The sequence below is a fragment of the Variovorax restrictus genome, from assembly GCF_051216715.1.
Classification (GTDB): Bacteria; Pseudomonadota; Gammaproteobacteria; order Burkholderiales; family Burkholderiaceae_C; genus Variovorax.
Genome location: NZ_JBPJZH010000001.1, coordinates 504,320 through 560,035 on the forward strand (window position 1 = coordinate 504,320; position 55,716 = coordinate 560,035).

The 55,716-nt window shown below is 67.8% G+C and carries 52 protein-coding genes and 1 pseudogene (2 of these 53 only partly in view); 27 read left to right on the plus strand and 26 right to left on the minus strand.

Annotated elements, in window-relative coordinates:
• Both ACSFA0_RS02400 and ACSFA0_RS02405 read right to left on the minus strand, forming a co-directional pair.
• On the minus strand, positions 1-396 hold the 5' end (the start) of the coding sequence (locus ACSFA0_RS02400) for a bifunctional diguanylate cyclase/phosphodiesterase (protein WP_435448641.1). The gene continues 1,722 nt to the left of window position 1, outside the view; only the first 396 of its 2,118 coding nucleotides appear in the window; its start codon is at positions 394-396; the stop codon falls past the left edge of the window.
• Between the two features lie 16 nt (positions 397-412).
• Positions 413-1,210 (minus strand): alpha/beta fold hydrolase, encoded by a 798-nt coding sequence (locus ACSFA0_RS02405; RefSeq protein ID WP_435448642.1) that lies wholly within the window; start codon positions 1,208-1,210, stop codon positions 413-415.
• A gap of 129 nt (positions 1,211-1,339) precedes the next feature.
• On the opposite strand from ACSFA0_RS02405, the gene ACSFA0_RS02410 reads away from it, so the two are divergent.
• Positions 1,340-2,326, plus strand: coding sequence for a CvpA family protein (locus ACSFA0_RS02410; RefSeq protein WP_435448643.1), 987 nt, complete (start codon positions 1,340-1,342; stop codon positions 2,324-2,326).
• A gap of 16 nt (positions 2,327-2,342) precedes the next feature.
• Here the strand turns inward: ACSFA0_RS02410 and ACSFA0_RS02415 are convergent, their stop codons facing one another.
• The 3 genes from ACSFA0_RS02415 to ACSFA0_RS02425 all read right to left on the minus strand — a co-directional run bounded on the left by ACSFA0_RS02415 (position 2,343) and on the right by ACSFA0_RS02425 (position 5,962).
• Complete coding sequence (locus tag ACSFA0_RS02415) at positions 2,343-2,513, minus strand: hypothetical protein (protein WP_435448644.1); 171 nt, start codon at positions 2,511-2,513, stop codon at positions 2,343-2,345.
• 20 nt (positions 2,514-2,533) lie between these two features.
• Entirely contained in the window at positions 2,534-4,966 is a 2,433-nt protein-coding gene (locus ACSFA0_RS02420) for a hypothetical protein (RefSeq protein ID WP_435448645.1), read from the minus strand.
• A gap of 513 nt (positions 4,967-5,479) precedes the next feature.
• Complete coding sequence (locus tag ACSFA0_RS02425; RefSeq protein WP_435448646.1) at positions 5,480-5,962, minus strand: metallophosphoesterase family protein; 483 nt, start codon at positions 5,960-5,962, stop codon at positions 5,480-5,482.
• 311 nt (positions 5,963-6,273) lie between these two features.
• Between ACSFA0_RS02425 and ACSFA0_RS02430 the strand changes: the two genes are divergently transcribed.
• Positions 6,274-7,806, plus strand: a complete 1,533-nt coding sequence (locus ACSFA0_RS02430; RefSeq protein ID WP_435448647.1) for a BCCT family transporter — start codon at positions 6,274-6,276, stop codon at positions 7,804-7,806.
• A gap of 12 nt (positions 7,807-7,818) precedes the next feature.
• Positions 7,819-8,520: a MarC family protein gene (locus tag ACSFA0_RS02435; protein ID WP_435448648.1), complete on the plus strand. Its 702-nt coding sequence runs from the start codon at positions 7,819-7,821 to the stop codon at positions 8,518-8,520.
• Positions 8,521-8,813: 293 nt separating this feature from the next.
• Here ACSFA0_RS02435 and ACSFA0_RS02440 read toward each other — a convergent pair whose 3' ends face one another.
• A complete protein-coding gene (locus ACSFA0_RS02440; RefSeq protein ID WP_435448649.1) occupies positions 8,814-9,959 on the minus strand; it encodes a Fic family protein in 1,146 nt (381 codons plus the stop codon).
• 223 nt (positions 9,960-10,182) lie between these two features.
• On the opposite strand from ACSFA0_RS02440, the pseudogene ACSFA0_RS02445 reads away from it, so the two are divergent.
• Both ACSFA0_RS02445 and ACSFA0_RS02450 read left to right on the plus strand, forming a co-directional pair.
• Positions 10,183-12,062, plus strand: a pseudogene (locus tag ACSFA0_RS02445) (DEAD/DEAH box helicase).
• Positions 12,063-12,156: 94 nt separating this feature from the next.
• Positions 12,157-15,261, plus strand: a complete 3,105-nt coding sequence (locus ACSFA0_RS02450; protein WP_435448650.1) for a TrlF family AAA-like ATPase — start codon at positions 12,157-12,159, stop codon at positions 15,259-15,261.
• A gap of 218 nt (positions 15,262-15,479) precedes the next feature.
• Here ACSFA0_RS02450 and ACSFA0_RS02455 read toward each other — a convergent pair whose 3' ends face one another.
• From ACSFA0_RS02455 to ACSFA0_RS02480, 6 genes are read right to left on the minus strand one after another with little or no spacing between them, the layout of a single operon-like run.
• Positions 15,480-16,172 carry a GntR family transcriptional regulator gene (locus tag ACSFA0_RS02455; RefSeq protein WP_435448651.1) on the minus strand — a complete coding sequence of 231 codons (693 nt, stop codon included), beginning with the start codon at positions 16,170-16,172 and terminating at the stop codon, positions 15,480-15,482.
• Between the two features lie 17 nt (positions 16,173-16,189).
• Positions 16,190-16,858 (minus strand): amino acid ABC transporter permease, encoded by a 669-nt coding sequence (locus ACSFA0_RS02460; RefSeq protein WP_435448652.1) that lies wholly within the window; start codon positions 16,856-16,858, stop codon positions 16,190-16,192.
• A 4-nt stretch (positions 16,859-16,862) separates the two neighbouring features.
• Positions 16,863-17,543, minus strand: coding sequence for an amino acid ABC transporter permease (locus ACSFA0_RS02465; protein ID WP_435448653.1), 681 nt, complete (start codon positions 17,541-17,543; stop codon positions 16,863-16,865).
• 22 nt (positions 17,544-17,565) lie between these two features.
• A complete protein-coding gene (locus ACSFA0_RS02470) occupies positions 17,566-18,405 on the minus strand; it encodes a transporter substrate-binding domain-containing protein (protein WP_435448654.1) in 840 nt (279 codons plus the stop codon).
• A 43-nt stretch (positions 18,406-18,448) separates the two neighbouring features.
• Entirely contained in the window at positions 18,449-19,402 is a 954-nt protein-coding gene (locus tag ACSFA0_RS02475; protein ID WP_435448655.1) for an aminotransferase class IV, read from the minus strand.
• 21 nt (positions 19,403-19,423) lie between these two features.
• A complete protein-coding gene (locus tag ACSFA0_RS02480; protein WP_435448656.1) occupies positions 19,424-20,206 on the minus strand; it encodes an amino acid ABC transporter ATP-binding protein in 783 nt (260 codons plus the stop codon).
• Between the two features lie 266 nt (positions 20,207-20,472).
• On the opposite strand from ACSFA0_RS02480, the gene ACSFA0_RS02485 reads away from it, so the two are divergent.
• The 6 genes from ACSFA0_RS02485 to ACSFA0_RS02510 all read left to right on the plus strand — a co-directional run bounded on the left by ACSFA0_RS02485 (position 20,473) and on the right by ACSFA0_RS02510 (position 27,679).
• Entirely contained in the window at positions 20,473-20,727 is a 255-nt protein-coding gene (locus tag ACSFA0_RS02485) for a CsbD family protein (RefSeq protein WP_435448657.1), read from the plus strand.
• A 475-nt stretch (positions 20,728-21,202) separates the two neighbouring features.
• On the plus strand, positions 21,203-21,757 hold the full coding sequence (locus tag ACSFA0_RS02490) for an RNA polymerase sigma factor (protein ID WP_435448658.1): 555 nt from the start codon (positions 21,203-21,205) through the stop codon (positions 21,755-21,757).
• 73 nt (positions 21,758-21,830) lie between these two features.
• Positions 21,831-22,871, plus strand: a complete 1,041-nt coding sequence (locus tag ACSFA0_RS02495; protein ID WP_435448659.1) for a FecR family protein — start codon at positions 21,831-21,833, stop codon at positions 22,869-22,871.
• 120 nt (positions 22,872-22,991) lie between these two features.
• Entirely contained in the window at positions 22,992-25,433 is a 2,442-nt protein-coding gene (locus ACSFA0_RS02500; protein WP_435448660.1) for a TonB-dependent siderophore receptor, read from the plus strand.
• Between the two features lie 10 nt (positions 25,434-25,443).
• Positions 25,444-27,375, plus strand: a complete 1,932-nt coding sequence (locus ACSFA0_RS02505) for a PepSY-associated TM helix domain-containing protein (protein ID WP_435448661.1) — start codon at positions 25,444-25,446, stop codon at positions 27,373-27,375.
• A 4-nt stretch (positions 27,376-27,379) separates the two neighbouring features.
• The gene (locus ACSFA0_RS02510; RefSeq protein WP_435448662.1) at positions 27,380-27,679 is read left to right on the plus strand and encodes a DUF3325 domain-containing protein; all 300 of its coding nucleotides are present in this window, start codon (positions 27,380-27,382) and stop codon (positions 27,677-27,679) included.
• 115 nt (positions 27,680-27,794) lie between these two features.
• Here the strand turns inward: ACSFA0_RS02510 and ACSFA0_RS02515 are convergent, their stop codons facing one another.
• Positions 27,795-28,664 carry a hypothetical protein gene (locus tag ACSFA0_RS02515; RefSeq protein ID WP_435448663.1) on the minus strand — a complete coding sequence of 290 codons (870 nt, stop codon included), beginning with the start codon at positions 28,662-28,664 and terminating at the stop codon, positions 27,795-27,797.
• Between the two features lie 185 nt (positions 28,665-28,849).
• Here ACSFA0_RS02515 and ACSFA0_RS02520 point away from each other — a divergent pair, with 185 nt between their 5' ends.
• Complete coding sequence (locus ACSFA0_RS02520; RefSeq protein WP_435448664.1) at positions 28,850-29,788, plus strand: hypothetical protein; 939 nt, start codon at positions 28,850-28,852, stop codon at positions 29,786-29,788.
• Positions 29,789-29,807: 19 nt separating this feature from the next.
• Here ACSFA0_RS02520 and ACSFA0_RS02525 read toward each other — a convergent pair whose 3' ends face one another.
• Positions 29,808-30,269, minus strand: coding sequence for a c-type cytochrome (locus tag ACSFA0_RS02525; protein ID WP_435448665.1), 462 nt, complete (start codon positions 30,267-30,269; stop codon positions 29,808-29,810).
• Between ACSFA0_RS02525 and ACSFA0_RS02530 the strand changes: the two genes are divergently transcribed.
• The gene (locus ACSFA0_RS02530) at positions 30,268-30,639 is read left to right on the plus strand and encodes a hypothetical protein (RefSeq protein ID WP_435448666.1); all 372 of its coding nucleotides are present in this window, start codon (positions 30,268-30,270) and stop codon (positions 30,637-30,639) included. The two genes, ACSFA0_RS02525 and ACSFA0_RS02530, sit on opposite strands and share 2 nt — an antisense overlap.
• 61 nt (positions 30,640-30,700) lie before the next feature.
• Here the strand turns inward: ACSFA0_RS02530 and ACSFA0_RS02535 are convergent, their stop codons facing one another.
• Positions 30,701-31,444, minus strand: a complete 744-nt coding sequence (locus ACSFA0_RS02535) for a response regulator (protein ID WP_435448667.1) — start codon at positions 31,442-31,444, stop codon at positions 30,701-30,703.
• Entirely contained in the window at positions 31,441-32,079 is a 639-nt protein-coding gene (locus tag ACSFA0_RS02540) for a response regulator (protein WP_435448668.1), read from the minus strand. Before ACSFA0_RS02540 ends, ACSFA0_RS02535 begins: the two co-directional genes overlap by 4 nt.
• Before the next feature lie 115 nt (positions 32,080-32,194).
• On the opposite strand from ACSFA0_RS02540, the gene ACSFA0_RS02545 reads away from it, so the two are divergent.
• From ACSFA0_RS02545 to ACSFA0_RS02565, 5 genes are all read left to right on the plus strand, one after another.
• Positions 32,195-32,572: a response regulator transcription factor gene (locus ACSFA0_RS02545; RefSeq protein WP_435448669.1), complete on the plus strand. Its 378-nt coding sequence runs from the start codon at positions 32,195-32,197 to the stop codon at positions 32,570-32,572.
• Positions 32,569-33,342 carry an HD-GYP domain-containing protein gene (locus ACSFA0_RS02550; RefSeq protein WP_435448670.1) on the plus strand — a complete coding sequence of 258 codons (774 nt, stop codon included), beginning with the start codon at positions 32,569-32,571 and terminating at the stop codon, positions 33,340-33,342. Before ACSFA0_RS02545 ends, ACSFA0_RS02550 begins: the two co-directional genes overlap by 4 nt.
• Positions 33,339-34,142, plus strand: coding sequence for an ABC transporter substrate-binding protein (locus tag ACSFA0_RS02555; RefSeq protein WP_435448671.1), 804 nt, complete (start codon positions 33,339-33,341; stop codon positions 34,140-34,142). The genes ACSFA0_RS02550 and ACSFA0_RS02555 overlap by 4 nt, the downstream gene beginning before the upstream one ends.
• Positions 34,143-34,147: 5 nt before the next feature.
• Positions 34,148-36,652 (plus strand): ATP-binding protein, encoded by a 2,505-nt coding sequence (locus tag ACSFA0_RS02560; RefSeq protein ID WP_435448672.1) that lies wholly within the window; start codon positions 34,148-34,150, stop codon positions 36,650-36,652.
• Between the two features lie 275 nt (positions 36,653-36,927).
• Positions 36,928-38,646 (plus strand): methyl-accepting chemotaxis protein, encoded by a 1,719-nt coding sequence (locus tag ACSFA0_RS02565; RefSeq protein ID WP_435448673.1) that lies wholly within the window; start codon positions 36,928-36,930, stop codon positions 38,644-38,646.
• Positions 38,647-38,649: 3 nt separating this feature from the next.
• Here the strand turns inward: ACSFA0_RS02565 and ACSFA0_RS02570 are convergent, their stop codons facing one another.
• Positions 38,650-39,306 (minus strand): hypothetical protein, encoded by a 657-nt coding sequence (locus ACSFA0_RS02570; RefSeq protein ID WP_435448674.1) that lies wholly within the window; start codon positions 39,304-39,306, stop codon positions 38,650-38,652.
• A gap of 190 nt (positions 39,307-39,496) precedes the next feature.
• Here ACSFA0_RS02570 and ACSFA0_RS02575 point away from each other — a divergent pair, with 190 nt between their 5' ends.
• Positions 39,497-40,630 (plus strand): HD-GYP domain-containing protein, encoded by a 1,134-nt coding sequence (locus tag ACSFA0_RS02575; RefSeq protein WP_435448675.1) that lies wholly within the window; start codon positions 39,497-39,499, stop codon positions 40,628-40,630.
• Positions 40,631-40,772: 142 nt separating this feature from the next.
• Here the strand turns inward: ACSFA0_RS02575 and ACSFA0_RS02580 are convergent, their stop codons facing one another.
• The 3 genes from ACSFA0_RS02580 to ACSFA0_RS02590 are packed head-to-tail and all read right to left on the minus strand — an operon-like array spanning position 40,773 to position 44,152.
• The gene (locus ACSFA0_RS02580) at positions 40,773-41,312 is read right to left on the minus strand and encodes a GAF domain-containing protein (protein WP_435448676.1); all 540 of its coding nucleotides are present in this window, start codon (positions 41,310-41,312) and stop codon (positions 40,773-40,775) included.
• Positions 41,305-42,270: a Bug family tripartite tricarboxylate transporter substrate binding protein gene (locus tag ACSFA0_RS02585; RefSeq protein WP_435448677.1), complete on the minus strand. Its 966-nt coding sequence runs from the start codon at positions 42,268-42,270 to the stop codon at positions 41,305-41,307. Before ACSFA0_RS02585 ends, ACSFA0_RS02580 begins: the two co-directional genes overlap by 8 nt.
• Positions 42,271-42,310: 40 nt before the next feature.
• Positions 42,311-44,152 (minus strand): gamma-glutamyltransferase family protein, encoded by a 1,842-nt coding sequence (locus tag ACSFA0_RS02590; RefSeq protein WP_435448678.1) that lies wholly within the window; start codon positions 44,150-44,152, stop codon positions 42,311-42,313.
• Positions 44,153-44,257: 105 nt separating this feature from the next.
• On the opposite strand from ACSFA0_RS02590, the gene ACSFA0_RS02595 reads away from it, so the two are divergent.
• Positions 44,258-45,214: a LysR family transcriptional regulator gene (locus ACSFA0_RS02595; protein WP_435448679.1), complete on the plus strand. Its 957-nt coding sequence runs from the start codon at positions 44,258-44,260 to the stop codon at positions 45,212-45,214.
• A gap of 72 nt (positions 45,215-45,286) precedes the next feature.
• On the opposite strand, the gene ACSFA0_RS02600 is transcribed toward ACSFA0_RS02595, so the two are convergent.
• From ACSFA0_RS02600 to ACSFA0_RS02620, 5 genes are all read right to left on the minus strand, one after another.
• Positions 45,287-45,505 (minus strand): hypothetical protein, encoded by a 219-nt coding sequence (locus ACSFA0_RS02600; RefSeq protein ID WP_435448680.1) that lies wholly within the window; start codon positions 45,503-45,505, stop codon positions 45,287-45,289.
• A complete protein-coding gene (locus ACSFA0_RS02605; RefSeq protein ID WP_435448681.1) occupies positions 45,502-45,813 on the minus strand; it encodes a hypothetical protein in 312 nt (103 codons plus the stop codon). Before ACSFA0_RS02605 ends, ACSFA0_RS02600 begins: the two co-directional genes overlap by 4 nt.
• Before the next feature lie 184 nt (positions 45,814-45,997).
• Positions 45,998-47,371 carry a DUF5666 domain-containing protein gene (locus ACSFA0_RS02610; RefSeq protein WP_435448682.1) on the minus strand — a complete coding sequence of 458 codons (1,374 nt, stop codon included), beginning with the start codon at positions 47,369-47,371 and terminating at the stop codon, positions 45,998-46,000.
• Positions 47,368-48,204, minus strand: a complete 837-nt coding sequence (locus tag ACSFA0_RS02615) for a DUF6502 family protein (protein WP_435448683.1) — start codon at positions 48,202-48,204, stop codon at positions 47,368-47,370. Before ACSFA0_RS02615 ends, ACSFA0_RS02610 begins: the two co-directional genes overlap by 4 nt.
• Before the next feature lie 35 nt (positions 48,205-48,239).
• Complete coding sequence (locus tag ACSFA0_RS02620) at positions 48,240-48,560, minus strand: hypothetical protein (protein ID WP_435448684.1); 321 nt, start codon at positions 48,558-48,560, stop codon at positions 48,240-48,242.
• A gap of 143 nt (positions 48,561-48,703) precedes the next feature.
• On the opposite strand from ACSFA0_RS02620, the gene ACSFA0_RS02625 reads away from it, so the two are divergent.
• The gene (locus ACSFA0_RS02625) at positions 48,704-49,438 is read left to right on the plus strand and encodes a tRNA-uridine aminocarboxypropyltransferase (protein WP_435448685.1); all 735 of its coding nucleotides are present in this window, start codon (positions 48,704-48,706) and stop codon (positions 49,436-49,438) included.
• Here ACSFA0_RS02625 and ACSFA0_RS02630 read toward each other — a convergent pair.
• Entirely contained in the window at positions 49,435-49,899 is a 465-nt protein-coding gene (locus tag ACSFA0_RS02630) for a DUF2846 domain-containing protein (protein WP_435448686.1), read from the minus strand. The two genes, ACSFA0_RS02625 and ACSFA0_RS02630, sit on opposite strands and share 4 nt — an antisense overlap.
• 223 nt (positions 49,900-50,122) lie before the next feature.
• Here ACSFA0_RS02630 and ACSFA0_RS02635 point away from each other — a divergent pair, with 223 nt between their 5' ends.
• The 6 genes from ACSFA0_RS02635 to ACSFA0_RS02660 form a co-directional block, all read left to right on the plus strand.
• On the plus strand, positions 50,123-50,599 hold the full coding sequence (locus ACSFA0_RS02635) for an FKBP-type peptidyl-prolyl cis-trans isomerase (protein WP_435448687.1): 477 nt from the start codon (positions 50,123-50,125) through the stop codon (positions 50,597-50,599).
• Positions 50,600-50,621: 22 nt separating this feature from the next.
• The gene (locus tag ACSFA0_RS02640; protein WP_435448688.1) at positions 50,622-50,879 is read left to right on the plus strand and encodes a hypothetical protein; all 258 of its coding nucleotides are present in this window, start codon (positions 50,622-50,624) and stop codon (positions 50,877-50,879) included.
• A gap of 4 nt (positions 50,880-50,883) precedes the next feature.
• Positions 50,884-51,369, plus strand: coding sequence for a GNAT family N-acetyltransferase (locus ACSFA0_RS02645; RefSeq protein ID WP_435448689.1), 486 nt, complete (start codon positions 50,884-50,886; stop codon positions 51,367-51,369).
• Positions 51,370-51,536: 167 nt separating this feature from the next.
• Positions 51,537-54,032, plus strand: a complete 2,496-nt coding sequence (locus ACSFA0_RS02650; protein WP_435448690.1) for a chemotaxis protein CheW — start codon at positions 51,537-51,539, stop codon at positions 54,030-54,032.
• 48 nt (positions 54,033-54,080) lie between these two features.
• Entirely contained in the window at positions 54,081-54,365 is a 285-nt protein-coding gene (locus ACSFA0_RS02655) for a cupin domain-containing protein (protein ID WP_435448691.1), read from the plus strand.
• Between the two features lie 170 nt (positions 54,366-54,535).
• Positions 54,536-55,716: the 5' portion of a histidine kinase famiy protein gene (locus ACSFA0_RS02660; RefSeq protein ID WP_435448692.1), read on the plus strand. The gene runs 463 nt beyond the window's last position; 1,181 of the gene's 1,644 nt are visible here — the first part of the coding sequence; the start codon lies at positions 54,536-54,538; its stop codon lies beyond the right edge, outside the window.

A 55,716-nucleotide genomic window follows, 5' to 3' on the forward strand; every position in this document is an offset into this window, starting at 1 on the left:
GGCGCGCAGCACCTTTTCGAATCGGCGCGTCTCGGTCGCGTCGAAGACGGTGATCGACACGATCCCTGCGCCGCCGGCCCGCCGCAGGGCGCTCGCGAGAATGGGGAAGCGGCTGCCGTCGTCGCGCGCCAGGTCGAGCGAGATCTCGCTGACCGCCCCCTGGGCTTCGAGCCGGGGCACGAAGTGCGTCTCGTAGAGGATGCGGCTCGCGGGCGCGAGCAGCTGCTTCCACGTCACGCCACCGCACAAGGCTTCGCGCGAGCGGCCCGCCCACGACGCGAAGCGCAGGTTGGCGTCGATGATCGTGCCGTCGGCCGCCGTGGTCAGCAGGCCCCACGGCGTGTCGGGGCTGTCGTCGACGAGCCGCGGCGCGGTGGCGCTTGTCGCGAGGGACACGGTCATCTCCATGGTCTCAGCGCCGCTGGCGGAGGAAGTCGGTCAGCGCCTCCACGACTTCCGCAGGCGCGCTCATGTGCGGGCAATGGCCGGTGGCAGACAGCTGCAGCAGTTGGCTGCCGGCCATGCGTCCGGCGAGGTAGGCGCCGACCTCGGGCGCGGCCAGCGCGTCGTCGCTGCACTGCATCAGCAGGCTCGGCACGGGCATCCGGTCCAGGTCGGCGCGGTGGTCCGCCAGGAAGGTCACGCGCGCGAAGTGGCGTGCGACGCCGCTGTCCATGCGGCAGAAGTTGTCGCCCAGCGCACCAGCGAGTTCGGGCCGCTCCGCGTTGCCCATGATCACCGGCGCCATCATGCGGGCCCAGCCGAAATGGTTGGATTCCAGCGTGTCGAGCAGGCTGTCGATGTCCTCGCGCTCGAAGCCGCCCACGTAGGCGCCGTCGTTGAGGTACGAGGGCGACGGCGCGATCAGCACCAGCGAATCGAAGAGCTCCGGCCGGCGCTGCGCGGCCAGTACGGCGATCATGGTGCCGATCGAATGGGCAACCAGCACCGGTCGCTCGAGCTGCGCGGCTTCGCAGATGGCGATCAGGTCGTCGGCGTGGCCGCCGAGCGTGGCGTGGCGCACCGTGTCGTACAGCGACGGGTCGGACGCACCACAGCCCGCGTAGTCGTACAGCACGATCTCGTGGTCGGCCACCAGCGCGCTTGCGACCTGCTGCCAGACGTTCTGGTCGCAGCCGTAGCCGTGGGCGAAAAGCAGCGTCTTTCCGGCACCGGTGCGGGTGACGTTGTGGCGTTGAAGGACAGACATGGCAGGAGCACGCAGACGAAGGAGGCAATCTCACTTCCTATCGGCAGCTTGCTCGTCGATATTGAGGGGCTCCGCGAAAAAAATTTTTCGTCCGACAGCCAGACGAGACGGGCCCAGGCAGGATGCGGCATGGACTTTTCCGCTATCGCCTTGAACGGCTTCAACGCCGTCGACCTGCTGCTCGTCGCCTTGCTGCTGCTGGGCCTATGGCGCGGCTGGCGCGTCGGCTTCGTGGCCGGCACGGTCGAACTCGCCGGCCTCGCCGCCGGCCTGCTCGTCGCCTTCTACGCCACCCCCTGGCTCGCGGCGACCCTGGCCCGCCACGCCGGGCTGCCCGAACCCTGGGCCTCGCCCACGGCGTTCCTGGTGGTCTTTCTGGTCGTGCAGATGCTGCTGTCCGCGATCGCGCGCCGGCTCGTGCGGCCCGTGCAGGCAGGCCCCGCGGTGCGCCACCTGAACCGCGGGCTCGGCCTCGTGCCCGGCGCGGCCAACGGCGCCATCAACGCGATGGTGGCCGCCGTGCTGCTCACCGCGCTGCCGCTGAGCGACGGCATCACCCGCGCGGCGCAAGGCAGCGTGCTGGTCGCGCGGCTGGGCGAGCCGGCCGACTGGCTGGAGCGCCACCTGGGCCCGATCTTCAACCCCGCCGTCGAGCGCACCATGCAGGCGCTCACGGTGCAGCCGCAGTCGCAGGAACGCGTCGCGCTGCCCTTCGTGGTGAAAGACGCGCCGCCGCGCCCCGAGCTCGAAGCCGCCATGCTGACCCTGGTGAACGCCGAACGCGCCAAGGCCGGCCTGCGCGGGTTGACAGCCGACACCGACACCGTCGACGTCTCGCGTGCGCATTCGCGCGACATGTTCGAGCGCAGCTACTTCGCCCACGTCACACCCGAGGGGCGCTCGCCCTTCGACCGGCTGCGCGCCGCGCGCCTGACCTACCGCGCCGCTGGTGAGAACCTCGCGCTGGCGCGCACGCTCGACATGGCCCACACCGGCCTCATGAACTCACCCGGCCACCGCGCCAACATCCTGAACCCGGCCTTCGGGCGGGTGGGCATCGGCATCGTCGATGGCGGGCGGCACGGGTTGATGGTGACGCAGACCTTCCGCAATTGACGCGGCAGCCGCTCGGTCAGTTGCTGCGCTGCGTGTTGACGTCCTGGCTGCTGGCAGGCGCCGAAGAAGACGGTGCGGCCTGGCCGGCCGCTGGCTGGTCGGCGTCGCCGCCGCCGCCGCCGCCGCCGCATCCGCCGAGCAGGGCGGCGATGGACAGGAGAACCAACAGGTTGAGTTTTGCTGACATGTTTCTTTTCTTCGCGGAGATCAATTGATGTTGGCGCCCATGGCGTGGAAGGGCTTGCCCGGGACCTTGAACGTGCCCCCGTATTCGAAAGGCGCGTTGTCGAGCAGCTTGCAACCGCCCTTGGCCTTGGAGCAGCCCTTCGACGCCGCGTAGGTGTGCCAGGTGATCGGGCCGTAGAGGAAGTTGTGGATCCCCTTGCCGCCGTAGTCGGCCACGCTGAGCACGTAGCTTTCGGTGGCGTGGTTGTCGGTGTCTTCGGTCGAGATCGGGTCGATCATCCGGCTCTCCTGCAGCGTGCGTGCCACGGAACCCGAGTTGATGTTCGTATCGAAGCGAACCCACTGGATCTTCCGGTCGCCGCGCGACGTCACGATCACCTCGCGCTCGACGGAGTTCGGGTAGATCTCCGTGGGCGGCGCGCCCTTCTCCTTGGCATAGGCGATGCCGGTCGGGTTGCGCCCCACGGCCACGGAGAAGCGCTCCACGATGTCCGACGGCGAGCCGCCGGCCTGCTGGTTCAGGTAGCCGCTGCCCAGGTCGAAGACCCGCAGCTTGCCCTCCTGCGTGGCGATGAACGCGCGGAACGGTGCGGCAAGCGACACCTTCACGGCCGTCGGGCGGTTGTCCAGGTTCATCACCTTGATCACCGACGGCTTCTGGCTCGGCGCGACGTCGAAGGTGTACGGCCATTGAGACGGCTGCGTGCCGCGGTTGGCGATCATGCTGTTGAAGCCCGACTGCGATTGACCGAAGTACTGCTGCTGGTAGTACGCCAGGAGCGGGCGCAGGTCGACGAACGCAGCGCGCCTTTCCGACTTCGAGATCACCACCGCCACGCCGGTGCGGGCGTAGGCGTTGGCCAGGTCACCGTTGAAGTAGCGGGCGCGAACGCTGGCATTGTCGAGGTCGGTGTCGAAGTAGCGGCGCACCTGCTGGTAGTCGTCGTTGCGCACGCCTGTGGACGCGGAGATCTCCGTCGGCGCGCGCATGCTCTCGGGCAGGTCGACGAAGCCGACGAGCTTGATGAAGTTGTAGTTGCCCAGGCCCGGCAGGCCGGGGTAGGTGCGCTTCCAGTTGCCCCAGTTGCTGTACCACTGCGATTCGTTGGCCATGGTGCAGTTCTGGCAGCCGTCGCCCAGCGCCAGCACCGCCACCTGCCCGCGCATGGCGGCCGTGTCCCAGACGGTGACCAACGCGAACTCGCCGCTGTTGGTGATGGTGATCGCCGTGGGCACCTTGCCCGAAGGCAGCTGTGTGCTGACCAGCGTGCTGGCCGTGTTGCTGCCGACGCCGACGATACGGCCGTCCGCGTACACCGCCAGCGTGTTGGTGCACCAGCCGCCGCGGCCATAGCACTTGCCCAGCGCCACCGGCTTTTCGAGGGTGAAGCTCTTGAGGTAGGTGGCGATGCTCGCGTCGAGCGCGCCGCCGTCGTTGGGGGGGCCGTCATTGCGGGTCCAGCTCGGCTCGGGCTCCACAGACATCGTGTTGTGGGCCACGCTGATGGCTTGCACCGAGCCCAGGCCCGGCGCATACGACTTCCTGAAGAAACTGTTGTCGGGCGTGGCGTCGGCGATGTAGCCGAAGTTCAGGATGCTGGAGCTGTAGTCGCCCGGCTCGTATTCGAGAGGTCCGCCGACCTGCCAGTTGCCGCACCAGCCGTTCCAGCCGCAGCCGCGGTTGCCGCGGCCGTTGGGGTTCTGGATCGACACCATGCCCATCGACTGGCTGGGGCGCTTGCCGTAGCTCGGCAGGCCGCCTTGCGTCGCGGTGCCGTACTCGGCCGACGACGGGCCGTAGCGATAAGCGATGGCCGCGTCGGTGCCCATCTTCTGGGCCATGGCCTGGTACTCCGCATTCGACACCGCGCCGTTGACCATCACGTCGCCGGAGATGCCCAGCACGTTAGGGTTGGAGGGCGCAGGGGCTGGAGCCGGAGCCGGAGCCGGGCTCGGCGCAGGCGCCGGGGTGGGTGCCGGTGCCGGCTTGCCGGGTGTCGACGTGGTGGTCGTGTAGCAAACCTTCCGGATGCCCGGTGCCGGGTCACCGAACAGCTGGTCGCTGCAGGAGTAGGAGCCCGCAGCAAGCGACTTGGTCGTCGTCTGGTTGTTGAGCCCGTAGATGACGTTCGTCGTCGTCGTCAACGTGAAACGGTCGTGTTGCTCGGCGATCACCGTCAGTGGCCCCGCGGCGGGGCTGGGTGCAGGTGCAGGGGCAGGGGCAGGGGCAGGGGCAGGCGCGGGCGGCGCCGGCGTTGGCGCCGTGCCAGTCGCGTAGCACGACTTGGGCAGGCCTGGCGCGGGATCGCCGAACAGCGGGTCACCGCAGACATAGGAGCCGCTCGCCAAGGTCTTGGTGTTGAACGCGTTGTTGGCGCCGTAGCGAACCACCGTGCTGCTGCTCAGCGAGAACACGCCGCTTTGACCGGTGAGATAGCGGCTTTGTGCGAGCACGGGCGTGGAATGGAGGGTGGCAAGGGTGGCGACGGCGCCCAAGCACGAGACAAATAGTTTTGACACGTTGAAGAGGTGGATGCACGACCGTCGAACGAGCTGCGTGGCAAAGCCGTGGCCTCTGAGAGACCACTGAGCCCGTTCGACTGACGACGGAAAAAAAGACAGGAGATCCGAGGAGCTCTTGCGAGAAGTGCAAAAGGCGCACCGAGCGGCAAGGCATGTCAGACAGGTCCGACGCCTGCTGGAGACAAGCCCCTACTCGTCCTTGCGGATGCCGCGATTGGACGGTGTCGCGGAAAGTTCCGCAATCTTTTGCACAGACAGTTGCAGCTCTCACGTTTGACCGGCCCGGGTTTGCTCCGCGCAGCCACGCCATGTTTCAGGCGCGTAACGAATAGCGCCTGAAAGCGGCCGAAACCGAAACTTCCCGGCGCTTTCGCGCGCATTGACGCGAATCGCCCCGACTGCCCCAGGCGTCGTGAGGTGCGGGTTTCGACCAAGCCGGTAGGGTCAGGGGCGCTGGGCTGCGGGCGGCACCGTCAACGTGACCAGCCGCGGCGTCACCCGCCCCTCGTCGATCAGCAACTCCGCCACCGAGATCGGCAGGCTGAATCGCCGCGGCCCCGCGCTGCCGGGGTTGATGAACCACACGCCGTCGCGCTCGACCATCGACGGCTTGTGCGAATGGCCCGAGACGACCACCCGCACGTCGGCATCGGCCGGCTCCAGCTGCAGATCGGCGATGTCGTGCACCACATGCACTGCCACGCCGCCGAGCCGCACCGTGAGCGACACCGGAATCTCCGCCGCCCACGGCGCTATGTCGTTGTTGCCCCGCACCACGCTCACCGGCGCAATCGCCGCCAGCCGCGCCAGGATCTCCGGCCCGCCGATGTCGCCGCCATGGACGATGTGGTCGCTGCCCGCGAGAAAGGCCAGGGCTTCGGGGCGCAGGAGGTTGTGGGTGTCGGAGATGAGGGCGATGCGGGGCATGGGGGTTCTGGTGGGGCATCGGCGAACGACGGGACCGTTTGCCATCAACACGGAAGGTAAACTGCTTGCTCTTCTGGCGATCAGCCGGGTGGCCGCCGAACAGGCGTTCCGTCCGGTTTCGGGTTCGCTGGCCCTTGCTGACAGCGTTTGCTGGCGCTGCCCTGACGACCGTCTGGCAGCTTTCGCAAACCGCACTGTCACATGCGGGCCGCCCCGCCTCCTGCCATCCACACCGCTCTGCCGATTGGGGTCACACGCGTTGCGCGTTCGCATGACCTCGGGCCACCATCGGCTATTCAAGGAGAAGCATTTTGCAGCTCATTATTTCTGCCGGGCTGATCCTGGCCATTGTTCTATGGGGCATCGTCGCCCCTGCCCACCTGGGGGCCATGTTCGACGGCGCGCTGGCCATGATCACGCGCAACTTCGGCTGGGCTTATCTCTGGCTGGTGCTGGGCCTGGTGATCATGGCTGTGGTGCTGGCCTTCAGCCGTTACGGCAACCTGAAGCTTGGCGCCGAAGACGAGGAGCCAGAGTTTTCCGTGGGCGCCTGGTTCTCGATGCTGTTCGCGGCTGGCATGGGCATCGGCCTGGTGTTCTGGGGCGTGGCCGAGCCGATCTCGCACTACGGCACGCCACCCCCCGGCATCCTGCCGAACACGCCCGAGGCGGCCAACGCCGCCATGCGCTACAGCTTCTTCCACTGGGGCATGCACCCCTGGGCGGTCTACAGCGTGGTGGCGTTGGCGATCGCGTTCTTCCAGTTCCGCCGAGGCGGCTCTGCGCTGGTGAGCACGTCGGTGATGTCACTGCCCTGGGCGCCACTGCGCCACATCGGGCCGCTGGTCAACGTGCTGGCCGTGATCGCCACGGCCTTCGGCGTCGCCGCCTCGCTGGGCATGGGCGCGCTGCAGATCAACAGCGGCCTGAACGCCGTGCTCGGGTTGCCGGTCAGCCAGACCTCGCAACTTGGGATCATTGCGGTGACGACGGTGCTGTTCCTGACCTCGGCCGTCAGCGGCGTGACCAAGGGCATCAAGTGGTTGTCGACCTTCAACCTGATCGTGGCGGCGTTGCTGGCACTGGCGGTCTTCATCCTCGGTCCCACGGTCGTCATCATCGACACACTGACGTCCACGCTGGGCAGTTATGCCAGCGAGTTCGTCCGGATGAGCCTGCGCATGACGCCGTTCCGCGACAGCCAGTGGGTCGGCGGCTGGACCATCTTCTATTGGGCCTGGTGGGTGAGCTGGTCGCCGTTTGTGGGCCTTTTCATTGCGCGCGTGTCGCGTGGGCGCACCGTACGTGAGTTCATTCTGGGCACTGTGGCCGCCCCCACCATCGCCGCATTCGTGTGGTTCTCGGTGTTCGGCGGTACGGCGTTGCACATGGAAATCATGCAGCACGTGCCGATCGCCGACGCTGTCAAGGCCGACGTCTCGACCGCGCTGTTCGCCATGTTCGACCAATTGCCGCTGGGCACGCTGATGTCGGGCATTGCCACCGTCCTGGTCATCGTGTTCTTTGTGACGTCGGGCGACTCGGCCGTCCTGGTGCTGGGCATGATGAGCACCGGCGGCAACGAGAACCCCAGCGCACGCGTGAAGATCGCCTGGGGCCTGCTGATCTCGGGCATCGCCATCAGCCTGCTGCTGGCTGGCGGGCTCAAGTCGGTGCAGACCGCGACCATCGTTTTCGCATTGCCCTTCGTCGGCGTGATCGTGCTGATGGCCATCGCGCTGTGGCGCGGCCTGCGCGAAGACTACGAAGAAGAGCAACGCCGCGAGCGCGCGCTGCGCCGGCGCATGCGCGAGTTGGTCGACCACGTGCCGCCCACCCGCTGAAACAGGCCTGCCGTGACACTTGAACTCCTGGGCGCCTTCGGCAAGAGCTTTCTCTTCGTCGTTGCCGCGCTGCTGCCGATCCTGAACCCCGCCGCCACCGCACCCATCTTTCTGGGCCTGACCGAAGGCGCTTCGCCGGCCACGCGCGCGCTGCTGGCGCGCCGCATCGCACGCAACATGTTCTGGCTGCTGCTGGGCGCGATGCTGGTCGGCTCGTACGTGCTGGAGTTCTTCGGGATCTCGTTGCCCATCGTGCGTGTGGGCGGCGGCATGATCGTGGCGGCCACGGCCTGGCGACTGCTCACCGCTACGCAAGCGACCGTGGACAGCCGCACCGAGCTGGCCGAGAGCTTCACGCCCGAGATGGCGCGACGCCAGGCCTTCTACCCGCTCACCTTCCCGGTCAGCTGCGGGCCCGGCTCGATCGCAGCGGCCATCACGGTCGGTGTGTCGCTGGCCGACGCGCGGCTGTCGCTGTCACTGGCACGCATGGGCGGCGGCGTGCTCGCGCTCCTTTTCGTCGGCGTGCTGCTGTACCTGGCCTTCCGCTACGCGCAGCAACTGCTCAAGCCGCTCGGCGAAGCCGGCTCGGTCATCTTCCTGCGGCTGTCGGCTTTCATCCTGCTGTGCCTGGGCGTGCAGATCGTCTGGGACGGTGTGTACGAACTGGGCGTGGGGATGTTGCGCGATGGGATGCTGCCGCTGAATTCCTGAGCAAAAAAGCCTTTTGCACCCGATGTTGCGCGGGGCGGCCCTCCAAGTGATCGCAGTGGATGGAAGTCGGTGGGCGATCAGGATTGCCTTGGCGGCACCACGACGGGATGGAGGAATGTGCGCGTGCGCTGACGCGTCGCAGGTTGCCGCATCAGGTGCGCCAAAGGTCGGCGATGTCATGCACCGCATAGCCAGCGCTTCGGGGCGCAGGAGGTTGTGGGTGTCGGAGATGAGGGCGATGCGGGGCATGGGGGATTGTGGTGACGCGATGGCGAACGACGCGGCGTGGCGCGTCAGTCGAGCGCGCGGTGTTTGGCGAGTTCGTAGTGCGTGCTGCGGCCGCTGGCCGACGACTTCACGAGCACGCCCTTGGCCAGCAGGTCGTTGATGTCGCGCAGCGCCGTGTCGGCGGAGCACTTGGCGATGGCGGCCCACTTGCCCGAACTGAGCTTGCCGTCGAAGCCGTCGAGCAACCGGTTCAGCAGCTTGATCTGCCGCTCATTGAACGACACGCCCGCCCAGCGCTGCCAGAACTGCGCCTTGCCCATCACGACACCGACCGTCGCGTCCGCGCCTTCGATGGCACGTAGCAGGCAACCCAGGAACCAGGCCAGCCAGCGCGTCACGTCCATCGTGCCCTTCTGCGTCGCTTCGAGCTGGTCGTAGTAGTCCTTGCGCTCGCGCTGGATCTGGCCCGACAGGCTGTAGAAGCGCTGCGGTGACCGCTCGGCCCGCGCCAGCATCAGGTCGCCCACCGCGCGCGAGATGCGGCCGTTGCCGTCGTCAAACGGATGCAGCGTGACCAGCCACAGGTGCGCGAGCCCTGCATGCAGCACCGGGTCGCCCGACGACTGCGCGCCGCCTGCGTCTTCGAGCCAATGCAGAAACGTGTGCATCCCGGCTTCCAGTTGCGCTGCCGGCGGCGCCTGGTAGTGCAGCTTGCGCCGCCCGACCGGCCCCGACACCACCTGCATCGGCCCACTGGCGTCGTCGCGCCACGCCCCGGTGCGGATGCGGCTCAGCCCGCTGTAGCCGGTCGGAAACAGCGCCGCGTGCCAGCCGAACAGACGCTCGGCCGTCAGCGGCGCGGCATGCCGGCCGGTCGCATCGAGCACCATGTCGACCACGCCCTCCACATGCCGGTCGACCGGCGCCAGCGCACCGATGTCCACGCCCAGGCGCCGCGCGATTGACGAGCGCACCGCCGCCTGGTCGAGTTGTTCGCCTTCGATCGCGCTGGTCTTGAGGACGTCTTCGGTCAGCACCTGCAGCGTGGCCTGCTCGCGCTGCATAAGGCCCAGTTCGCTCATCCGGCCGCGCAGATGGCCCTGGGCTTGATGGACCTTGGCGAGCGGCGCTGCGAGCGCAGACGCATCGAAGCGCCAGGCGGGCCAGTCAGGTAGCTGCCAGATGTAGAGCGGGTCGGGGGACGAAGGCATGCGGGGATTGTCCTTCTAATCGCCGCATGACGTGCGGAGATTGACGGGGCGATTCGCCGCATAGCGCATAGCTGGTCCGGTGCGAAGCGGGTCGCAGCACGGTGGCCGTTACCTAAGAGGAGGCACAAAGTCACTCGTCGCCAAGGCGCTGGTTTGTAGGACTGGTCAGACAGCATTCAGGTAGGCATGATGCTTTGTAAACAATTGTTGCCTCAGGCAAACCATGGCCGTCCTCATCCCCTCGCTCGGCGCCAGCGTCTCCCGCATGACCACGGGCGAGCGTCGCCTGGCCGAACGGCTGGAGCAGAAGCTCGATAGCGACTACCTGCTCTGGTACGACGTGCCGGTCGGGCCGAAACGGTCGCACCCGGACTTCATCGTGCTGCACCCGCTGCGCGGCCTGCTCATCCTCGAGGTGAAGGACTGGCGGCTCGAGACCATCCAGAAGGCCACCCGCGGCATGTGGGAGATCGTGCCCGGCGGCGAGCTGAAGTCGGTCAACAACCCCTTCGAGCAGGCGCGGCACTACGCAGAAGAAGTGGTCGACGCGCTCAAGCGCGACCCGCAGCTGGTGCAACCCAGCGGCAAGTGGCAGGGCATGCTGACCTTTCCGTGGAGCTACGGCGTTGTCTTCAGCCACATCACGCGCCGGCAGTTCGAGGCCAGCGGCCTGAACCACGCCATCGACGGCCACCGCGTGCTGTGCGCCGACGAGATGCAGGAGACGCCGACCCCGAAGACCTGCAGAGCCGGCTGTGGGGCATGTTCCCCATGCTCATGCGCGGCGCGCTCACCCTGCCGCAGATCGACCGCGTGCGATGGCTGCTGTTCCCCGAGGTGCGCGTCAATACGCAACGCAGCCTGTTCGATGGCTCCGATGCCGGCCAGGACGAAGCCGCCGAACGCGCGCTGCCCAGCATCCTCAGCGTGATGGACCTGCAGCAGGAGCAACTGGCACGCAGCCTGGGCGACGGCCACCGCGTGATCCACGGCGTGGCGGGCTCGGGCAAGACCATGATCCTCGGCTACCGCGCCGAATTCCTGGCCCAGGCCGCCAGCGCCGCCAAGCCCGTGCTCGTGCTTTGCTTCAACGAGCCGCTGGCCGTGAAGCTCGCGTCGATCATGGAAGCCAAGGGCCTGACCGAGCGCGTTCAGGTGCGCCACTTCCACAAGTGGTGCCGCGACCAACTCGTCACCTTCGGCCAGGAACTGCCGCCGCACAAGATGGCGATCGGCGCCAAGATGGACGACATGGTCGACCGCGTGATCCGCGCCGTCGACCGCAAGCACATCCCGTCGGGCCAGTACCTCGCCGTGCTCATCGACGAAGGCCACGACTTCCGCCCCGAATGGCTGAAGCTGGTGACGCAGATGGTCGACCCGAGCACCAACAGCCTGCTGCTCCTGGACGACGACGCGCAGAGCATCTACGAGCGGCAGCGCAGCAAGCAGTTCAGCTTCAAGAGCGTCGGCATCCAGGCGCAAGGGCGCACCACGGTGCTGAAGATCAACTACCGCAACACGCGCCAGATCCTGCAGACCGCCAGCCAGATTGCGGGCGGGCTGCTCACCGCCGAGAACTCCGAGCAAGGCGAAGACGGCATCCCGCTGCTGCTACCCGTGAGCTGCGGCCGCGAAGGGCCGGAGCCGATGGTGATCAACCTGCCCACGCTGCATGAGGAAGCCGCGAAGGTCGCCGAGTTGCTGAGTGCGGCGCATCAGGAAGGGCATGCGTGGGGTGACATGGCGGTGCTGTGTCGGCACCACGATGGGATGGAGGAATGTGCGCGTGCGCTGACGCGTCGCAGGTTGCCGCATCAGGTGCGCCACAGGTCAGGGGATTTCAGGCCGCTGGAGGACAGCATCAAGGTGATGACGATGCATGTCAGTAAGGGCTTGGAGTTTCCGATCGTGGCGGTCATGGGCCTGCACGACTCGGGTACCAAGGAAGAAGACGTGGAAGTGGAAGCGCGGTTGCTTTATGTGGCTGCGACGCGAGCTACGCAGAGACTTTTGATTGCGACGACAACGTCAGCGCGATCGACCGGGGCGTCACACGCCCCCGGTCAATCAGCAGTTCCGCTACCGAGATCGACAGGCTGAAGCAACGCGTCCGCGGTGCTGGGGATACTCCAGATCCTGTGCCCGCAATCGCAAGTGCAGCTAACAACAACTGAATTAGCCAGGAGGCGATGTCATGCCAAAGTCAGACGCATTCGAACGTGGCTCGGAATGGAGGCAGTGGGACCTGCACGTCCATACACCGGCGTCGTTCTACTGGAAAGGCGCAAGGTTCGACACTGACCCGAGCTCCGCGCACAACCGCGGACTCGTCGACCAGATGATCGGGGCCCTCAACGCCGCCCCACCTGCGGTATTCGCGTTGATGGACTACTGGACTTTCGACGGATGGTTTGCGCTTCAACGCCGCCTGAAGGAAGACAGCGCGCCAAAGCTCACCAAAACCGTATTCCCCGGTATCGAGCTCCGCCTCATGGCGCCTATGAACACACCGGGGAAACGTCTCAACGTACACGTCCTGTTTTCCGATCAGACCCCCGATCAAACGCTTCACGACTTCAAGTCAATGCTGCGGATCGCGGAGACTGGCAGTGCTCTCTCGAATGCCGGCCTCATCGAACTGGCGCGGACGACGTCCGAGGACAATTTGAATTACAAGGGCTTCAAGAAAGCCGACATGGCTGATGAAGCCAATGCGCTTCACGCAGGATGTTCGCTGGCCGAGCTGACGGCTGAGAGCTACAAGGCGGCAATCGCGCACGTTAAGGACGGTCTCGCGATTGGCTTCATGCCGTTTGACACCAGTGACGGCCTCAAGGAGGTGAAGTGGCAGGAGCACTACGCATTCTTCATTTCGCTGTTCAAGTCATCCCCGATCTTTGAATCGCGCAACCTCGAACTGCGCGACTGCTTTATCAACGCGCCGACCGAGAAGAACAGGGACTTCCTGAAGAAGTTTCAGGAGCGACTTGGCAATGTTCCTCGCCTTGTTGTCGCGGGCAGCGACGCCCATTGTTTCGTCGGAGTCAAGGGTGATAACGACAAACGCGGCTACGGTGACTTTCCATCCGGAAAGATCACATGGATCAAGGCGGACCCAACGTTCTTCGGGCTGCAGCAGGCCATCATGGAGCCTGAGAAGCGATCGTTCATCGGCGATCGACCGCCGAAACAGATCGAGATCGAGACCAACAAGCCTTTCTATATTGAACGCGTCGAGATCACCAAGCACGTCGCCGCAGCGCCGGGGACTTGGCTTCATGGCATCACGATCCCCCTCAACTCCGACCTGGTCGCGATCATCGGCAACAAGGGCAGCGGCAAGAGTGCCCTTGCCGACGTGATTGCGCTCCTCGGCAATTCCCGGCAGAAGCAGCATTTCTCATTCCTAAAAAAGGAGCGCTTCCTCGGCAAGAACGGTGAGCCGGCGAGGAACTTCACCGGCAAGTTTACATGGGTCGATGCCAAGAGTGAGTCCAGGATCCTCTCAGACGACCCCGCACCCGACAGGGTGGAAATGGTGCGATACATCCCGCAGAACCATTTCGAGGCGCTCTGCAACGCGCACATCACCGGGAGCTCCAATGCCTTTGAGCACGAGTTGCGCTCTGTGATCTTCTCGCACACCAGCGAACAGATTCGCCTCGGCGCGCATAGCTTCGACCAGTTGATCGAGCAGCAAGAGGACGGGTTCCGCGTTCAGCTCAACGACTTCCGGAAGGATCTGCATCGAATCAATGGGGAGATTGCTGCCATCGAAGCGCAACTTCAGCCCAATGTCAAAAGCTCGGTACAGGAGCTTCTCGCAGCGAAGAATCACCAGATCGACGAGCTCTACAAGATCAAGCCGACAGTTGGTCCCAAGCCGGCAGATGCCCTGACGCCGGACCAACAGACGGCGACCACACGCCTTGAACAGATTGCGGTTGAACTAAAGACGCTTGAAACGAATGCAGCAAAGAGTGCCGCGACGATCCTAGCTTTCGCAGGGCAGCTGAAGGCTGTGCAGAACATCCGGGAGCGCCTCAAGGTGTTAACACGCGCGCACGCGCAATTCCTGGTCGACACTGAAGGGGATCTCACGTTGCTGGGCCTTACAGCCGATGCAGTCGTCGTGTTCACGAGCAAGGATGACACTCTGCAGGCTATCTCCGATGCGATCCCGGACCAGCAGAAAGCTTTGCAGGCGAACAGGGATGCCGCGGCCGCACAAAAGATCAAGCTTGAGGACGAAAGACTGTCCTTGAATGCCAAGCTAAATGGGCCGCAACTTCAGTATCAGCAGGAACTCGCGGCGCTTGAGACGTGGAATCAAAAACTCGCGGAACTGAAGGGCACAACCGAAACACCTGAGGCCCAGTTGGGGCTGCTGGAGCGGATCAAAGAGCTAGATGAATTGCCGAAGCGGCTGGCTGAACATGAGCAGGCGCGCAGGAAGCTAACCGGCAACATCTTCGACATCCTCGAGGCGCAGCGAAAAGCCCGGGAGATTCTCTTCAAGCCAGTTCAGGACCTCATCCAAAGCGACGAACTCATACGGGAGGAATACAAACTGCAGTTCCAGGCCTCATTGAATGGGTCTGCCGACGCCATCGCTGCGACCTTATTTGATTTGATCAAACAGACGCACGGCGAACTCCGGGGCGTCGACGAAAGCCTCAATGTCATCCGCGGTCTGTCCGACAAATTCGAGTTCGGAAGTCAGGACGGCATTCTTGGATTCGTAGATGCATTGCACAAGAAGGTGCGTGAAGCGGCGAGTGCGGCCGGCAAGACCACGATCGGCGTCGCGTCAATCCTAAAGAAGGACAAGGCAGTCGTTGATGTGTACGACCTGCTTTTCGGGCTGCCGTTCCTTGAGCCTCGATACTCGTTGCTCTTTCAGGACACCCGGATTGAACAGCTATCTCCGGGACAACGCGGCGCTTTGCTGCTCATTTTCTATCTGCTGGTCGACAAGGGCCGCAACCCGATCATTCTGGACCAACCTGAGGAGAATCTCGACAACGAGACGGTTTATAACCTGCTCGTCCCTGTCCTGACCAAGGCCAAGAAATTCCGCCAGATCATCATGGTGACCCACAACCCGAATCTCGCTGTCGTTTGCGATGCCGAGCAGTTGATCTGGTCCACGTTTGATCGCAAGAACGGTTCGAAAATCTCGTACGTAACGGGTGCGATCGAGAATCCCGCTATCAACGGTTACGTAGTGGATGTGCTGGAGGGCACGATGCCGGCTTTCAATAACCGCGGCAACAAGTACCATCCAAAGGCGACATAGGCAATTCTTGCGATAGGCCCAAGACGTTGAGTCCGGAGATCGCGCTGACGATCGTCTTTGCCCGGTTCGCCGTCCGAAGCGCCGGGTGACCGAAGCCCTAACATCCGCTGTCAGCTGAACCAGTCGTTGACCGTGTCGCCTGCGAGTGGCTGCACCCAGTCTTAAGCCGTCTATTTGAAGCCAGCGAGTACCACCCCGTTCACGCTCCGCAGGGCGGACTAACCCCGCGCCGCCGTTCGCTTCAGCGCCGCCCGAATCGTCCCCAACCCGCGCAACAAATGCGCATCCAGCTCCTCCAGCATCGCGTTCAGGTCATCCCCGATCGCCAGCTTCAGGAACAGCTGGTGGTTCTCCGCATAGTCCGGCTTGGGCGTGTGCGTGAGCCGGCACACGGCGAAGCCGAGCTGGATCTTCTGCGTCATCTGTTGCCACACGTCGAGCAGCAGGTGGTTGCCGCAGCGTTCGTAGACCAGGCCGTGGAAGTGCGCCTCGGCGGCGCTTTCGCGGTTGAGGTCGCGGTTGGCGGCGGCTTCGGCCAGGGCTTCGAAGCGGGCGGTCATCTCGGTGCGGAACGCGGCGTCGCGTTGCGGCCAGAGGCGGATGAAGGCCTGCTTTTCCATGATGCGGCGCACCTCGTACACGTCGCTCATCGTGTTCTCGTCGATGTCGGCGACGTAGGTGCCGGCGTAGGGGCGGTTCACGACCAGGCCGGTTTCGATCAGCTCGCGGATGGCTTCGCGCAGCAGGCCGCGGCTCACGCCGAACTGGGTGGCGAAGTGGCTCTCCACCAACTGCGTGCCGGGCGCGATCTGGCCTGTGAGGATGGCGGTGCGCAGGGTCTGGGCGACGTAGTCGCGCCGCGTGGCGGACGGTGCGGGTGCGAAGTCGGGGAGCAGGGTGTGGGTCGCCATCGGGTGTCTGTTCGAGTTCAGTTGCTGCGCAGTGCAAGCCGCTTTTCGAGCCGGCCCGCGGCCCAGGCGCCGGGGTAGATGAGCACGAAGTAAATCACGGCCACGGCGGTGAGCATTTCCAGCGGACGGTACGACACGGCGCTGAGCGCGCGGCCCTGGTACATCAGCTCGTGCACGGCAATCACCGAGGCGACGGATGTGTTCTTCGCCAGCTCGATACCGCGGTTGGTAAAGGCCGGCAGCATGCGCTTGAGCACCTGCGGCAGCACCACGCGGCGCAGCACCTGCGTGCGCTGCATGCCGATGGCGAGCGCGCCTTCCCACTGGCCCTTGGGCAGCGACGCGATGCCGCCGCGGAAGATCTCCGAGCAGTACGCCGACGCGTTGAGCGTGAGCGCCAGCAGCGCCGCGACGTACGGGCTCAGCTGGATGCCGGTGACGATGGGGAACGCATAGAAGAACCACACCAGCTGGATGAGGATGGGGATGTTGCGGAACAGCTCCATGTAGCCGCGCGCCGCCGCGCCGAGCCAGCGGTTGCCGGAGCGCGCGCCCAGCGCGATCAGCACGCCGACGAGCATGGCAGCCGGGAAGGCCACCGCCCACAGGCCGGCCGTGACGCCCACGCCGCGCAGCAGCACGGGCCAGTTCTGCAGGATGACGGTGAAGTCCCAGGTGAAGTCCATGGCCTCAGGCTCCCTGCGGGCGGGTCGACACGCCCAGCCGGTGTTCGAGCGCGCGGGCGCCGATGCTCAGCACCAGCAGCGTGCAGAAGAAGATGGCCGCGACCACGGTGTAGACCTCGAGCGGGCGGAAGGTGATGGAATTGACCTGCATCGCCTGGTAGAGCAGATCGGAATAGGCCAGCGTCGATGCCAGCGCGGTGGTCTTGATGAGCTCGAAAGACCGTTCGATGAAGGGCGGCACCATGCGCGCCATGGCCTGCGGCAGCACCACGCGGCGCAGCGCCTGGTGCGGCTGCATGCCGATGGCGCGGGCGCCTTCCCACTGGCCGCGCTCGACCGACACCACGCCCCCGCGGAACACCTCGGCGAAGAAGGCGCCCGACTGCGTCGACAACGCGATGACGGCCGCCACGTACGGGTCGAGGCTCACGCCGATGAGCACTGGCAGGGCGTAGAAGGCCCAGAAGAAATGCACCAGCGGCGGCGTGTTGCGATAGAACTCGATGAACCACAGCGCGGGCAGCGCGAGCCAGCGCTTGCCCGACAGCCGCATCACCGCGAGCACGATGCCGACCAATACGCCCACCGCGATGGCGACGGCCGCGATCTTCATCGTGCCGACGAAGCCGGTCAGCAGCATGTCGCGGTGCGCCCAGACGCCGCTGAAGTCCCACTCGTAGTTCATATCGCTGCCGCTGTGTGCCGGCTTACTGGCCCAGCGTTTCCTTCATCACGCCGGGCACGGTGGCGGCGTCGATGTTCTTGGTCTTGAGGTACTGCGCGTACAGCGCCTGCGTCTGGCCCGACGTGTAGAGCTTGCCGATGATGGTGTTGAGCTGGTCGCGGAAGGCGGTGTCGGCTTCGCGGCGGATGCCCACGCTGGTCGGCAGCGCGACGACCGGTTGCGGCACCACCACCTTGCCCTTGCGGATCTTCGAGTACGCGATGACCAGGGCCGGGTGATAGAAGCCGATGGCGTCGACGCGGCCCGACATGAAGGCGGCCACGGTCTCGTCGGTGTTGGTGAAGCGCTCGATCTTGGCCTTGGGCAGGCGCACGGTCAGGTCGCGGTCGGTGGCGGTGCCCAGCGCCACGCCGATGCGCACTTCGGGCTTGTCGAGGTCGGCCCAGTTCTTGGCGGCCAGGCCGTCTTTCGTCAGCACGCCTTGCGCGTACCAGAGCAGCGGGTTGGCCGGGAAGTCGAGCGCCTTCTTGCGCTCCTCGGTGGCGTCGAGCACGAACATCGCGTCGATCTGGCCGGACTGCAGCGCGGCCACGCTGTTGCCCCAGGTGGTCTCGACCCGCGTCATCTTCACGCCCATCTCCTTGGCGACCTGTTCGCCCAGCAGCACGCCCAAGCCGGTCCATTTGTCGGCGGCCGGATCGCGGAAGTACCACGGGTCGCCGGGTGCGACGCCGATGCGCAGCTCGCCAGCCGACTTGATCTTCTGCAGGGTCTGTGCCGATGCGGCAAGGCTGCCGAGCGACAGGGCGGTGGCGAGCGTGACGGTGAGGGCACGGCGCAGGAACGAGGTGTTGGCGTTCATGGTGTTTCCGGTGGCAGGTTGAAGGACGTGGGGTGAAAGGAAATCAGTTGGCGGCCGGCAGCGTGCCGTGCGCTTCGGTGGCGCTCGCGATGTAGGCGCGGTAGAGCGCGTCGAGCCGCTGCGTGACCGGGCCGCCGGGCGCCATCGCGCGGCCATCGACCGCCTGCACCGGCGTGATGCCGGCCAGCGTGCCGGTGACGAAGGCCTCGTCGGCGGCGTACACCTCGGCCAGCGTGAAGTCGCCTTCGAACACCGGGATGCCCGCCTCGCGTGCAAGGCGCGCGATGGTGGCGCGGGTGATGCCGTTGAAGCAGTAGCGGCCCGACGACGTCCACAGCGCGCCGTTGCGCACGATGAAGAAGTTGGTCGAGTTGCAGCTGGCGACGAAGCCGTGCGGGTCGAGCATCAGCGCCTCGTCGGCGCCGGCCTGAATCGCCTGGATCAGCGCCTGGATGAAGTTGAGCCGGCTGTGCGAATTGAGCCGCAGGTCGAACACGTCGGGCCCGCTGCAGCGGAAGGTCGAGGTGAAGAGCTTCAGCCCCTTCTGCTTGGCCTCGGGCGTGACGACCTTGTGCTCGGCCACGCACACGATGGTGGCGCTGCCGATGATGAAGCGCGGGTCCTGGTTGGGCGTCTTCTTCACGCCGCGCGTGACCATCAGCCGCGCGTGGGCGCCGTCGCGCATGCCGTTGCGCAGGAAGGTGTCGGTCACGACCTTCTTGATCTGGTCCTTGTTCATGCCGATGTCGAGCGAGATCGACTTGGCACCTTCCCACAGGCGGTCGATGTGCGCGTCGAACGACACGATGCGCCCGTCGACCAGCCGCACGCCTTCCCACACGCCGTCGCCGCAGACATAGCCGGCGTCGAACACCGACACCGTCGCCTGGTGGCGCGGCACGAAGTTGCCGTTGACGTAGACGAGCACGCCGTCGTTGCGGTCGTCGGGGGTGTAGGCCTGGGAACTGGTTTTCGAGAGGGTGCTGTCGGCGGACATGGTGATTCGAGGTCGGTTCGTTCAGAAATGGAAGGCGGTGAAGCGCTCGAGAAAGCGCTGCGTGCGTTCCTGCTTGGGGTGCTTCAGCACCTCGTCGGGCGTGCCGGTTTCGTGCAGCTGGCCGTCCGCGAGGAAGACGACCTTGGTGGCGAAGTGGTACGCAAAGCCCAGTTCGTGCGTCACCAGCAGCATGGTTCGGCCTTCCTTGGCGAGCGCCAGGATGGTCGACAGCACTTCGCCGACCAGCTCCGGGTCGAGCGACGACGTGGGCTCGTCGAACAGCAGCACCTCCGGCTCCATGGCCAGCGCGCGAGCAATCGCGACCCGTTGCTGCTGCCCGCCGGACAGGTGGCCGGGGTAGGCGCCGGCTTTCTCGGCGAGGCCCACCTTGGTCAATTCAAGCAGTGCGCGCTCACGTGCGTCGCTGGCCGACACACGCTTCACGGTGACCAGCCCCTCCATCACGTTCTGCAGCACCGTCATGTGCGGGAACAGGTTGAACTGCTGGAACACCATGCCGACGTGCTTCCGCACCTCGCTCAACTCGGCTTGGCCGTAGCGCACTTCGCCACCCGCGCCCACCGGCGTGCCGACGGCGCGGCCCTTGAGCACGACGCGGCCGGCCGACGGCATTTCCATGAAGTTGAGGCAGCGCAGCAGCGTGCTCTTGCCCGAGCCGCTCGACCCGATGATGGCGATGCGGTCGCCCGGCTGAACGTCGAGGTCGATGCCGCGCAGCACGGCGTGATCGCCGAAGCGCTTGTGCAGGGCCTGGATCTGGAGGATGGGCGATGTGTCGGTCATGGGTGGGCGGATCGTAGCGATTGTCGAACAATCGACAATCGGTAGTTCTACGACCTAAGCAAGCGGCGTGCCTGCAGAGATGCACGATATTGGGGAGTCGGCCGACGAGCGCTCGGCGGCGAACCACAGCGCCTGGGGCAAATGCCCTACGCCCGCTGAAGCCTCCGAATGTGCTTTCGGAGTAAACGCCTCCCTACGATGGGACGCATTCGCTACGGATGCGAAGGCCATGGCAATCGTGCCCTCGGCAGACAGAACCCAAAGGAATGACCATGTTCGAAAAAGCAGAAGGAACCATGCAGAACGTCGCCGGCCGCATGCAGGACGCATTCGGCGCTGCTACCGGCGATACCGGCACGCAGCTGGAAGGCAAGGCCCGTCAAGCCGCCGGGCGCGCCCAGCAGAGCTATGGCGAGGTGCTCAACCAGGTGCGTGAGTCGGCGGTGAGCAATCCGCTCGGCACGCTGGCAGCAGCAGCCGGCGTTGGCTTCGTGCTCGGCGCGATCTGGGCGCGTCGCTAAGTACCTCAGCGATTCGGCGCAGCGGCGGTCAGCGTCGACTGCGTTATTGCCTGCTCGGCCTTCGCGTCGATGCGCAAGCGACCGGCGCGCATCGACTTGACGATGGCGGCCAGCATGTTCGCGTCGGCGGCGCGGCGATGGTCGAGACGGTGATGCAGGACGCTTCGTGGTGCAGCCGCTCGCTGGTCGAAAGCTGGCGAAGGTCCAGCAGCCGGGACGAGCCGCCACCGCGCGCGTGGACGATCTCACCATGCGCGAGCGCCACCATGTAGCGACCCTCTACCCCGAGCTCCATGTGCACAGCCGTGGTGTGGCGCTGCCGTGGGCGCGCCACCATCGCTACCTGCCCCGCTCGCCGAGGCCTGACCGATAATCGCGGCTCGGCGCCATGCACGGCGCCGTTCCCGGGTGAGCCACGCATGTCGAAGCCAACCTGTCCTCCAGGACTTCGACTTTTTTCCGGCCGTGGCTGCCCGTGTTCGAACGCTATTACCGCGAACTGCTGAACTTCCTTGCGCGCACGGTGCGTGACCGTGAGCTGGCGGCCGACCTGGCGCAGGAAAGCTATGCACGCGTGTACACCGCGGCGCGGGCCGGCACCGAGGTGCGCGACGCCCGTGCGCTGCTCTACAAGGTCGCCCGCAACCTGATCACCGACGAACACCGTCGGGCCGAGGCGCGCGGCGTGTCGGCCGCCGATGAGGCGCAGGCGGGCCTGTTCGACGTGGATGAACAAGCCGGGGCGTCGGCCCTGGAGCCCGATGCGGCCTTCGCGTCGCGGCAGCGCTTCGAGGCCATCGCGGCCATCGTCGACACGCTGCCACCGCGCTGCCGCGAAGCCTTCATGCTGGTCAAGTTCGATGGCCTGACGCACGCCGAAGCCGCCACGCGCATGGGCATTGCCACCAAGACGGTCGAGATGCAGATCCAGATTGCGCTCGAAGCATGCTGGGCCGGCCTGGAAGACTTCGACCAGGCGCCGCGCGGCGCGCACCCGTTGCGCCCGCCCCGGCGCCGCGCCCCGAAATGACCGTCGCCGCCGACCCGGCCGTGTCCCTACAGGGTGCGGCACCGCGCCCGCGTCTACATTCCTGAGAGATCCCATGTCCGCCCCAGCCTCCCCGTCGGAACACGCCGTCCGTCAGCGCCGCGAAGCGCTGGGGTGGTTCGTGCGCCGTCGCGATGCCGCCTGGCGACCGGTCGACGAGGCGGACTTTCAACGCTGGCTGGCACAGCACCCCGACCATCCCGCGGCGTACGCCCGATGCGCCACGCAATGGCAGTCGTTCGACGCGATGCCGCACGACCTGGTGGCCGGGTTGCGCCGCACGGTGGCGCGCGACCGCGCGGCGCTGGCGCCGCCGATGCCCGACCGGCGCCGCTTCCTGCAGCCGGTGCTCGCGCTGGGCAGCGCTGCCGCGATGGGTGGCGTCGGCGTGGTCGCCTGGCGCCAGCTCGACGCACAGCCGCTGCAGGTCGAGTCGCTGTCCACCGCCCGGGGGCAGCAGAAGGACGTCGAGCTGCCCGATGGCACCCGGCTGCGCCTGGACACCGCCACGCGTGTGGAGGTCGCCTACTTTCGCGACCGCCGCGAGGTGCGGCTGATCGACGGGCAGGCGGTCTTCAGCGTCCAGCCCGATGCCGCGCGGCCCTTCGACGTGCGGGCCGGGCCGCTGCGCGTGACCGTCGTGGGCACGCGCTTCTCGGTGCGGCACACGCCGGGCCAGCCCGGCCACGACGGGGTGAGCGTGGCGGTCGAAGAGGGCAAGGTGCGGGTGGCGCGGGCCGGGCCGGACGGCGGCGAGCCGGCGCCTGGCAGCGCCTTGTTCCTGACGGCCGGCGAGCAGGTCGCGGGCGACGCGGCCGGGGCGCTGGGGCCGGTGGGCGCGGTGCCGGCCGATGGCATCGCGCCGTGGCGGGCGCAGCGCGTGAGCTTCGTCGATGCGCGGCTGGACCACGCCCTGGCCGAGCTGGCGCGCTACGGTCCCACGGGCCTGGTGGTGCGCGATCCGCAGGTGGCGGCGCTGCGGCTGACCGGCACCTTCGACCCGCTGAACCCGGCCACGCTCCGGCTAGCGCTGGCGCGGGCCCTGCCGGTGCGGCTGGTCGACACCGGCACCGGCACCGCGGTGGTGGTGCCCTGACGGGCCGCACCGGCCGCGCGCCGCAAAAATAAACGCGATTAATTCTCAATCGATACAGGGTTGGCGGCGCGGCGTGCGTCTTCCCAGGTAGCACCTCTTTTTCTACCTGGAGAACTCCGAATGAACCGCCTTCTGACGCGACGGGCACCTGTCGCCCTGGCGCTGGCCCTTGCCTTCGCCCCCGCGTTCACCCACGCGCAGACCGACGTCGCCGGCACGTCGATGTCCCTGCGCATCGCGTCACAGCCGCTGGCCCAGGCGCTCAACGACTGGGCGAGGCAGACACGCCTGCAGCTGGCGGTGCAGCAGGACGCCGTGGCCGGCCGCACCGCGCCGGCCGTGAGCGGCACGCTGAGTCCGCGCCAGGCGCTCGACCGGCTGCTGGCCGGCAGCGGGCTGTTCGGGCGCTTCGAGGGCAACCTGGTGACCATCGAGCGCCTGCCCCCCGCTGCAGGGCCGAGCTCGCGCCAGAACCTGGCCGAGGTCACGGTCACGGCCGACGCCGAACGCGGCGCCACCACCGAGCGCACCGGCGCGTACACCACGCGGGCGGTCACCGTCGGCAAGGGCGAGCAGTCGCTCAAGGACATCCCGCAATCGATCAGCGTCGTCACGCGGCAGCTGCTGGACGAGCAGAACCTCACCAACATCTACGACACCCTGGCCAGCACCACCGGCGTCACGGTCGCCCAGAGCCCGCAGGGCGGCAAGTACATCTACTCGCGCGGCTTCGACCTGACGACGATCCAGCTCGACGGTGTGGCGCTGAACCGCGGCATGTACGGCCGGGCCAGCAACTTCGGTGCGGGCATGGCCATTTACGACCGCGCCGAGGTGCTGCGCGGTGCGGCGGGCCTGCTGCAGGGCGAAGGGAACCCCGGCGGCGCCGTGAACCTGGTGCGCAAGCGCCCGATCCCGGGCGGCGCCACGACGGTGGAAATGCGCGCGGGCTCGTGGGACCGCTACGGCGCCCAGGTCGATGCCAGCGGCGCGCTCAACGCCGAGGGCACGCTGCGCGGTCGGGCGCTGGTCGACTACGAGGACCAGCATTCGTTCATCGACGACGTGAACCGCCGCAACGCCACTTTCTACGGCACGCTGGAATACGACATCTCTCCCACGACACGCGTGAGCATCGGCGCCAGCTCGGAAGAAACGAAGGGCCGTCCCTTCATGAACGGCCTGCCGCGCTACACGACGGGTGCCGACCTGCGCCTGCCGCGCTCGACCTACTTCGGCTCCGCCTGGAGCCGGCAGGACAGCACCAACCGCGGCCTGTACGCCGACCTGTCGCATGCGTTCAACGACGACTGGAACCTGAAGGTCACGGCGGTGCATGTGGCGGAAGACCACAACCTGAAGTACGCCGGTGTCAACCGCGCCGTGAACCCGCGGCTGATGCAGACCGCCAACGTCGTTGCGCGCTCGATCGCGGACATCGAGGCCTACGGCATCGATGCGCAGGTCAACGGCAAGTTCGACGCGCTGGGCCGGCGCCACGAACTGGTGAGCGGGCTGAGCTACAGCCGGACCACCAACGACACCACCTATGGCGTGCGGACGAACTTCAACATCTTCAACATCGGCAGCTACGACCCGGCGGCGCTGCGCGAGCCGTCGGACCAGGAGATCTACGCCGCGCTGCGAGAAGACCGCGACGGCAAGGCCGAACAATACGGCATCTACAACGCGCTGCGCCTGCAGCTGACCGATCCGCTCAAGCTCATCGTTGGCGCCCGCGTGAGCTGGTTCCGCACGCGCTGGGCGACCGACACCACGGGCGCCGCGCCTTCGACCTCGCTCTCGGACAGCCGCGAGAACGCCAAGGTCAATCCGTATGCCGGGCTGGTGTACGCGCTCGGCCCGCAGTGGTCGGCCTATGCCAGCTACGCGGACATCTTCAAGCCGCAGACCGAGCAGAACGCCGCAGGCGACCTGCTGCGACCGATGGTCGGCACCAACTACGAGCTGGGGCTCAAGGGCGAATTGGCCGAGGGCCGGGTCAACACCTCGGTGGCGCTTTTTCGCATCGACCAGAAGCACCGCGCTCAGGAAGACTTCAGCTCGGGCCCGACCTGCCGCAGCGATTACTACTGCTACATCGACTCGGGTGAAGTCCGCAGCCAGGGCCTGGACGCCGAGGTCAGCGGCGAGCTGGCGCGACGCTGGAACGTCTTCGCCGGCTACACCTTCACCAGCACCAAGTACGTGAAGGACGTGGCCAGCGAAGGGCAGAGCTTCAGCACCTACACGCCCAAGCACATGCTGCGCGTGTGGAGCACCTACCAGCTACCCGGCGCGCTGAGCGCCATCACGCTCGGAGGTGGGGTGAGCGCGCAGAGCGACAGCTACCGCCAGGTTGGCGCGGTGCGGCTCGACATGCCGGGCCGCGCGGTCTGGAACGCCTATGCCAAGTACCAGATCAACCGCCACTGGTCGGCGGCGCTCAACCTCAACAACGTCTTCGACAAGACCTACTACACCTCGTCGACGACGCTGGTCAACGGCAACTACTACGGTGACCCGCGCAACCTGATGCTGACCCTGCGCGGCACGTTCTGAGCGCGCGCCGATGAAGACCGGCTTTCGCCAATCGATGGCGTGGCTGCACACCTGGGCCGGCCTGACGGCGGGCTGGGTGCTGTGCGCGATCTTCCTGACCGGAACGCTCAGTGTGTTCCGCGAGCCGATCACGCACTGGATGGCCGCCAAGCCCTCCCTTGCCACGGCCGCGCACGCCCGAGCCGATGGCGCCGACGCCGGCGACAGCGGCGCGGCGGCGGAACACGCCGCGGCGCACCTGGCCGCGGTAGCGCCGGGCGCGCGGTTCTGGCGCATCGACCTGCCATCGCGTGCGGACGAAGCCGTCGAGCTGGCGTGGCGCGCGGGCCGCGACAACCACCGCGCCGCCCTGCATCCGGGCACCGGCGAGCGGCTGCCCGAGCCCTGGGGCCGCAAGACCGAAGGCGGCCGGCATTTCATGTCGTTTCACTACACGCTGCACGGCGGTCTGCCGGGCTACTGGCTGGTCGGCTGGCTCTCGATGTGCATGCTGGTGGCGCTGGTCTCCGGCGTGGTGGTGCACCGGCGCATCTTCAAGGACTTCTTCACGCTGCGCTGGGGCAAGGGCCAGCGCTCGTGGCTCGATGCGCACAACGCCACGGCCGTGCTGACGCTGCCTTTCCTGTTCATGATCGTCTACACCGGCGTGGCGTTTTTCTACACGAGCTACCTGCCCGCGCCGCTGCAGGCGGCCTACGGCACCGATGACAAGGCCCATGCACGCTTCCAGGCCGAGCTGGCGCCGGAAGCCGCACCACCGGCACGGCCGCGCGCGGGCGTCTCGGCCGCTCTGCACCCGCTCGCACCGCTGCTGCAGACCGCGCAGTCGCTCACGGGCCGGCCCGCGGGCCGCATCGTCGTCGACCAGCCCGGCGACCGGCACATGGTCGTGCGCGTGTTCGGCCGCGGCGACGACGGCGGCGCGCCGTCGCCGAACGCCACCCTTCTGAACCCGATCGGCGTCGTCACCTTCTACGGCACGACAGGGGCGGTGCTGCGCGTACAGAGCCCCACGCCGCCGGCGCGCTTCTCGAGCGAACAGATCCACGGCGCCATCACGACCCTGCACCTGGTGCGCTTCGGGGGCTGGCCCATGAAGTGGCTCTACTTCGTGAGCGGCCTGCTGGGCACCGCCATGATGGCGATGGGCACCGTGCTCTTCATGGTCAAGCGTCGCAAGAAGAGCGAGATGGAATTCGGTGCCGCGACGGCCCGGGTCTACCGCGTGGTGGAAGCGCTCAATGCCAGCGCCGTGGCGGGCGCCTGCATCGCCTGCATTGCCTATCTCTACGCAAACCGCAGCATCGCGCCGGAGCTGGCCGGTCGTGAGGCATGGGAGATCCGGGCCTTCCTCGCAGTGTGGGGCCTGACGCTGGTGCACGCGTTGCTGCGGCCGCCCGCGCGGGCCTGGGTCGAGCAGCTCGCGCTGGCCGCCGTGCTGTGCCTGGCGCTGCCGGCCCTCAATGCCGCCACCACGGGCCAGCACCTGGGCCGCTACCTGGCGCTGGGCGACTGGCAGGGTGCCGGTGTCGAAGGGGTGACGCTGGTCTTCGGCATGCTGCTCGCGTTGGCGGCCTGGCGAGTACACGTCGGATGGCGCGCGGCACCCGCCGAGCCACGCCGCGGCCCCCCGCAGAACGCGGGCCAACTGCGCGACGCCATGCGCCATCGCTGGAACGTGCTGGCCCGCGTGCTGGCCGCGAGCGTCGGGGGCTATGGCCTGGCCGCGCTCGCGGCGGTGGTGCTGGCCCTGGCGCTGCCGCGGCTCACCACGGCGTCGCGCGCCGATGGCGTGCTCATCGCCACGCTGCTGGGCTTTGTGGTCTACACGGCGGTGGCGATCTGGGTCTTCAGTGTTCGCGGCGTGCGGGTGGCCGCGGGGCTGGTCGGCGCGGGCCTGGTGCTGGGCGTCTGCTGGGCGTTCTTCCAGCGCGGGGGATGAATCCATGAGCCCATCGACGGCAGTGCTGCTTTCCCTGACTTGCGCGTTCGTCGGCATGGCCGCGCTCGCCGGCGCCATGGACCGTCACCATGAACAGATGGTGGGCCGCGCCGCGGTGCCGCCGATGCGCCGCCGGGCGCTGCAGGCGCTGGGGTGCGTGTTGCTGGGCATTTCGCTGGGGTGCTGCATCGCCGCGTGGGGCGCGAGCGTCGGCCCAATCGCCTGGTGGGGCCTGCTCACGCTCGGCGCGGGTGGCGTCGTGTTGCTGCTGTCAGCCCTGGGGCGGCGAACGCCACGGCGATAAGCGGCCCGGCAAGCCGGGCTGCGAAGGCACCGCGCGCCGAAGCGACGTCGGCCATGCGAGGGGCGCTCGCCGCGCGCGTGGTTCGAGGCGACGCCCTGACGGGCTGAGTGAGGCCTCAGCGATTCGGCGCAGCGGCGGTCAGCGTCGACTGCGTCAGTGCGCGCTCGGCCTTCGCGTCGATGCGCAGGCCACCGGCGCGCATCGACTTGACGATGGCGGCCAGCGTGCCCGCTTCGGCGGCGCGACGATAGTCCACGCGCCGTTCGCAGCCGGTCGAGCAATCGACCCGGTCGTCGACGGCGCGGGCCAGGCTTTCGAAACGGACGGCCAGTTCGGCGGCTTCGGACGACACCGACTGGCCGCGTGCGAAGCGGGCGAACTCGCTCGCCAGCCTTTCGGTCTGGCGTTGCGCCACGGCCGCAGCCGGGCGGCAATCGTCGAACAGCGGCGTGCGGGCGACAAGGCCTCGCCCGGTGCAGACGAAGGCCACGTCGTCGTCCTTGGTGATCGTCGTGGCCACGGCTGCGCTGTCGCGCGCCAGGCGCGCCTTCGTCCCCAGCAGCACGCCGTCGCGCAGCACCACATAGGGCACCTGGTCGTCGTCCTTATTCATGCCCAGCACGCTGCCGCTGAGCAGGACCTGGCGCCCGAGCAGCCGGCGGTCGCCCGCGGCCGGGTCCTTGGCATAGACGCGTCGCGCTTCCTCGGCCGTGACGGCGACCGTGCCGAAGAGTTCGCCGACGGCCGTCTCTTCGCCGCGCCCGAAGGCGGCCACTTCGTCCTGCAGGTAGAAGTTGACCAACGGCCCGAACTGACGGTCGAGCGTGTAGCGCACGTTCGTGACGACGGCGTCGACCGGCGGCGCATGGAATTCGAGGGTCGGCACGCGCAGCGTCGCGTCGATGGGCGACGGCGGTGGCACCTCTCGCTGCGCGCAGGCGGCGAGCGCCAGCAGAAAACACAGAGAGAGGAGGCGTCGGGTCATGCTCAGATTGTCGAGGCGCGAGGTGACGACTGTCTGTGCAATGTCAACGCTCCCGGCGCATCTGTGCACTGAGATCGCCTTAGTGCCAAGAAGTTAACGATTGTTGCGTGGCAAAACGGCCCACAGCCTCAAGTCCGGCCGTCGGCGTCCGAAGGCGGCCCGGTCGATGCCCCATCATCGTCACCATGACGAGAACCGCGGTCTGCACGCTCTTCGAAGCCCACTACCACCATGGCGTGGCGGCGCTCGTCAACTCGCTGGTCGCCGCGGGCTACCGGGGCACCGTGTGGGTCGGCCACCGCGGGCCGCTGCCGGCCTGGCTGACGCGGCATGCGGGCTTCGACCGCGCCGCGGGGCGGTTGCAGGTCACGCCGCAGGTGGTGCTGCAGGCCGTGGCGCTCGACCCGCCGCGCAGCCTCAACTACGAGAAGCCGGCCTTCATGCGCGCACTGCTGCAGGTGCATGAGCCGACCGCCGACGCGGTGGTCTACCTCGACCCCGACCTGGTCGTGAAATGCGCCTGGACGGAGATTGAGGCCTGGTTCGCCGATGGCGCGGTCGCGCTGGTCGAAGACATCGACGGCGCCCTGCCGTCCGACCATCCACGGCGCGAACGCTGGTGCCGCTTCTTCGCTGCGCACGGCGAAACCCCGCGCCGCGCACTGGAGCGCTACTACAACAGCGGCTTCGTCGGCGTGCCGCGCGTGCACGTCGAGCTGCTCGCAGCCTGGCAGCGCATCTGCGAGCTGATCGCCGCGCAGGCCGACGGCGCGCTGCGCGAACGCAAGCGGGGCACGCCCGACCACCTCTTCCATTCGACCGACGAAGACGCGCTCAACTTCGCGCTCATGCTGGGCGAGGCGCCGCTGCGCACGCAGGGTCCCGAGGCGATGGACTTCGCCCCCGGCGGGCGGCACCTGTCGCATGCGGTGGGTGCGGCCAAACCCTGGCAGGGCCACCACTTTCGCGGTGCGCTGCGCGGGCGGCCGCCGTCGGTCGCGAGCCAGGCCTTCTATCGCTTCGCGCGCGGCCCGCTCGCCTCGCTGTCGCCGCTGACGCTGGCGCGGCGTCGGGTGTCGATGGCCCTGGCGACGGCACTCGGTCAGGTGTATCGGCGGCGTTGACGGCGTTCGCGCGCCGGTGTCAGGGCTGGGGCGGCTGCGCGAGCACCCAGCGCGCCAGCGTCTCTGATTCCGCCACCGTCATCTTCGGCTGGCGCGGCATGATCACGCGGCCCCAGGCGCCCACGCCGCCTTCGCGGATCTTGCCCGCCAGCCGCGCCGGCGCGCTGGCGTCGCCCTGGTAGCGCGCTGCGATCTGCGCGAAGCCGGGGCCGACCTGCTTGCGCACCATGCCGTGGCAGGCCAGACAGCCGTAGCCGCCGGCGAGCCGCAGCGCGTCGTCGGCCGGTCCGCTCGCGGCGTGCGCGAGGGTGACGGAAGCGATCAGGAGGCCGGCGAACGCAGAAAGGCGCCTGCCACCCGTGCAATGCGTCACTCCTTGCTGCCGAAATGCATCCATGGGTTTCATTTCTATCACTTCGTTGATATCATTTGGCACATCGACCGACGCCATCTTGCACGAGGTCGCCCCGAAGATGACCATGACGACCACCTCACCCACCGTTGCGACCCCCGGCTTCACCGCCTCTGCCTGGCAGGCACTCGAGCGCGCAGCGGTCAAGCGTCGCTCCGCGGCGACCGTGCTCCGGCTGCTGGCGCGGCTGACCCAGCCACTCGCCACGGCCGCCTCCGATGCCGGGGCTCATGCATCGGCCGCGCGCCTGCCGGTGCTGGCGCCGGCAGGCCGCCCGCTGGTGGTGGACGCGCCCTTCGAGCAGTGGGCCGCTTTGACCGATGCCTATGCGGAGCAGTTCCTGCGCATGCAACGTGGCGAACCGCGCGCTCGCGAGGAAGCCATGCGCCTGTCGCGAAAGATGCTGCGCATGAACGAGGAAATGAACTGCAGGGCCTGATGCGCCAGCACCCGGGCAGTCGAAGAAGAGGTCTCTCCCCATGCGGACCCCGCACCGTTCGTCAGTCGGCCAGACAGAGCGATGTCACATGCGCGCGAAGGCGACCCCAGTCGGTGGCCAGCGCCTGAAAGGGCTGGCCCTGGGCGGCCGCGTGTTCCAGCTCGCGTGCCATTGCATGCCCTTCTGCGCTGCCGATGAGTTGCAGGACCGACTTGAGGTTGTGCGCCACCCGACGCAGCGTGCCGGTGTCGTGCGCCGCGCAGGCCCCGTCCCCGGCTTCGATGTCGGCCGGGAGCTGCGCCAGGCAGCTGGCGAAGAACTCGTCGAACAGCGCGGCCTGCCCGCCGAAATGGTCGTCGATGGCGCGCTGTCGCTGCGTCGCAGGCAGGCTGTGCGCCAGCGCCACCGCCGGCTCGACAGGCAACGGCTCGGCCGTCCCGAGGGCCTGCTCGACGCAGGCGACCAGCTCGCGGTAGGGCACCGGCTTGTCCAGCACCCGGAAAACGCCCAGTTCGGCAGCGAGTTCGCGCGCCGCGGCGGACACACCGGCACTGAAGACCACGATGCGCATCGTGCTGCCCTGCCGATCGGCGCGCAGCGTGCGGAACATCTCCATCGCATTGCCGTCGGGCAGCATCAGGTCGGAGATGAAGAGGTCGAATTCGTGCTGCGCGAGCTGCTCCCGCGCCTGGGCAATGGACATCGCCTCGACGAGTTCGATGGGCAGCCCGGTGAGCGCCATGTCGACGAAGCGGCAGATGGAGGGGTCGTCCTCCAGCAGCAGGACGCGGCGCGGTGCCTTCATGCAGCGACGGCGCTTCGCAGCGCCAGCACCTCGTGAATACAGCGGGGAAGGTCCGTCACCATGCGTGGCTTGTGCACGATGGGGACGCCTTCCAGCGCGAACATGTAGGGCGCCCGATCGGTCTCGTCGAGCGAGGTCAGCACGATCAGGCGGCTCTCCGCGAACTGCGGGTGGGAGCGCAGGCTCGCGATCAGCGTCGCGCCGTCCATGCCGGGCAGCAGGATGTCCACGATCAGCAGCGCCGGCTGCAACTGCCCGGCCATGGCCAGGCCCGAGAAGCCATCGTCTGCGACGAAGAGTTCCAGGGCGGGGAACTCGTTTCGCAGCAGCATCGACGCGAGCTTCTGGTAGTGCTTCGAGTCCTCGATGAGCAGGACCTTGGCCTTGCCGTCCCTGGCCGTTGCATCCGGCGCCGTGCCGGCAGCACTTTGCCGCTTGCTCGCCAGCCCCTGGCGGCCTTGCAGAAAGGCGTCGACCGAGGCCCGATCGATTCGGCGGTGGCCGCCGGGCGTCTTCCAGGCCTGCAACTCGCCACGGTCGACCATCAGTTGCACCGAGCGCACGGCGAGGCCCAGCAGGGCCGCGACGTCACGCGTGCTGTAGTCCGTGTCAGTGGAATCCGGTGCTTTGTTCATGGTTGCGTGACTTCCGACCCCAATTCAGGGAATCGGCAAATTTGATGCCTTCAGTTTATTTCAGTTCTGCCGATACCTCCATGTCATTCACCACAAAACCCTCTTCGGACTCGTCATGAACAGCATCCTCATCGTCGACGACCACTCCGACATCCGCCGGCTCATCCGCATGACGCTGGAGTTCGCCGGCCATGGCGCCAACGTGGCGGAAGCGTGTGACGGCGAGACGGGCCTGGCGATGGCGCGTGCGTTGCGGCCCGACGTCGTCATCACCGATGTGATGATGCCGGGCGCCACCAGCGGCCTGAGCCTGTGCCAGACCTTGACCTCGGACCCCACGATGTCGGGAACCGCCATCGTGATGATCTCCGCGAAGGGGCGGGCCGAAGACCGCATCGCGGGCCTCGAGGCCGGCGCCCAGGCCTACCTGGTCAAGCCCTTCAGCCCGCTGGAGCTGGTGAAGACGCTCGAGCAGCTGGGGGTGTCGGCATGACCCCCTCCGCGCGCGACAGCGGTAAGCGCTTCGACGACGACGCTTCGGCGCAAATGGAAACGTTGCTCACCGACCTCGGCAAGATGTACCAGGAGCGCAACGAGGCCCTGCGCGAAGTCGTCGCGGCGCACCAGGACGCGCTCTACAAGCTGGCGCTGGCTGCCGAGTACAAGGACGACGACACCGGCGTGCACATCGTGCGCATCGGGGTGCTGGCCGAGGCCCTGGCGCTGGCGCTGGGCCAGAGCCGGACCTGGTCGACCCTGCTGCGCAAGGCGGCGCCGATGCACGACATCGGCAAGATCGGCATCCCGGATGCCGTGCTGAAGAAGCCGGGCGGCTTCACGCCGGAAGAGCGCGACGTGATGAACCGGCACCCGGAGATCGGCGCGGAGATCCTCGGCCGATCGCGCGTGCCGCTGTTCCAGTTGGCCGCGGAGATCGCACTGTCCCACCACGAGCGCTTCGATGGCGGTGGTTATCCCAAAGGTCTGGCCGGCACGGCCATTCCGCTGGCCGGGCGCATCGTCGCGGTGGTGGACTACTTCGACGCGCTGTCGATGGCGCGGTGCTACCGGCCGGCCTTCGCCGCCGACGAGGTCCGGCGCATGCTGATCGCCGAGCGCGGCACGTCTTTCGACCCCCGGGTGGTCGACGCGCTGCTCGACCGCTGGGCGCCGTTCCTGGCGCTGCGCGACCGCGTGACCGAAAGCCGCGTCAGCTTCGGCGACCTCGTCCACACGACCGACCATCCCTGGAGCCTCGCATGAGGTGGGGCAGGCATCTGGTGCTGGCGGCGGCGCTCCTCATCGGGGGCGCAGGGCTGCTGCCGGCCCCCGTGCAGGCCGGGCCCGTGGCCGACCGCGTGGCGCGCTCGGGCACCGTGCGCGTGTGCATCTGGCCCGACTACTACGGCGTGACGTACCGCAACCCGCGCGACCAGTCGCTCAGCGGCATCGACATCGAGCTGTCGGCGCAACTCGCGCAAGACCTGCGCGTGCGGCTCACGTACGTCGACTCGTCGTTCGCGACACTGGTCCGCGACCTGAGCACCGGCAGCTGCGACGTCGCCATGTTCGCTGTCGGTGTGCTGCCGCAACGCCTCGCGCAGCTTCGCTTCACGCGGCCCTATCTCCGCAGCGACATCTACGGCGTCACGACCAAGGGCAACCGCGTCGTTCGACGGTGGGAAGACATCGACCAGCCGGGGGTTCAGGTCGGCGTTCAGGCGGGGACCTTCATGGAGCCGGTCATGGCCGAAGCACTCAAGCAGGCACGGCTCGTCGTGGTGGCGCCGCCGACCACGCGTGAACGTGAGCTCGAGTCCGGCCGCATCGATGTGTTCATGAGCGACTACCCCTACAGCCGGCGGCTGCTGGACAACGCGGATTGGGCCGAGCTGGTGGGCCCCCCCCAACCCTTCCACGTTCTGCCCTACGCCTATGCAGTCCTTCCTGGGGACGACGCGTGGTTGCAGACCATGGACAAATTCGTCGAGCGCATCCGCAGCGACGGCCGGCTCGATGCCGCTGCCCGTCGCAACGGCTTGTCGGCCATCGTCGTCCGCTGAACGCCATGAAGGCTCCGCAAGACGCCCTGCCGTGGCCGGCGAGTCGCATCGTCCGCCTGATCGGCCTGTCCCTGGTCGTCGTGATGGCCGGGATCTCGGTGGCGCTGCTCGTCAGGGATCGCGCCGCCGCCATCGACGAACAGCAGAAGCGCAATACGCTGTATGCGCGCGTCCTCGAAGACCATGTGACGCGCAGCATCGACACCGCGGCGATCTCGCTGGCCAGCGTCGCGAGCGAGCTGAGCAGTCAGAACACCACGAGCGCGGCCGTCTCCGCCAACCTCCGGCAGCTGGTCCTGAGTCTTCCGCTGTTGCGCGACATCGCGGTCGTCGACATGAACGGACGGGTGGTCGCCGCCAGCAGCGCCGACGACGTGGGGCGGCGCATCGACCTGGGTCGGCTCGGCCTGCTGCCGAGCGAGGGGAGCGACGCCTTGGGCCCCTACCTGCCCGGACGCGGGCTGGCCGCGCTGGCGACCGGTGCCGCCCCTTCGACGTCGCCGGCCTCCGTCGGCGTCATCCCGCTGATGCGGCGCGCCCGACCGCCGTCGGGCGACCTCCTCGTCCTCGCGCTGATCCATCCCGAAGGCCTGGTGCGGCAGATGCGGCTCACGATCACCGACCCGGGCAGCCGCGCCGCCCTGGTTCGGTACGACGGCCGCCTGTATGGCGACACGGGTGCCGGCGCCCCGGGCACGTTGCTGCGGGAGCATCCGGTGTTCCGGACATTCCTCCCGCGCATCGAGCATGCCAACTACCAGGCGGCGGGCATCGACCCGGAGACCCAGACCGGGGCGTTCCGCGTCTCGAGTTCGCGGCCCCTGGTCGTGCTGGTGGAGCGGCCCTTGCAGGCGGTCACGACGGAGTGGTTCGTCGAGGCGCGCTTCCGGATGCTGGTCATCGTGCTCGCCACGCTCACCCTCGTGGGGCTGACGATCACCGCATCGCGCAGCCTGAAGGCCCGCGAGGAAGCCGGCCAGCGTGTCGATGCCATGCAGCTGAAGATCGCTCGCAGCGAGCAGGAGCTCAACGTCATCGTCCGCAGCGTCCAGGAACTGCTCTTCAGGACCGATGCACGAGGCAGGCTGACTTTCGTCAACGCGCACTGGATGGCGGCGACGGGCGAATCCCAGGAGTCGATCCTCGGCACGCCCCTTGTCGAGCTCGTGGCGCCGGATGAACGGTCGGTCGTCCACGCGATGCTCGAGCGCGACGCCGCCCGTGGTGCACGCGCCGCGACGCTGACTTTCTGGGCGGGAACGGACCACCCTCGGCGCGTGGACGTCGCGCTTGTGCCGCTGCACGACGGCCAGCAGGCAACCGGTTTCGCCGGTAGCGCTGTCGACATCACGGCGCGCGAGGAGGCGGAGGCGCAGCTCGCCGAACAGGTGGCGTTCATGGCGCTGCTGCGGGACATGAGTCCCCTGCCGATGTCGATGCGCGACATGTCGGGCCGCTACCTCGACGTGAACCGCGCCTGGCTGGAATTCGCGCAGCGGGGCAAGGCGGAGGTTCTGGGCCGGCGAGGTGAGAACTTCGTCCCGGAGTCCGAGGCGCGGCTGCACGAAGCCTGCGACCGAAGCTTGCAAAGCAACGGCGGCCAGCTTCAGTATGAAGCCTTCCATACGCACCCCAACGGCGACAAGCGCGACCTGCTCATCAACAAGGTGCTGGTGATGGGGCGCGACGGCAAGGCGCAGGGCATCCTGACCACCTTCATGGATGTCACGGAACTGCGGAACGCCTCCCGCACGACGCAGGAGGCCCGGGAGGTCGCCGAAGAGGCGTCACGCGCCAAGAGCGAGTTCATCGCCAACATCAGCCACGAACTGCGCACGCCGCTGCAGTCGATCATCGGCTTCTCCGAGCTGGGGGCCGGCCGGGTGCGCAACGACCCGATGGTCGCGGGCATGTTCTCGGACATTCTGTCGTCGGGCCAGCGCATGCTGGCGCTGGTCAACGACCTGCTCGACGTTTCCAAGATCGACAGTGCCGTCGGCACCATCCACCTCGAGCGGACCGATCTGCGGCCGCTGCTGCGCACGGTCGTGCACGAGCTGGGTCCGCTGTTCGGCGCGAAACACCTGACGGTCGACATGCAGCTGCCGAAGACGGCGCTCTCGGCGAAGGTCGACCCGTTCCGTTTCCAGCAGGTCGTGCGCAACATCCTGGCGAACGCGATCCGCTTCTCGCCGGTCGGCGAATCGATCGACGTGGGAGCCCGAACCGCCTCGGACGGGAGTCTCCACATCTGGTTTCGCGACCACGGCCCCGGCATCCCGCCCGATGAGTTCGAGGACATCTTCGACGCCTTCGTGCAGTCGAGCAAAACCAAGGACGGTTCCGGCGGGACCGGGCTGGGCCTGGCGATCTGCCGGAAGATCCTGGACGCACACCGCGGCACGATCAGCGCCGGCAATGCGAAAGACGGCGGCGCGCGCTTCGATGTGCTGCTGCCGGCCAACGACTTCAGTGAAACCACGCCAGGCGTGCTGACCGAGCTCGACTGAGCACAACGCTGCGTTAGCAATCGGTTTTGCCGGATTCGAAGCGTCGTGGGCGCCGCGGGCGCTTGTTGCCGTCTGCCGTCAGTGCGCCGCAGCAGGCCAATCAGCAGTGGCAGAAAGCCGCACAAGTTCACGCAGCCCCGACAATCAAAGTATCACTTTAATCATTTCTGAAATATCATTTCAGACATGACGGCGACGCGATCTTGCGAAGGCCGGCAACCGAGTGGACGGCTGTAGATCCACCCGATTTAACAACTCTCATTCTGGGTGTCTCTATGAAGCTATTCGATGGTTTTGGCATTGCCAAGCGCCTGTATGTCGCTCTTTTCGTGGTCGTTGCGGCGCTGGGCGCCCTGGGGGTGGTCTCCTGGGTTCGGCTCAGCGATGTCAATGCCACGGCGGATCGCACGGGCGCGATTCGCGTTCCGCAGCTCCAACGCATCGCGTTGACGGAACTCAGCGTGACGCGCGTCTCGTTGCAGATCCGCCATGCCATCCTGGTGCGGACGCCGGAAGACCTGCGCATCACGCTGGCGGACATCGCGGAGAAGCGCAAGATCATCGAGGAGAACAGCGCACTGTATGGGAGGGACAGTGTGAGCCCGGCAGCGCGAAAAGCCTTCGATGAAGACTTCAAGAAGCTCGCCAGCGAGTTCTGGGCGATTGGAGAGGTCAACATCAAGCTCATCGAAGCCGGGCGCAAGGACGAGGCCTTCGACTTCCTGGTGGAGAAGACGATCCCGGCGCGCAACAAAGTGCTCGCATGGCTGAAGACCGAGAAGGACCGTCAGGGCACGCTGCTGACCGCGGAACTCGACCAGGTCCAACAGGCGGCCACGAGCACGCGCTCCGCGCTGCTGGCGATCATCCTGGCGATCACGGTCGCCTTGGCGGGGCTGTTCTTCCACATCGCCGACCTGGTGCGCCGTCGTGTCGGGGCGGCGTCTGTCGTCGCCGAACGGGTGAGCGCCGGTGATCTGACGGTGCCTGTCGTGAACGAGGTTCGCGATGAATTCGCACCATTGATCGCGGCCCTGGCGGCCATGCAGGGCAACCTCGTGCGCATCGTCGGCGACGTCCGAACGGGCACGGACACGATGTTGACGGCGTCCCGCGAGATCGCCAGCGGCAACCAGGACCTGTCGTCGCGCACCGAGCAGCAAGCGAGCGCGCTGGAGCAGACCGCCGCCTCGATGGAAGAGCTGACCTCGACGGTCAAGCAGAACGCCGACAACGCGCGTCAGGCCAACCAGCTCGCCGTCGCGGCATCGGACGTCGCCGTACAGGGCGGCGAAGTGGTCGGCCGGGTGGTCGACACGATGAACTCGATCGACGCATCGTCCAAGAAGGTGGTCGACATCATCGGCGTGATCGACGGCATCGCCTTCCAGACCAACATCCTCGCCCTCAACGCCGCGGTGGAAGCCGCGCGTGCCGGCGAACAAGGCCGCGGCTTCGCGGTGGTGGCGTCGGAAGTTCGAAGTCTGGCGCAACGCTCGGCCGCCGCCGCCAAGGAGATCAAGGGGCTGATCGACGATTCGGTGGGGAAGGTGCGCGTGGGCACCGAACTGGTGGGCGACGCGGGACGGATCATGGACCAGGTGGTCGGCAGCGTGCGCCGCGTCACGGACATCATGGGCGAGATCACGGCCGCCAGCCAGGAGCAGTCCACCGGCATCGAGCAGGTGAACCAGGCGATCATGCAGATGGACCAGGTCACGCAGCAGAACGCCGCGCTGGTCGAAGAGGCCGCTGCTGCCGCCGGCTCGCTGCAGGACCAGGCGTCCGGCTTGGTCGGCGTGGTGGCGGCCTTCAAGCTGAACGACGGCGATGCGGGCGCCCTGAGCGGCAACGCCTCCAGCCGGCCGGTTGCCAGCCGCGCTTTGGTGCCCAAGAAGCGCCCTGCATCGCTGGGACGGCAAGGCAGCAAGACAGCCCCCGCCGTTGGCGTGAAGCCAGTGCGCGCCGAATCGGCGGAGTGGGCGGAGTTCTGACAGTCAGGCTCTCGGCGTAGCGTCCTCGACGACCACGCCCAGCACGCGCGCCACGTCCGCGTCCTCGATCGGCAGCTCCCAACTCAGGAAGGCCACGGTGCCATCGGCGCCGTCCGAGAAATCCGCCGGATCGAAGCTGCCGCGGTCGCGCCGGAACACGGCGTGCGGCTGGCCCGTGTCGAACACCACGGCCGTGCCGCGCGTCAGGGGAATGCGCAGGCCCGCGCGGGGGAAGTGCAGATCCAGCCCCTGGTCGTCGCTGAGGAAGAGGTTGCAGAAGGCCATGCCGCCGTAGTGCTCGGCGTCGTGGTGGTACGCCGCGCCGCGGCAGGCCATCAGCGCCACCTCGCTGGACGCCAGCACGTCCGACAACCCGAGCGCGCGGGTCCAGTCGGCCATCGCTTCCACGCACCGCCGGTAGTCCGGCCAGCGCAGGCGCGCCCGCGGCAGGGGCAGCGGCTCGACGTCGCCGGGTTCGAGGGCCAGGACCGACGCCACCTCGCGCTGCCAATCGGCCGTCAGCCGCGCAGGGAGGCTGGGAATGTCGACGGTGCCGACCCGCACCACCTCGCCCACGCATCGGATGCGCGGCACGTCGCCGCTGACGAAGCGGACGGTCGACGGGCCGCAATCGTCGGGCAGTGGTGAAACAGGGTGCATTCGGCAGTGTAGTAAGGCGAAAGGCAACAGGCCGTCGGGGGCCTCTTCAATGCGTCGTTGCGAACGTGCCAAGGTTGACGCGCGCCGAGCGCATGGAAGGAGGTTTGGACACCTTTTGGTCCTATAGTCAAATTTTCACCCCTGCCACCCCGCAGCGCGCGTATCTGTATCTGGAACGCACACGACCGTCATGCTGAAGAAGATCAAGGCCACCGAGTTGGAAGAAGGCATGGTCCTCAAGGGGCTCGATGGCATCTGGACGGGCGTGCCCACCGCACGCTCTACGTCGCGCGTGCTCGGCCGACGGCTACTGCGCTCGCTGCGTGCCCGCGTCGACATCTTCGTGTGGATCGAAGTCGCCGAACCCCCGCCGGCGGTTCGCGTGCCACCGCCCGTCGATGTGCATGAAGCCGCCACGAAGGCGCGTGCCTTCGGCGCGTCCACCATGAAGAGCACCTTCGCCGACGTGCAGGCCAACCGGCCTCTGAACGTGCCGCAGGCGCTCCAGGTGGTCGACGGCATCTACGCATCGATCGAGCAGGACCCGGGCGCCATGCTGAGCGTGGCCCGGCTCAAGACCGCCGACGAGTACACGTACATGCATTGCGTCACCGTCTGTGCGCTCATGGCGGCCTTCGCGCGCGAACTGGGCATGCCCGAAGGGCAGGTCCGCAACGCGGCCATCGGCGGCCTGTTCCACGACCTGGGCAAGGCGCGGGTGCCGGCCGACATTCTGAACAAGCCGGGCGCGCTCACCGACGCGGAGTTCGCGACGATGAAGAACCATCCGCGGCTGGGCATGGAGATGCTGCAGAGCAACGGCTTCGACGAACCCATCGCGCTGGACATCTGCCTGCATCACCACGAGAAGATCGGCGGCGGCGGCTACCCGGACGGGCTGGACGACGAGGAGATCTCGATCTACGCGCGCATGGCGGCCATCTGCGACGTGTTCGACGCCGTGACCTCTGCGCGCGTCTACAAGCGGGCCTGGGACCCGGCCGATGCGCTGGTCCGCATGGCTGCGTGGAAGGGCCACTTCGACCGCGAGCTGCTGGCCGCCTTCATCAAGCTGGTCGGCGTGTACCCGGTGGGCTCGCTTGTGCGGCTGAATTCGGGCCTGCTGGCGGTGGTGGTGCAGCAGCGCAAGGACCAGCTGTATGCGCCCGTCGTGCGCACTTTCTATTCCACGGTGCAGGAAACCCCCACGGTGCCGACGCTGCTCGACCTGAGCGAGCCGGACTGCACCGTGCAGATCGTCGGGCGCGAGCCGCGCGACCTTTGGGACGACGCGCACATCCAGCGGCTGTCGCTGCCGGACTGAAACCAAACCCACCCCCGATGCGCCTGCGGCGCCTCCCCCTCGAGGGGGCGCACCCGGCGGCCTGGCAAAGCCAGTTCCGCGGGTGCCCTGGCGTCACCGGCCCGTCGGCGGCCCGCTGTCGTCCCGACGACGGCGCCGCTGCTCAGGCCTCGCGTGGGCCCAGCACCCAGGGCGTGGCGAGCAGCCCGAGCAGCTGCACCAGGGCCAGCTCCTGCGGCTGCCAGGCGGGCCGCACGCCGAGCAGGTTGAAGGTCGCGGCGCAGCGCCCGTGCGCATCGAGCAACGGCACGTTGACGACCGCACGCAGGCCGAGCGACGCGATGAGCGCGTGGTCGTCGAAGACCTCGCGCAAGGCGGCGTCGCCCTCGCCCACGAACATCTGGGCACCGCGCAGCAACTGGCGCGTCCACGGCGTCAGCGTCTTGCGCTTGCGCCCGCCCACCGGGTAGGCGGCGGGGTCGGAGGTCCACACGCGCTGCAACTCGACGGTGTCGCTGTCGTCGTGCGCGGGCGAGGCATCGAGGTTCACTGTCAGCAGCCCGTCGCCCAGCAGGCGCCGGCGAACGCCGTCGATGCATTGCAAGGCCGCGTCCATCGTGCGCGCGCGCGGCAGGTCGTGCGTGAGCGCCTGGCACACGTCGAGCGGCAGGCGCAGCGCGTCGGCCATGCCTGCCTCACTCATTCTTGATGCCGAGCTCGCGGATGACCTTGCCGTAGCGGTCGGCGTCGCTGCGCAGCACGGCGGCGAACTGCTGCGGCGTGCCCTTGACGATCTCGACGCCCATCGAATCCATGCGCGTGCGCACCTCGGGTTGTGCCAGCGCCTTGTTGATCTCGTCGTTGAGCTTGGTCACCAAGTCCTTGGGCATGTTGGCCGGGCCGAAGGCGCCGTACCAGACGCCGAGCGCATAGCCCGGCAGCGTCTCGGCCACGGTGGGCGCGTCGGGCAGCAGCGGCGAGCGCTTGGCCTCGGTCACGCCCAACAGGCGCAGCTTGCCGGCCTTCACATGCGGCAGCGTCTGCGTGCCGGCGGAGAACAGCACCTGCGTCTGGTTCGACACCGTGTCGACCACGGCCGGCGCGCCGCCCTTGTACGGCACGTGCAGCATCTCGATGCCTGCGGCCTTCTCGAACAGCACCGCGCTCAGGTGGTTGGTGGAGCCAGGGCCGGCCGACGCATAAGCCAGCTTGCCGGGGTTGGCCTTGGCGTAGGCGATCAATTCCTTCACGTTGGTCGCGGGCACCGCGGGGTTGACGACCATGGTGTTGATCACGTTGGCCATCTGCGCGATGGGCGTGAAGTCCTCGACGCCGCGAAAGGGCATGGACGGCATCAATGCCGGGTTCATCGCATGCGTGCTCATCGAGCCGATCAGCAGTGTGTAGCCGTCGGGCTTGGCCTTGGCCACGAAGTTCGAGCCGATGTTGCCGGACGCACCGGCCCGGTTGTCGACGATGACCGTCTGGCCCAGCGACTTGGTCAGCTGCTCGGCCAGCGAGCGCGCCAGGATGTCGGTGGAGCCGCCGGGTGCCCAGGGCACGACCAGCGTGATGGGCTTGTCGGGCCACTCGGCCGCGGCGAGGGTGGCGAAGCCGCTGAGGGCGAGCAGCGTGAGGCCGCGACGGATGCGAGAAAGCATGGGATGAACTCCTGGATGAAAAAGAAAGGGGAGGGAGGGATCAGCGCCCGACCGCGTAGCCCTGCATGCCGCGCGGGTTGGCCGCGGCGCGCAACAGCAGGCGGCCCTGGGCGTCGTGCTCGCGGGTGCAGGCGGACATGCGGCTTTCCGACCACGGGTCGCCGACCTTCACGTCGTGTCCCTGCGCGCGCAGCGCATCGAGCACCTCGGGCGAGAAGCGCGACTCGGCCGTGAGCCGGTTGAGCGTGGTCGACCGCGGCCAGAACGACGCGGGGAAATGGTCGACGTGCCAGGCCGGCGCGTCGATGGCTTCCTGCAGGTTCATGCCGTGCACCGCATGGCGCAGGAAGAAGGCGGGCGACCACTGGTCCTGCTGATCGCCGCCGGGCGTGCCGAAGGCCATGTAGGGTTCGCCGTCGCGCAGCGCGAGCGAGGGCGACAGCGTGGTGCAGGGCGGCACGCCGGGCGTCACGGTGTTCGGCAGGCCGTCGTCGAGCCAGGTCATCTGCAGGCGCGTGTTGATCGCGAAGCCGAGCGCCGGGATCACTGGGCTGGACGACAGCCAGCCGCCCGAAGGCGTGGCCGCGACCATGTTGCCGTGGCGGTCGATCACGTCGATGTGGCAGGTGTCGCCGACGAAGACTTCGCGCTCGGCCCATTCGGCGACGGGCGGCAGCGCGGCGAAGGTGGGCTCGCCGACGCCGAAGCGCGTGTCGGCGGTGCGCAGCGTGCGCGCGGCCACGTCGAGGTCGGGCAGGCGCGGCGCCTGGCCCAGCGGCGAACCGGGCTGCAGCTGTTGCGAGGCGTTGTCGCCCACCGTCATCCAGCGCTGGCGCAGGTAGTCGTCGGACAGCAGCGCCATCTGCGCCTCGCGCGACGCACCGGGTGCGCTGCCGTACCACGCCAGGCGGTCGGCCATCGCGAGCTTGGCCGCTTCGGCGATGCGGTGCACGAAGCCCGCGGTGTGCGGCGCGTGCTGTTCGAGGCCGGCGTGGCGCAGCATGCCGATCTGTTGGAGGAAGGCCGGGCCCTGGCTCCAGAAGCCGCACTTGGCCAGCGTGTAGCGGCCGAAGTCGACCGTCAGCGGCGCTTCGACGGTGGGCTGCCACTGCGCCATGTCGTCGTAGCGCAGCAGGCCGGCGTGGCGCTCGCCGGTGGTGTCGCGCACCTGGGCCGTGCGGTAGTAGCTGTCGATCTCCTGCGCGACGAAGCCCTGGTACCAGCAGCGCATCGCCGCATCGATGGTGCCGGTGCGTGTGCCGTCGCCGCCGTGGTCGGCCGTGTGCAGGATGCGCTCGTAGGTGGCGGCCAGGCGCGGCTGGCAGAACAGCGCGCCGGGCTTCGGCACCTGGCCGTCGGGCAGCCAGACCTCGGCGGACGAGGTCCAGTGCTCGCGGAACAGCGCCTGCACCGCGACGATGGCCTGCACCGCGCGCGGGATGAGCGGGTAGCCGTCGCGTGCGTAGCCGATGGCCGGCGCGAGCACGTCGGCCAGCGACCAGGTGCCGTGGTCGCGCAGCATCGTCAGCCACGCACCGAAGGCGCCCGGCACGGTGGCCGGCAGCAGGCCGATGCCCGGCACCTGTTCGAGCCCCAGGCGGCGAAAGGCCGCGGCCGAGGCCTCGCCCGGTGCGGCGCCCTGGCCGCAGACCGACTGCATGCGCCGGTCCTTCTCGCTCCAGAAGAGGATGGGTACTTCGCCGCCCGCGCCATTGAGGTGCGGCTCCACCACCTGCAGCACGAAGCCGCCGGCCACGGCCGCATCGAAGGCGTTGCCGCCGCGTTCGAGCACGCCCATGGCGGTCTGCGCGGCGAGCCAGTGCGTGGCCGCGGCGACGCCGTGCGTGCCGGTGATTTCAGGGCGGGTGGTGAAGGTGCTCATGGTTCTGGTGCATCGAAGGGGATGCGCCGATTCTGGTCGCACGAAATAGGCCAATGCACATGGATAGCTATCGATGCATGCATCGATTGCTATGCTCGGCGATCCATGTCTCCTGCACCCCTTGCCCCCGACGCCCTCGCCCTGCGCCTCGAAACCCGCCTGAAGATGCGTCATTACGTGCTGCTGATGGCCGTCGACCGGCATCGCTCCATCACCCGTGTGGCCGAGCAGCTGTCGCTCGCGCAGCCGACCGTGACGCGTGCGCTGGCCGACATCGAGGACATCTTCATGACGCCGCTCTTCATCCGCAGCCGCCGCGGACTGGAGCCGACCGTCGCCGGCGAGGTGGTGCTGGCGCGCGCCAAGCTCGCCGTGGCGGACAACCACGCGCTGCAGCAGGAGCTGCGCGCCGTCAGCGGCGCCGGGCTGCAGGGGCGGCTGCGCGTCGGCGTGATTCCCTATGCGGCCACGCAGACGCTCGACGCCGTGTGGCAGCACCTCTTCGGCCTGCGCCCGCGCATCGCGCTGCTGGCGCACGAGGACACCACGCACAACCTGGTGCTGGCGGTGCGCCAGCGCACGCTCGACTGCGCCATCTGCCGCTTCTCGCACGACAGCACCGACGACGACCTGGTGCAGGAGCTGCTGTACCGGCAAGAGGCGTGTGTCGTGGTGTCGAAGGCCAGCGCGCTGCGCCTCGCGCGCCAGTCGAACCAGGACGGGCTCGACATCTCGCTGCTGTCGGAGATGGACTGGATCTTCCCGCCCTCCGACACGCCCATCCGCCAGATGATCGACACCGTCTTCGCCGCTGCCGGCCGTACGGTGCCCGTGCCGCTGCTGGAGGCCTACGCGGTGCGCACGGTGGCCTCGGCCATGCAGCAGTTGCCGCGTGCCGTGACGATCCTGCCGCGCGACGTGGCGCAGGCCGTGGCCGCCACCGGTGCTGCCGAAGTCATGCCGCGCCCGCTGCCGTGGAATCTGCCACCGGTGGGGCTGGCGTGGCTGCGGGACTCGCCGAAGGCGTCGGTGATTCAGGGGCTGGCGGCGGCCTTGCGCTGAAGGTGCCCGCGACGGGTGCGTGACGAGCGCTCACAGCACTCACCCGCGCCTCCCGCCCGGCGCCGCGCAGGGTCACCAAAGCTTGTAAAAAAGAAGCGTCAACGCCGCCATGTTCATGACCACGCAGAACGCGATGCACAACGGTGAAAGTTCAAGGGCGAACGTCGGCGACATCCCTTCGGCACGCACCGACGCCACGAGGGGGGCGGGGTCGGTGTATTCGAAGTGGCCGCCGTACCCGTCGCCCGACGGCGTACCGTGCACCGTGAAGCTTGCGTCGGCGACTTTCACCGAAGCCCCCGAGACGCGAGTTCCGCGCGCACCGGCTCGGTCGGGCCTGTCGCACTGCGATCCGCGGCATCGGCCAGCCGCTGCTCGAGTCGATGCTCTTCTGCCGCGAGCACGGCGAACGTACGTAGCGCCGAATCGCTCGGCTCCGAACCGGCGCCTTCGAGGTGGGCACGGAAGGTGTCGACAAGACGCGCCTGGAACGCAAGGCGGGCACGTGTTGCCCGTGCGAGCGCCGCAGCGTCCCGATTGAACGCCGGAATCGCGCCAAGCTTGGGGTGTTCGACCCGGAGGAAATGTTGAGCCGACATAGGCCCTCCCAGAAAAATTCGTTGGATGTGAAAACGTCACATCCGCGCATTTTTTCTGGCGATGCCCTCGCTGGCTGTCGGACACATGCCCGCCCAAAGGCTCTCTGGTAACGAGGGGTTTCCCGCGCACTTGGCTCGTGTCAGAGGCGCCGAGGGGCACGGCCCTTCTCGGCGTGGGCCTTGGTTACTCGAAGACGACTTGGCTGGCGATCAGCACGTCGTTGACGATGCGTCCCCCGACGACGGTGACCCGGACGCCATTGCCGAGGTTGCCTGCCGCACCATTGACGTACTGAACGCCGGCGCCGCTGGCGTCGATCGCCTGGCCCTTGACCTTGAAGTCGGCCAGCGACCTGAAAGCGCCCACCGTGCCGATGGCCGTGAAGGAAGCCGAACTCGCACCACCCGGGGTCTTCTTGATCCTGATCTTGGTGGCCACCAGCGACCCATTGACGACGGTGCCGGCGACCTCGAGTTCGACGCCGTTGGCAATCGCCGCTGTCGGCCCGCCCGACACCTGCGCGGACAACGCGTTCACGGGTGTGCCGAGGACGCGGAAGCTGGCAACGCCGCTGAAATCCGTCACCACGCCGCCCAGCTGGCGTCGCGTGCCGTCTCGCAGCGAAACGGGATACCAAAGCTCGACCGACGTCGCCTGCAGCATGCCGGCCGTGGGCGATGAGGTCGCACGCACGCGCACGTTCACCCCGGCAACCAGGCCAGACGGTGCCGTGGTCTGGCTGAAATCGACGGCCAGGCTTCCCAGCAGGAACTTGCGGTTGAACACGTCGAGGTTTTGAACGACTCCCGAGAGAATCGGCGTGCCGGTCGCAAGCTTCTCGATCCGCGTCGCGCGCAGCGAGCCCGGCCCGGCAGGCAAGCCCCACACCTGCACGGTCATCCCGGGGGCCAGCGCGCCGAGGCCCGGGAGGTTGCCCCACACCGTCGTCTCGTCGGTACTGATCGTCATGCCGAGCACGACCAGGTCACCATTGCCCGCGTTGACCGCGCTGACCACGCCACGCACATCTGCAGCGGACTCGACCTCCGTGGCCTCGCCCGTGGTGAAGTCCGCATTCGTGGGGCCGTTGACCTTGGCGGTCATGCCCAGCTGGAGCTTGGGTGCATCACGCAACTTCAGCACCGCGCCGGCCGTGTTGTACCGGACGCCGTTGACGATGATGCTGGCAACGCCGCCCACGCCGCCCACGCCCGAATCGCCACTGTCCCCGGCGGAGGCGGACGCACCGGTTCCGCCCGATCCCACGCCACCGGCATCACCGGCCGAGGCCGAAGCCGTGTCACCACTGCCTGCGGACGCGCCCGAGGCACCGCTGCCGGCGCCCGAACTGTCGCCTCCGTTGCCGCCGCCCTCCTGGGAGCCGGCCTGGCCAGCGAAGCCCCAGTCCGGCGAACTCGCATTGCCGAAGGGAACGGCAGCGCCGCTTGAACCGGCGGCCGGTGATCCGTCGATGACGTCACCACCACCGCCGCCGCCGCATGAGAGAAGGAGCGCCGTCGACAAGGCGACAAGGCAACGCATCAGGGTTTTGTTCATTGCTTCAAATTCTCCGGGGGCGCCCGATCGAACGGCACCTCGGAGATTCCCTTGTCATCTTCGAAATACGTGTAGATGCCCACTCTGATCCGCGCTGTGGCGCCCTCGCCGCCCATATCGATGGCCGTGCGCATTTCATGCGCCAGCTCGTGATGCAGCGTGCTCCAGCGCGCGCGGACCAGCTGGTGGATTTCCTCGCAGGCTTCCACCGGAAGGCCGTGCGCAAAAATCGATCGCTCCAGCAGCGGAGGCCGTTCCGCCAGGATGTTGGACACCGATGCATTCAGGTGGTCACGTCCGTTGTCGGCGAAGAAGGCCAACATGGCGCCGAGGTCGTTCGCGGGGATAAAGCCATCGGCCTTGAGCTCGACCTGCGCGCCATGGTCGACCACCAGTCCCAGGCGAACCAGCTCTTCGAGGATGGCGCGGTGGTGCACATTGCCGCGGCTGCCGATCCATGCCATGGACTCGAACGACGGCGCCTTGCTCTCGCTCATCACGGGCAGTTGGCGCAGCGCCTCGTTGTCCGTGGCCATCTCCAGCCATACCGTGAGCGTCTTGGCCGCCGAGGAGAGCTCGGTCGGCGCCAGAGGGTCGCGCGGCGTGCGAACCCTCGCCGTGACCGCTTTGCGGTTGATGCCGGTCGTGATGGAAAGCTGACTGAGGTTCGGTTGCACACCCTTGGCTTGCCACGACCTGCGCGCTTCATCGAGCAGCAACTCGTTGAGCAGTTCCTGCAAGTGCGGCTGCTTCAGGCCCAAGCCCATGGCGAGCCTGACCACCGGCCGCAGAACGCGTGCGCAAGCGGACAGTGCCAAGGCGAGTTGGTTCATTGGGCGGTCGCGATTGTCGCTGAGTTGCTCAATCCTCAGGACGGCATGGCTACCGGCGACAGCATGCGCCGGACGCGGAGCCGGGGCAGCGCTTGCATCGCCATACCGATCCGTCCCCAGCTCGAGACGACGGATGACGGGCGTGCTTCGGATTCGACAGACATCGGAGGCAGGGGCCGCTCACCGACCAGCAGGGCGTACTGGTTCAACTGCCTGGCGATGTCCGCCATCCTGGCGGAAGCGCCGGGCTCGCGGCGCCGCAGCGCATCCAGGCCTTCGGAATATTGCTCGGTCAACCGAGCCCAGTTGGAGAAGTCGCTGCCGAGGACGGCGGCATGCGGGTGCATGGGAGACATAGACGGGTCGTGAGTGGATGCAACAACTGTATGTGACATGTTCACATTTGCAAACTCCGCTGGGCGCCAGGGGGGATTGGGTGTGACTTATTTCTCGGTCTCGCTCCGGTCACGGCAGCGCTCGACGGGCCTGAGAATCGGGCATGTCCCATGCCGTCGCCCGGCTGCGCGCCGCACGGCTGGCGCGCAGCAGCAAACCCTTTCTCGCCCGCGGCGGCTTCAAGCGCGAGCGCTGCGAAGGCTGCCGGCTGCTGCCGAGCCACTGCCTGTGCGCCTTGCGGCCGACGATGTCCACCCGCGCCGGCGTCTGCCTGCTCATGGCCGACATCGAGCCGCTCAAGCCCAGCAACACGGGCTGGCTGGTCGCCGACGTGGTGGCCGACACCTTCGCCTTCGGCTGGGCGCGCACCGAGACCGACCCCGCGCTGTTGGCCCTGCTGAGCGACCCGCAGTGGCAGCCCTTCGTGGTGTTCCCGGGCCAATACGCCGCGCCCGAGCGCGTGGTGCAGGCCGTGCCGTCGCCCGACGCGTCCGCTGAAGGAACGGGCAAGCGCCCGCTGTTCATCCTGCTCGACGGCACCTGGGCCGAGGCCCGCAAGATGTTCGGCCGAAGCCCTTATCTCGACATGCTGCCGGTGCTGAGCCTGACGCCGGAGCAGGCCTCCCGCTACCAACTGCGCAACTCGGGCCGCGACGACCACCTGTGCACCAGCGAAGTGGCTGCGTTATGCATGGCACTGGCGGGAGAACAGCACGCTGCGCAGACCTTGGACGTCTACCTGGATGTCTTCACCCACCACTACCTGTGCGCGAAGAACCAGCAGGCTGTGGCGTGGGAGGGCCTGGCGCATCAGAGGCTGCGCGAGGTGGCGGCTTAATTGCCGCAGGTACCCGGCTGCGCCAAACCGAGTTTGGCGACGTCGGCCTTGCCTTGCTCCTCGGGGATCTGTTCCAGGTCGGCCCCGCCCACGAAGGCACCCATCTTGATGAACTGCCGAATGAAGTAGTTCTTGCCGGCTTCCATGAACACCTCCAGGGCGTTGGGCGAGAACTCCGATTCCGTTTCGATCTTGTGCTTCTTGCCACCTTCGACCTGCGTGTAGAAGAACACGTCGGATGCACTCTCGCCCAGGCATTTGCCGTCGACCCAGATGTCCTTCTTCAGCGCCTTCCCGACGAAGCTGTTGCGATACACATAGACGCCGGAGTTTCCTGCAGTGGGAGCGCTGAATTGCTTGGCCTTGTCCGACTCCTCCTTGCTGGCCATGTTGACGGAGGCGCATCCGGTCAACACGAAGGCGGAAAGGGCGAGGATGGTGATGTTGTGATGGATCTTCATTCGAACTTGCTAGGCAATGAAAGTGACAGAACGCCGAGCCCTGTTTCGGGCTCCCTCCATGGCTGCGGCGCGAGCGCCGCGGGCGGCTGGATTATGCCGACATGTTTCAATGCGTAACATCTCTCGTTGCGTATGCACCTGGGGCTCACGTCAACGCCAGCGACGGCAAGGTCGGAATTACTCGCTACCAAATCGCTCAGCCTCTCTGCGGGACAATCCCCCCATGAAAATCGCCAAAGACACCGTCGTCACCCTCCGCTACAAGGTCACCGACCTGCAGGGCAAGCTCATCGAGGAAGCCAAGGAGCCCATGGGCTACCTGCATGGCGGCTACGACAACACGCTGCCCAAGATCGAAGAGGCGCTGGACGGCCAGGAGGCCGGCTACGGCGTCACGCTGCAGCTCAAACCCGAAGACGCATTCGGCGTGCGCGACCCGGCGCTGGAGCGCACCATCGACAAGAGCGACTTCCCACCGGGCGTGAAGGTCGGTGGCCAGCTCGAAGGCCGCAACGACAACGGCGAGCCGCAGATCTACTACGTCAAGAAGATCAAGGGCAGCCAGGTGCTGCTCGACGGCAACCATCCCCTGGCCGGTCAGGAGCTGCGCTTCGTGCTGAAGGTGCTCGAGGTGCGCGCTGCCGCACCGGAAGAGCTGGCGCACCGGCACGTGCACGGCGCAGGCGGCCACCATCATTGATCCACGAACCGACGGCCCACCCATGAACTCCCCCTTGAGCGCCCGCGAACAAGACCAGAAGAAGATGGCGCTGTGCGAGCCGTGCACCGGCATCCAGCGCAACTGGCGTCGAGCCCCCGGCCACGCCGAGCTGGTGCAGGGCAATAACCGCAAGGAAGAACGCGAAGACGGCCGCTCGGTGACCGTCACCAGCTACCGCTGCGACCGTTGCGGCACCCGCTGGGAATACGAGAACGACAAGGCCAACCTGCATGCGGGGTGGTCGGTGACGGGGCGGTAGGCCGTTGGAAGACGCGCTTCGCATCCGCAGCTACCAGCCGGGCGACGCCCCCGCGCTGCGCCGCGTCTTCGCGTCGTCCGTCCACACCCTCGCGGCCCGCGACTATCGGCCCGAGCAGCTCGCCGCCTGGGCGCCGCACGACCACGACGCCGCACGGTGGGCCGAGCGCATGCAGCACATCCGGCCCTTCATCGCCGAACTGGGCGGCACGATTGCCGGCTTTGCCGACGTGCAGCCGTCCGGCCACATCGACATGTTCTTTGTCTCCGGCGATCACGCGGGTCGCGGTGTCGCGACGGCCCTGATGGCGCATCTGCATGCGGTGGCGCAGGCGCAGGGCATCGCCGCGCTGCATGCCAACGTGAGCCTGCGTGCGGAGCGCTTCTTCCTCGCCTCGGGTTTCGCGATCGAAGCGCGGCAGGAGATCGAGCGCGCTGGCGTCATCCTGCGCAATGCACGCATGCGCAAGGTACTGACGGCCGCGGCCTGAGCCCGCCGCAGGCCGCGAACTGAGGAGCAAAGCCCCCTCTGTTCCCCCCATGGGGAACGGCACCCGCGTCCTAGGATGAAATCTCCTTCATCCCGTCACGCGGTACGCCGACCCTTGGGCGCATCCGTCTTGCCCCTGCCATGTCCGGAACTGCCGATTTCAAAGGCGTGACGTTCTCTGCCGACGTCGCCTCGCTCGTCCCGCGCATGGCGCTGGTGAACGACCATCGCGAGTCGCTGCAGCGGCTGGAAGACACCTGGGACCAGCTCGGTCTGCTGGCGCAGATGACCGGCAGCGGCACGTCCATCGCCGCCACGGGCGCGAAGTTCCACGCCTTGACCGGCGTGCTGCTCGACGCCCTGGCCCAGCGCCTGCGCCAGGACGCCCTGCGCTCGGCGCGCGCCAAGGCACAGACCCTGGTCGACCTGCTGGTGCGCAACCTGTTCGAGCGCACCGCGGACGTGGGCTTTCTCGCGCTGGACCCTGCGCTCGTCGGCGCGGCCACGGCGGCCGAGATCGACGCGACGCAGGCCACCGCCCTGCACAACCATCTGCGTTCGTACCAGGCCAAGTACAGCGTGTACGACGACATCCTGCTGCTCGCGCCCGACGGCCGTGCCCGCGTGCGCCTGCGGCCGGACACCCTCACGCAGGCCGACGCCGATCTGGCCCAGGCGGCGTTGCGGAACGATGCGCCCTACCTCGAGCGCTTCGGCCCGACGCCGCTGCTCGGCGGTCAGGACGGCCTGCTCTTCTGCGCCCCGGTGCGCACCGCCGGCGGCCACGCCGCCGCGGTGCTGTGCCTGAGCTTCGCGCTGCAGAACGAGATGGCGTCGATCTTCTCGGCGCTCACCGCGGGCGACGAGGCTTCCGTGCTGCTTCTGCTCGACGCGCAGCGCAACGTGGTCGCCAGTTCCGATGTGCACCAGGTCGCGCTCGGCGTGGTGCTGCCGACGGCACGCGCCGGCGGCACCACCCTGCGCTTCGCAGGACGCGAGTACCTCACGGTGGAGGCCACCTCGAACGGCTACCAGGGCTACGTCGGCCTGGGCTGGGTCGGCTGTGTGCTGGTGCCGCTCGATGCCGCGTTCGACGGCAGCACGACGCCGATGTCGACGCCGAACCAAGACATCGCCGCCCGGCTGTCCGCCGGCAACCACCTGTTCGGCGAAGCGCTGCGCACGATCCCGGCCCAGGCCAAGGGCATTCAGCACGGCCTGGAGCGGCTGGTGTGGAACGGCCAGCTGCGCCTGCGCAAGGAAGACGGCGGCGACGTGTCCGGCACCGGCTTCGCGAACGTGCTGCTGGAGCGCGTCACCGACACGGGGCGTCGCATCAGCCGGGTCTTCGAAGCCGCGATCGCGCAACTGCAGCAGTCCGCCGAAGCCTCGGTGATCGACGAGGTGCGCGCCTGCGCGGCACTCGGCAGCGACATCCTGGACCGCAGCTTCTACGAGCGCGCGAACGACTGCCGGTGGTGGGCGCTCGACGAGACCCTGCGCACTGCTGCGCGCGAGCGCACGCCCGACGCCTGCGCCCGGGCCTCGAAGGTGCTCGCGCACATCAACGGCCTGTACACGGTGTACGCGCAGCTCCTGCTGCTCGACGAGCACGGCAAGGTGCTCGCCGCCTCACGCACGCCGCAGGCGGGCAGCGCGGCAACGCCCTGGATGTCGGCGGCCGCCCTGCTGCGTGACGAGAGCGCCTACGTGCGCGCGGCCTTCGGCCCCTCGCCCTTCTACGACGGTCGCGGCACCAGCATCTTCGCGGCGCATGCCCACACCGGCACGGGCCGGGGCGGGACCGTCGCGACCGTCTTCGACAGTGCCGTGCAGATGGCAGCCATGCTGCACGATGTGCTGCCGCGCGACGCGGCGGGCACACCGCTGCCCGGCGCCCTGGCGCTCTTTCTTACGCGCAACGGCACGGTGGTGGCCAGCACCGATGCGCGCTGGCAGGCCGGCGACGAAGCACCGCTGCGCGAGCGCTGCGCATCGCTGGCGCGGGGCGCGTCGAACGGCGCGCTTGTCGAACTCGACGGCGTGCTCTACGCGGCCGGCATCGCCATGACGGGCGGTTACCGCGAATACGACAGTGCCGGCAGCTGCGGACCCGACGACATGGCTTGCCTGGTGCTGTCGGCGCTGGGCGACGCGGCCGCTGGCGACACCGACGCCTGGCCCGCGCGCTTTGCGCCGACGCTGGACGTGCACGTGCCGGCGAAGGACGAGCGCACCGGCTTCGCGAGCGTGCGCATCGGCCCTCAGTGGCTCGGCCTCGCGACGACCCAGGTGATCGAAGCCATCGAGGCACCCGCCTCGGCCGCCAGCGAAGGGCGCGGCGGCATCGTCATCCACAACGACCGGGCGCTCGCGGTGATCGACCTGCATCGCCTCGGCCGCGACACCGGTGGCGCGACCGACCGCCGCCATGCCCTGCTCGTCGTCTGCGAAGACGCGAAACATCGCCGGGTTGCGCTGCGCGTGGACGAACTCGGCCCGGTCTTCGACCTGCCGCGCTCGGCCCTGCGCCCGCTGCCGCCGGGGCTCGATGCGCGCGACCCGCTGGCGACCGCGCTGGTGGACGGCGGTGACGGGCCGATGCTGACGGTCATCGACATCAACGGCCTGCATGCCATCGGGCGAGCCGCGGCGCGGGCGTGACAACGCCTGCGGGCGGCGTGCGGGCACGCGCCTTGCACAATCGCCCGCATGACCCGCCCCACCGCCATCCCCACCGTCCAGATCGACAACGACCGCGTCACCGTCACCGAATGGCGCTTTCCGCCTGGCGCCGAAACCGGCTGGCACCGCCACGGCATGGACTACGTCGTGGTGCCGATGACCACCGGCACGCTGCTGCTGGAGACGCCCGAGGGCGAGGTGCGCAGCCCCCTGACGGCCGGGCTGTCCTACACCCGCCTGACCGGCGTGGAACACAACGTGGTCAATGCCAATGACCATGAATTCGTCTTCGTCGAAATCGAACTCAAGTAGCCGGTTGCGCACCGGCGCCTGCCAGCGATGCAAGCCGCTGCCGCCTGCGGCCTGACTGGCCGGGGGCGGGCGCGACCGCGAGGCGTTGCCTGACGCGCCGCCCGGCGGCTTCGACTTAGCCTGACAGCATCTCCTCGACGACGGCCCCGCTCTGCAGGCCGCGCTTTTCGATGTCCCAGCCAGAAAAACCACGCATCCGCGATTCGACGCCCCCCGAAGTCTCCGTCGAGGCGTCGGGCCATGACGCCATCGCCAGTCACCGCAACGACATCTTCTTCGCAGCCATCGAAACCACCCGCATGCCGATGCTGGTGACCGATCCGCGCCAGGAGGACAACCCCATCATCTTCGCCAACCGGGCCTTCCTGTCGATGTCCGGCTACCGCAACGACGAGATCCTCGGTCACAACTGCCGCTTCCTGCAGGGGCCGGGTACGTCGCGGGCGGCGGTGAAAGAGATCGCCGAGGCGGTGGCCGACCGTCGCGAGATCTCGATCGAGCTCCTGAACTACCGCAAGGACGGTTCGTCGTTCTGGAACGCGCTCTATGTCTCGCCGGTCTTCAACGAAGACAAGGAGGTGGTGTACTACTTCGCTTCGCAGCTCGACGTCAGCCGTCGGCGCGACGCCGAGGAGGCGCTGGGGCAAGCCCAGAAGATGGAAGCGCTGGGCCAGCTCACCGGCGGCATCTCGCACGACTTCAACAACCTGCTGCAGGTCATGTCGGGCCACCTCGACATCCTCGAACTGAAGTCGCGGCGTGGCGAGGTCGACATGCAGGCCGTCACCCGGGGCATCGAGAACATCCGCAGTGCCGTGTCGAAAGCCGCGACGCTGACCCAGCAATTGCTGGCCTTCTCGCGCAAGCAACGGCTGGAAGGCCGGCCGCTCAATCTCAACAGCGTGGCCGAAGGCGTGCTCGAGCTGGCCCACCGCACCCTCGGCAACGGCGTCGAGGTGCGGCTCGAGCTGCAGCGCGACCTGGCCAACTGCCAGCTCGACCCCACGCAGCTGGAGATGTCGCTCCTCAACGTGCTGGTGAATGCGCGCGACGCCATGCCGGAGGGCGGCCAGATCACCATCCGTACCGAGAACCTCACCGTCTCGCCCGACGACCTTTCGGCGGCTTCCGGCCTGCCGCCGGGCGCTTATGTCGCGATCTCGGTGGCCGACAACGGCACCGGCATCCCGCCGGAGATCGTCGGCCGGGTCATGGACCCGTTCTTCACCACCAAGGACGAAGGCAAGGGCACCGGGCTCGGGCTGTCGATGGTGTACGGCTTCGCCAAGCAGTCGGGCGGCACGGTCGACATCCAGTCGGCGCCCGGCGTCGGCACCACGATCCGCCTGTG

What these genes read in the sequence shown, in the direction of transcription:
- ACSFA0_RS02405 (WP_435448642.1), bottom strand. Translation starts at nt 1,210, where the DNA reads ATGTCTGTCCTTCAACGCCACAACGTCACCCGCACCGGTGCCGGAAAG.
- ACSFA0_RS02410 (WP_435448643.1), top strand. Translation starts at nt 1,340, where the DNA reads ATGGACTTTTCCGCTATCGCCTTGAACGGCTTCAACGCCGTCGACCTG.
- ACSFA0_RS02415 (WP_435448644.1), bottom strand. Translation starts at nt 2,513, where the DNA reads ATGTCAGCAAAACTCAACCTGTTGGTTCTCCTGTCCATCGCCGCCCTG.
- ACSFA0_RS02425 (WP_435448646.1), bottom strand. Translation starts at nt 5,962, where the DNA reads ATGCCCCGCATCGCCCTCATCTCCGACACCCACAACCTCCTGCGCCCC.
- ACSFA0_RS02440 (WP_435448649.1), bottom strand. Translation starts at nt 9,959, where the DNA reads ATGCCTTCGTCCCCCGACCCGCTCTACATCTGGCAGCTACCTGACTGG.
- ACSFA0_RS02450 (WP_435448650.1), top strand. Translation starts at nt 12,157, where the DNA reads ATGCCAAAGTCAGACGCATTCGAACGTGGCTCGGAATGGAGGCAGTGG.
- ACSFA0_RS02455 (WP_435448651.1), bottom strand. Translation starts at nt 16,172, where the DNA reads ATGGCGACCCACACCCTGCTCCCCGACTTCGCACCCGCACCGTCCGCC.
- ACSFA0_RS02460 (WP_435448652.1), bottom strand. Translation starts at nt 16,858, where the DNA reads ATGGACTTCACCTGGGACTTCACCGTCATCCTGCAGAACTGGCCCGTG.
- ACSFA0_RS02465 (WP_435448653.1), bottom strand. Translation starts at nt 17,543, where the DNA reads ATGAACTACGAGTGGGACTTCAGCGGCGTCTGGGCGCACCGCGACATG.
- ACSFA0_RS02470 (WP_435448654.1), bottom strand. Translation starts at nt 18,405, where the DNA reads ATGAACGCCAACACCTCGTTCCTGCGCCGTGCCCTCACCGTCACGCTC.
- ACSFA0_RS02475 (WP_435448655.1), bottom strand. Translation starts at nt 19,402, where the DNA reads ATGTCCGCCGACAGCACCCTCTCGAAAACCAGTTCCCAGGCCTACACC.
- ACSFA0_RS02480 (WP_435448656.1), bottom strand. Translation starts at nt 20,206, where the DNA reads ATGACCGACACATCGCCCATCCTCCAGATCCAGGCCCTGCACAAGCGC.
- ACSFA0_RS02485 (WP_435448657.1), top strand. Translation starts at nt 20,473, where the DNA reads ATGACCATGTTCGAAAAAGCAGAAGGAACCATGCAGAACGTCGCCGGC.
- ACSFA0_RS02495 (WP_435448659.1), top strand. Translation starts at nt 21,831, where the DNA reads ATGTCCGCCCCAGCCTCCCCGTCGGAACACGCCGTCCGTCAGCGCCGC.
- ACSFA0_RS02500 (WP_435448660.1), top strand. Translation starts at nt 22,992, where the DNA reads ATGAACCGCCTTCTGACGCGACGGGCACCTGTCGCCCTGGCGCTGGCC.
- ACSFA0_RS02505 (WP_435448661.1), top strand. Translation starts at nt 25,444, where the DNA reads ATGAAGACCGGCTTTCGCCAATCGATGGCGTGGCTGCACACCTGGGCC.
- ACSFA0_RS02510 (WP_435448662.1), top strand. Translation starts at nt 27,380, where the DNA reads ATGAGCCCATCGACGGCAGTGCTGCTTTCCCTGACTTGCGCGTTCGTC.
- ACSFA0_RS02515 (WP_435448663.1), bottom strand. Translation starts at nt 28,664, where the DNA reads ATGACCCGACGCCTCCTCTCTCTGTGTTTTCTGCTGGCGCTCGCCGCC.
- ACSFA0_RS02520 (WP_435448664.1), top strand. Translation starts at nt 28,850, where the DNA reads ATGACGAGAACCGCGGTCTGCACGCTCTTCGAAGCCCACTACCACCAT.
- ACSFA0_RS02530 (WP_435448666.1), top strand. Translation starts at nt 30,268, where the DNA reads ATGACGACCACCTCACCCACCGTTGCGACCCCCGGCTTCACCGCCTCT.
- ACSFA0_RS02525 (WP_435448665.1), bottom strand. Translation starts at nt 30,269, where the DNA reads ATGGTCATCTTCGGGGCGACCTCGTGCAAGATGGCGTCGGTCGATGTG.
- ACSFA0_RS02535 (WP_435448667.1), bottom strand. Translation starts at nt 31,444, where the DNA reads ATGAAGGCACCGCGCCGCGTCCTGCTGCTGGAGGACGACCCCTCCATC.
- ACSFA0_RS02540 (WP_435448668.1), bottom strand. Translation starts at nt 32,079, where the DNA reads ATGAACAAAGCACCGGATTCCACTGACACGGACTACAGCACGCGTGAC.
- ACSFA0_RS02545 (WP_435448669.1), top strand. Translation starts at nt 32,195, where the DNA reads ATGAACAGCATCCTCATCGTCGACGACCACTCCGACATCCGCCGGCTC.
- ACSFA0_RS02550 (WP_435448670.1), top strand. Translation starts at nt 32,569, where the DNA reads ATGACCCCCTCCGCGCGCGACAGCGGTAAGCGCTTCGACGACGACGCT.
- ACSFA0_RS02555 (WP_435448671.1), top strand. Translation starts at nt 33,339, where the DNA reads ATGAGGTGGGGCAGGCATCTGGTGCTGGCGGCGGCGCTCCTCATCGGG.
- ACSFA0_RS02560 (WP_435448672.1), top strand. Translation starts at nt 34,148, where the DNA reads ATGAAGGCTCCGCAAGACGCCCTGCCGTGGCCGGCGAGTCGCATCGTC.
- ACSFA0_RS02565 (WP_435448673.1), top strand. Translation starts at nt 36,928, where the DNA reads ATGAAGCTATTCGATGGTTTTGGCATTGCCAAGCGCCTGTATGTCGCT.
- ACSFA0_RS02570 (WP_435448674.1), bottom strand. Translation starts at nt 39,306, where the DNA reads ATGCACCCTGTTTCACCACTGCCCGACGATTGCGGCCCGTCGACCGTC.
- ACSFA0_RS02575 (WP_435448675.1), top strand. Translation starts at nt 39,497, where the DNA reads ATGCTGAAGAAGATCAAGGCCACCGAGTTGGAAGAAGGCATGGTCCTC.
- ACSFA0_RS02580 (WP_435448676.1), bottom strand. Translation starts at nt 41,312, where the DNA reads ATGAGTGAGGCAGGCATGGCCGACGCGCTGCGCCTGCCGCTCGACGTG.
- ACSFA0_RS02585 (WP_435448677.1), bottom strand. Translation starts at nt 42,270, where the DNA reads ATGCTTTCTCGCATCCGTCGCGGCCTCACGCTGCTCGCCCTCAGCGGC.
- ACSFA0_RS02590 (WP_435448678.1), bottom strand. Translation starts at nt 44,152, where the DNA reads ATGAGCACCTTCACCACCCGCCCTGAAATCACCGGCACGCACGGCGTC.
- ACSFA0_RS02595 (WP_435448679.1), top strand. Translation starts at nt 44,258, where the DNA reads ATGTCTCCTGCACCCCTTGCCCCCGACGCCCTCGCCCTGCGCCTCGAA.
- ACSFA0_RS02605 (WP_435448681.1), bottom strand. Translation starts at nt 45,813, where the DNA reads ATGTCGGCTCAACATTTCCTCCGGGTCGAACACCCCAAGCTTGGCGCG.
- ACSFA0_RS02610 (WP_435448682.1), bottom strand. Translation starts at nt 47,371, where the DNA reads ATGAACAAAACCCTGATGCGTTGCCTTGTCGCCTTGTCGACGGCGCTC.
- ACSFA0_RS02615 (WP_435448683.1), bottom strand. Translation starts at nt 48,204, where the DNA reads ATGAACCAACTCGCCTTGGCACTGTCCGCTTGCGCACGCGTTCTGCGG.
- ACSFA0_RS02620 (WP_435448684.1), bottom strand. Translation starts at nt 48,560, where the DNA reads ATGTCTCCCATGCACCCGCATGCCGCCGTCCTCGGCAGCGACTTCTCC.
- ACSFA0_RS02625 (WP_435448685.1), top strand. Translation starts at nt 48,704, where the DNA reads ATGTCCCATGCCGTCGCCCGGCTGCGCGCCGCACGGCTGGCGCGCAGC.
- ACSFA0_RS02630 (WP_435448686.1), bottom strand. Translation starts at nt 49,899, where the DNA reads ATGAAGATCCATCACAACATCACCATCCTCGCCCTTTCCGCCTTCGTG.
- ACSFA0_RS02635 (WP_435448687.1), top strand. Translation starts at nt 50,123, where the DNA reads ATGAAAATCGCCAAAGACACCGTCGTCACCCTCCGCTACAAGGTCACC.
- ACSFA0_RS02640 (WP_435448688.1), top strand. Translation starts at nt 50,622, where the DNA reads ATGAACTCCCCCTTGAGCGCCCGCGAACAAGACCAGAAGAAGATGGCG.
- ACSFA0_RS02655 (WP_435448691.1), top strand. Translation starts at nt 54,081, where the DNA reads ATGACCCGCCCCACCGCCATCCCCACCGTCCAGATCGACAACGACCGC.